Source organism: Sphaerothrix gracilis Ecp01 (assembly GCF_030405905.1).
GTDB lineage: Bacteria > Cyanobacteriota > Cyanobacteriia > Phormidesmidales > Phormidesmidaceae > Sphaerothrix > Sphaerothrix gracilis.
This window is the reverse complement of sequence record NZ_JASATW010000016.1, coordinates 65,765-123,435: the sequence shown is the minus strand read 5'-3', so window position 1 is coordinate 123,435 and position 57,671 is coordinate 65,765. Positions and strand designations below refer to the sequence as shown.

At 52.4% G+C, this 57,671-nt stretch carries 47 protein-coding genes, 2 tRNA genes and 1 riboswitch (1 of these 50 cut by a window edge); of the genes, 24 read left to right on the top strand and 25 right to left on the bottom strand.

The features are described 5' to 3' along the window. Window positions 1-217 precede the first annotated feature (217 nt). Entirely contained in the window at window positions 218-1,492 is a 1,275-nt protein-coding gene (gene serS / locus QJQ48_RS18130; protein ID WP_346292674.1) for a serine--tRNA ligase, read from the bottom strand. Window positions 1,493-1,669: 177 nt separating this feature from the next. Between serS and petJ the strand changes: the two genes are divergently transcribed. Both petJ and QJQ48_RS18120 read left to right on the top strand, forming a co-directional pair. Next, window positions 1,670-1,996, top strand: coding sequence for a cytochrome c6 PetJ (gene petJ / locus QJQ48_RS18125; protein ID WP_346292655.1), 327 nt, complete (start codon window positions 1,670-1,672; stop codon window positions 1,994-1,996). A gap of 227 nt (window positions 1,997-2,223) precedes the next feature. Then, the gene (locus QJQ48_RS18120) at window positions 2,224-3,123 is read left to right on the top strand and encodes a tetratricopeptide repeat protein (RefSeq protein ID WP_346292654.1); all 900 of its coding nucleotides are present in this window, start codon (window positions 2,224-2,226) and stop codon (window positions 3,121-3,123) included. Here QJQ48_RS18120 and QJQ48_RS18115 read toward each other — a convergent pair whose 3' ends face one another. Both QJQ48_RS18115 and QJQ48_RS18110 read right to left on the bottom strand, forming a co-directional pair. Beyond that, window positions 3,124-3,318, bottom strand: coding sequence for a heavy-metal-associated domain-containing protein (locus QJQ48_RS18115; RefSeq protein ID WP_346292653.1), 195 nt, complete (start codon window positions 3,316-3,318; stop codon window positions 3,124-3,126). It abuts the gene before it with no gap. 130 nt (window positions 3,319-3,448) lie between these two features. Beyond that, a complete protein-coding gene (locus QJQ48_RS18110; RefSeq protein WP_346292652.1) occupies window positions 3,449-4,552 on the bottom strand; it encodes a tetratricopeptide repeat protein in 1,104 nt (367 codons plus the stop codon). A gap of 153 nt (window positions 4,553-4,705) precedes the next feature. On the opposite strand from QJQ48_RS18110, the gene QJQ48_RS18105 reads away from it, so the two are divergent. Then, entirely contained in the window at window positions 4,706-5,149 is a 444-nt protein-coding gene (locus tag QJQ48_RS18105; RefSeq protein WP_346292651.1) for a CU044_2847 family protein, read from the top strand. A 20-nt stretch (window positions 5,150-5,169) separates the two neighbouring features. Here the strand turns inward: QJQ48_RS18105 and QJQ48_RS18100 are convergent, their stop codons facing one another. Beyond that, complete coding sequence (locus QJQ48_RS18100) at window positions 5,170-6,096, bottom strand: mechanosensitive ion channel family protein (RefSeq protein WP_346292673.1); 927 nt, start codon at window positions 6,094-6,096, stop codon at window positions 5,170-5,172. A gap of 274 nt (window positions 6,097-6,370) precedes the next feature. On the opposite strand from QJQ48_RS18100, the gene QJQ48_RS18095 reads away from it, so the two are divergent. Beyond that, window positions 6,371-6,922, top strand: a complete 552-nt coding sequence (locus QJQ48_RS18095) for a Uma2 family endonuclease (RefSeq protein ID WP_346292650.1) — start codon at window positions 6,371-6,373, stop codon at window positions 6,920-6,922. A gap of 97 nt (window positions 6,923-7,019) precedes the next feature. Here QJQ48_RS18095 and typA read toward each other — a convergent pair whose 3' ends face one another. The 3 genes from typA to QJQ48_RS18080 form a co-directional block, all read right to left on the bottom strand. Next, on the bottom strand, window positions 7,020-8,810 hold the full coding sequence (typA, locus tag QJQ48_RS18090) for a translational GTPase TypA (RefSeq protein WP_346292649.1): 1,791 nt from the start codon (window positions 8,808-8,810) through the stop codon (window positions 7,020-7,022). Window positions 8,811-9,052: 242 nt separating this feature from the next. Continuing rightward, window positions 9,053-9,292: a regulatory protein SipA gene (sipA, locus tag QJQ48_RS18085; RefSeq protein WP_346292648.1), complete on the bottom strand. Its 240-nt coding sequence runs from the start codon at window positions 9,290-9,292 to the stop codon at window positions 9,053-9,055. Window positions 9,293-9,310: 18 nt separating this feature from the next. Continuing rightward, entirely contained in the window at window positions 9,311-10,351 is a 1,041-nt protein-coding gene (locus QJQ48_RS18080) for a sirohydrochlorin chelatase (protein WP_346292647.1), read from the bottom strand. 33 nt (window positions 10,352-10,384) lie between these two features. Beyond that, a riboswitch (cobalamin riboswitch) is annotated at window positions 10,385-10,601 on the bottom strand. 34 nt (window positions 10,602-10,635) lie between these two features. Between QJQ48_RS18080 and QJQ48_RS18075 the strand changes: the two genes are divergently transcribed. From QJQ48_RS18075 to QJQ48_RS18055, 5 genes are all read left to right on the top strand, one after another. Further along, window positions 10,636-11,451 carry a potassium channel family protein gene (locus QJQ48_RS18075; RefSeq protein WP_346292646.1) on the top strand — a complete coding sequence of 272 codons (816 nt, stop codon included), beginning with the start codon at window positions 10,636-10,638 and terminating at the stop codon, window positions 11,449-11,451. A gap of 959 nt (window positions 11,452-12,410) precedes the next feature. Continuing rightward, window positions 12,411-15,017: a right-handed parallel beta-helix repeat-containing protein gene (locus QJQ48_RS18070; RefSeq protein WP_346292645.1), complete on the top strand. Its 2,607-nt coding sequence runs from the start codon at window positions 12,411-12,413 to the stop codon at window positions 15,015-15,017. A 282-nt stretch (window positions 15,018-15,299) separates the two neighbouring features. Next, window positions 15,300-15,899, top strand: coding sequence for a biotin transporter BioY (locus QJQ48_RS18065; protein ID WP_346292644.1), 600 nt, complete (start codon window positions 15,300-15,302; stop codon window positions 15,897-15,899). Between the two features lie 6 nt (window positions 15,900-15,905). Beyond that, window positions 15,906-16,412: a signal peptidase II gene (lspA, locus tag QJQ48_RS18060; protein ID WP_346292643.1), complete on the top strand. Its 507-nt coding sequence runs from the start codon at window positions 15,906-15,908 to the stop codon at window positions 16,410-16,412. 118 nt (window positions 16,413-16,530) lie between these two features. Further along, on the top strand, window positions 16,531-18,795 hold the full coding sequence (locus QJQ48_RS18055; protein ID WP_346292642.1) for a transglycosylase domain-containing protein: 2,265 nt from the start codon (window positions 16,531-16,533) through the stop codon (window positions 18,793-18,795). A gap of 3 nt (window positions 18,796-18,798) precedes the next feature. Here the strand turns inward: QJQ48_RS18055 and QJQ48_RS18050 are convergent, their stop codons facing one another. The 3 genes from QJQ48_RS18050 to QJQ48_RS18040 all read right to left on the bottom strand — a co-directional run bounded on the left by QJQ48_RS18050 (window position 18,799) and on the right by QJQ48_RS18040 (window position 22,984). Further along, complete coding sequence (locus QJQ48_RS18050; protein ID WP_346292641.1) at window positions 18,799-20,670, bottom strand: CHASE2 domain-containing protein; 1,872 nt, start codon at window positions 20,668-20,670, stop codon at window positions 18,799-18,801. Between the two features lie 61 nt (window positions 20,671-20,731). Next, complete coding sequence (locus QJQ48_RS18045) at window positions 20,732-21,595, bottom strand: FecR family protein (RefSeq protein WP_346292640.1); 864 nt, start codon at window positions 21,593-21,595, stop codon at window positions 20,732-20,734. A gap of 222 nt (window positions 21,596-21,817) precedes the next feature. Next, complete coding sequence (locus tag QJQ48_RS18040) at window positions 21,818-22,984, bottom strand: DNA double-strand break repair nuclease NurA (protein ID WP_346292639.1); 1,167 nt, start codon at window positions 22,982-22,984, stop codon at window positions 21,818-21,820. A 352-nt stretch (window positions 22,985-23,336) separates the two neighbouring features. Between QJQ48_RS18040 and chlP the strand changes: the two genes are divergently transcribed. After that, complete coding sequence (gene chlP, locus QJQ48_RS18035) at window positions 23,337-24,572, top strand: geranylgeranyl reductase (RefSeq protein WP_346292638.1); 1,236 nt, start codon at window positions 23,337-23,339, stop codon at window positions 24,570-24,572. Window positions 24,573-24,655: 83 nt separating this feature from the next. Here chlP and QJQ48_RS18030 read toward each other — a convergent pair whose 3' ends face one another. The 5 genes from QJQ48_RS18030 to QJQ48_RS18010 all read right to left on the bottom strand — a co-directional run bounded on the left by QJQ48_RS18030 (window position 24,656) and on the right by QJQ48_RS18010 (window position 27,902). Continuing rightward, a complete protein-coding gene (locus tag QJQ48_RS18030; protein ID WP_346292637.1) occupies window positions 24,656-25,387 on the bottom strand; it encodes a response regulator transcription factor in 732 nt (243 codons plus the stop codon). A 544-nt stretch (window positions 25,388-25,931) separates the two neighbouring features. Next, window positions 25,932-26,003, bottom strand: a tRNA-Asn gene (locus QJQ48_RS18025). A gap of 68 nt (window positions 26,004-26,071) precedes the next feature. Then, window positions 26,072-26,623, bottom strand: a complete 552-nt coding sequence (locus tag QJQ48_RS18020; RefSeq protein WP_346292636.1) for an NYN domain-containing protein — start codon at window positions 26,621-26,623, stop codon at window positions 26,072-26,074. A gap of 280 nt (window positions 26,624-26,903) precedes the next feature. Continuing rightward, entirely contained in the window at window positions 26,904-27,572 is a 669-nt protein-coding gene (locus QJQ48_RS18015) for an energy-coupling factor ABC transporter ATP-binding protein (protein WP_346292635.1), read from the bottom strand. Between the two features lie 51 nt (window positions 27,573-27,623). Further along, on the bottom strand, window positions 27,624-27,902 hold the full coding sequence (locus QJQ48_RS18010) for a UPF0367 protein family (protein WP_346292634.1): 279 nt from the start codon (window positions 27,900-27,902) through the stop codon (window positions 27,624-27,626). A 308-nt stretch (window positions 27,903-28,210) separates the two neighbouring features. Between QJQ48_RS18010 and psbD the strand changes: the two genes are divergently transcribed. After that, window positions 28,211-29,269 (top strand): photosystem II D2 protein (photosystem q(a) protein), encoded by a 1,059-nt coding sequence (gene psbD / locus QJQ48_RS18005; RefSeq protein WP_346292436.1) that lies wholly within the window; start codon window positions 28,211-28,213, stop codon window positions 29,267-29,269. Window positions 29,270-29,840: 571 nt separating this feature from the next. On the opposite strand, the gene QJQ48_RS18000 is transcribed toward psbD, so the two are convergent. Beyond that, a complete protein-coding gene (locus QJQ48_RS18000; protein WP_346292633.1) occupies window positions 29,841-31,427 on the bottom strand; it encodes a glucose-6-phosphate isomerase in 1,587 nt (528 codons plus the stop codon). Between the two features lie 251 nt (window positions 31,428-31,678). Here QJQ48_RS18000 and glpX point away from each other — a divergent pair, with 251 nt between their 5' ends. The 5 genes from glpX to QJQ48_RS17975 all read left to right on the top strand — a co-directional run bounded on the left by glpX (window position 31,679) and on the right by QJQ48_RS17975 (window position 39,071). Then, a complete protein-coding gene (glpX, locus tag QJQ48_RS17995; RefSeq protein WP_346292632.1) occupies window positions 31,679-32,716 on the top strand; it encodes a class II fructose-bisphosphatase in 1,038 nt (345 codons plus the stop codon). A 342-nt stretch (window positions 32,717-33,058) separates the two neighbouring features. Then, complete coding sequence (locus QJQ48_RS17990; RefSeq protein ID WP_346292672.1) at window positions 33,059-34,351, top strand: glutamyl-tRNA reductase; 1,293 nt, start codon at window positions 33,059-33,061, stop codon at window positions 34,349-34,351. 210 nt (window positions 34,352-34,561) lie between these two features. After that, the gene (locus tag QJQ48_RS17985) at window positions 34,562-37,408 is read left to right on the top strand and encodes a zinc-dependent metalloprotease (RefSeq protein WP_346292631.1); all 2,847 of its coding nucleotides are present in this window, start codon (window positions 34,562-34,564) and stop codon (window positions 37,406-37,408) included. Between the two features lie 164 nt (window positions 37,409-37,572). Beyond that, window positions 37,573-38,376, top strand: a complete 804-nt coding sequence (locus QJQ48_RS17980; protein WP_346292630.1) for a M15 family metallopeptidase — start codon at window positions 37,573-37,575, stop codon at window positions 38,374-38,376. Continuing rightward, on the top strand, window positions 38,376-39,071 hold the full coding sequence (locus QJQ48_RS17975) for an ATP-dependent Zn protease (protein WP_346292629.1): 696 nt from the start codon (window positions 38,376-38,378) through the stop codon (window positions 39,069-39,071). Before QJQ48_RS17980 ends, QJQ48_RS17975 begins: the two co-directional genes overlap by 1 nt. On the opposite strand, the gene QJQ48_RS17970 is transcribed toward QJQ48_RS17975, so the two are convergent. Then, a complete protein-coding gene (locus QJQ48_RS17970) occupies window positions 39,068-40,021 on the bottom strand; it encodes a GGDEF domain-containing response regulator (protein WP_346292628.1) in 954 nt (317 codons plus the stop codon). The genes QJQ48_RS17975 and QJQ48_RS17970 overlap by 4 nt on opposite strands. Before the next feature lie 551 nt (window positions 40,022-40,572). Here QJQ48_RS17970 and alaS point away from each other — a divergent pair. Together alaS and QJQ48_RS17960 are read left to right on the top strand one after the other, a co-directional pair. Beyond that, entirely contained in the window at window positions 40,573-43,233 is a 2,661-nt protein-coding gene (alaS, locus tag QJQ48_RS17965) for an alanine--tRNA ligase (RefSeq protein ID WP_346292627.1), read from the top strand. Between the two features lie 410 nt (window positions 43,234-43,643). After that, window positions 43,644-45,410 (top strand): EamA family transporter, encoded by a 1,767-nt coding sequence (locus QJQ48_RS17960; RefSeq protein ID WP_346292626.1) that lies wholly within the window; start codon window positions 43,644-43,646, stop codon window positions 45,408-45,410. A 43-nt stretch (window positions 45,411-45,453) separates the two neighbouring features. On the opposite strand, the gene QJQ48_RS17955 is transcribed toward QJQ48_RS17960, so the two are convergent. Continuing rightward, window positions 45,454-45,541: transfer RNA gene (locus QJQ48_RS17955), tRNA-Ser, on the bottom strand. A gap of 138 nt (window positions 45,542-45,679) precedes the next feature. Here QJQ48_RS17955 and QJQ48_RS17950 point away from each other — a divergent pair. The 6 genes from QJQ48_RS17950 (at window position 45,680) to QJQ48_RS17925 (ending at window position 50,022) form a co-directional block, all read left to right on the top strand. After that, complete coding sequence (locus tag QJQ48_RS17950) at window positions 45,680-46,048, top strand: 2Fe-2S iron-sulfur cluster-binding protein (protein ID WP_346292625.1); 369 nt, start codon at window positions 45,680-45,682, stop codon at window positions 46,046-46,048. A gap of 18 nt (window positions 46,049-46,066) precedes the next feature. Next, the gene (locus QJQ48_RS17945) at window positions 46,067-46,603 is read left to right on the top strand and encodes a thermonuclease family protein (protein ID WP_346292624.1); all 537 of its coding nucleotides are present in this window, start codon (window positions 46,067-46,069) and stop codon (window positions 46,601-46,603) included. An 11-nt stretch (window positions 46,604-46,614) separates the two neighbouring features. Then, on the top strand, window positions 46,615-47,442 hold the full coding sequence (locus QJQ48_RS17940) for an inositol monophosphatase family protein (protein ID WP_346292623.1): 828 nt from the start codon (window positions 46,615-46,617) through the stop codon (window positions 47,440-47,442). Window positions 47,443-47,545: 103 nt separating this feature from the next. Further along, window positions 47,546-48,496: a J domain-containing protein gene (locus tag QJQ48_RS17935; RefSeq protein WP_346292622.1), complete on the top strand. Its 951-nt coding sequence runs from the start codon at window positions 47,546-47,548 to the stop codon at window positions 48,494-48,496. Beyond that, a complete protein-coding gene (locus QJQ48_RS17930) occupies window positions 48,496-49,737 on the top strand; it encodes an ATP phosphoribosyltransferase regulatory subunit (protein WP_346292621.1) in 1,242 nt (413 codons plus the stop codon). The genes QJQ48_RS17935 and QJQ48_RS17930 overlap by 1 nt, the downstream gene beginning before the upstream one ends. Before the next feature lie 57 nt (window positions 49,738-49,794). Further along, window positions 49,795-50,022 carry a ferredoxin family protein gene (locus tag QJQ48_RS17925; protein WP_346292620.1) on the top strand — a complete coding sequence of 76 codons (228 nt, stop codon included), beginning with the start codon at window positions 49,795-49,797 and terminating at the stop codon, window positions 50,020-50,022. A gap of 155 nt (window positions 50,023-50,177) precedes the next feature. On the opposite strand, the gene QJQ48_RS17920 is transcribed toward QJQ48_RS17925, so the two are convergent. The 7 genes from QJQ48_RS17920 to QJQ48_RS17890 form a co-directional block, all read right to left on the bottom strand. After that, window positions 50,178-51,599, bottom strand: coding sequence for a cytochrome c biogenesis protein (locus QJQ48_RS17920; protein WP_346292619.1), 1,422 nt, complete (start codon window positions 51,597-51,599; stop codon window positions 50,178-50,180). A 49-nt stretch (window positions 51,600-51,648) separates the two neighbouring features. Further along, window positions 51,649-52,392 (bottom strand): cytochrome c biogenesis protein CcdA, encoded by a 744-nt coding sequence (locus tag QJQ48_RS17915; protein ID WP_346292618.1) that lies wholly within the window; start codon window positions 52,390-52,392, stop codon window positions 51,649-51,651. Window positions 52,393-52,476: 84 nt separating this feature from the next. After that, window positions 52,477-53,694 carry an FtsW/RodA/SpoVE family cell cycle protein gene (locus QJQ48_RS17910; protein ID WP_346292617.1) on the bottom strand — a complete coding sequence of 406 codons (1,218 nt, stop codon included), beginning with the start codon at window positions 53,692-53,694 and terminating at the stop codon, window positions 52,477-52,479. 164 nt (window positions 53,695-53,858) lie between these two features. Beyond that, complete coding sequence (locus QJQ48_RS17905) at window positions 53,859-54,062, bottom strand: rod-capping linker protein CpcD domain-containing protein (protein WP_346292616.1); 204 nt, start codon at window positions 54,060-54,062, stop codon at window positions 53,859-53,861. Between the two features lie 287 nt (window positions 54,063-54,349). Then, window positions 54,350-54,835 (bottom strand): allophycocyanin subunit beta, encoded by a 486-nt coding sequence (gene apcB, locus QJQ48_RS17900; RefSeq protein ID WP_346292615.1) that lies wholly within the window; start codon window positions 54,833-54,835, stop codon window positions 54,350-54,352. A gap of 60 nt (window positions 54,836-54,895) precedes the next feature. Further along, complete coding sequence (gene apcA, locus QJQ48_RS17895; RefSeq protein ID WP_346292614.1) at window positions 54,896-55,381, bottom strand: allophycocyanin subunit alpha; 486 nt, start codon at window positions 55,379-55,381, stop codon at window positions 54,896-54,898. Between the two features lie 469 nt (window positions 55,382-55,850). Then, window positions 55,851-57,671, bottom strand: partial view of a phycobilisome rod-core linker polypeptide gene (locus tag QJQ48_RS17890; RefSeq protein ID WP_346292613.1) — the 3' portion only. It continues 1,434 nt past the right edge of the window; the window shows 1,821 of its 3,255 coding nt (coding positions 1,435-3,255); its start codon lies beyond the right edge, outside the window; the stop codon is at window positions 55,851-55,853.

Here is a 57,671-nt window from a genome sequence, read left to right as displayed (position 1 = left end):
AAGACTATCTACTGTTAATTTTCAGACCAATATTGCTCTATTCTATCGTTTGGCCTGCTATCCTGTCTGGACTCGGTTTGGGACGGTTCTTTCTACCTGCCGCAATTTTTAGGCAGTTTCGGCCAGGTGGCACTGCCCGCCTGAGGCAATCGGGACGCGCTGCTCTCCTCGTCTGCGGCAAAGGCTGAGTTGCTGCTCAAGATCCAACCGCCACAGTCTAAAGCACCTCTCGTCCCAAGTAAGGCTGCAGCGCCTCTGGAATGGCTACCGTGCTGTCTGACTGCTGATAGTTTTCTAAAATAGCCGCCATTGTCCGGCCAATTGCCAGCCCCGAACCGTTGAGGGTATGGACAAACTGGGTGCCTTTTTGACCCGCAGTCTTAAAGCGAATATTGGCCCGGCGAGCCTGAAAATCACCGCAGTTGGAGCAGCTAGAGATTTCACGATATTTGTCTGAAGAGGGGAGCCAGACTTCAAGATCGTAGGTTTTGTTAGCCGAGAAGCCTAAGTCGCCAGTGCACAGCTCAATCACGCGGTAAGGCAGCTTCAGTGCCTGCAGAATACCTTCGGCATCTTGCACTAGCGCCTCATGCTCTGCTTCTGAGGCAGTGGGATGCACAAACTTATACATCTCCACCTTGTTAAACTGGTGCAGCCGGATCAGGCCACGGGTGTCGCGCCCGTAGCTGCCCGCTTCCCGCCGAAAGCAGGGGGTATAGGCGCAGTAGTGAAAGGGTAAGTTGTCTGCGGCTAAAATTTCATCCCGGTGCAGATTGGTCAGAGGCACTTCGGCGGTAGGAGACAGCCAAAGATCGTCGCGATCGCACTTGAAGCTTTCATCGGCAAACTTAGGCAACTGGCCGGAAGCTGTCAGCGAGGCCGTATTGACTAAAAAGGGCGGCATCACTTCGGTATAGCCTGCCTGAATATGGCGATCGAGCATGAACTGGATCAAAGCTCGCTCTAAAGCTGCCCCTGCGCCTAATAACGTTACGAAGCGGCTTTGGGCAATCTGGGTCGATCGCTCGAAGTTTAAGATCCCCAGCTTTTCACCCATTTCCCAATGGGGTAGTCGCTGACCTGTGGGCAGGTATTCATCGCCCCAGCGGCGCACTTCAATATTTTCATCTTCGCTTTTGCCGACGGGCGTAGAAGCACTGGGCAAGTTGGGCGTTGATAATAAAATGGTCTCAATTTCGCCCTTGAGCTCCCGTTCCCTTGGCTCTAATTCGCTGAGCTGATGCTTGACTTGGTTGCCTTCTTCCCGCAGGGCCTGTATTTCTTTACTTTTAGGGTCGGCTCCGTTGCGAATCGCCTGCCCGACCTGTTTGCCAATTTCGTTGCTGCGGGCTTGAAGCAGCGATCGCTCAGTTTCTAGCGATCGCTGCTGCTTGTCTAGGTCTAGCAGCGCTGCTACGTCATAGTCTCCACGGTGGCTGAGACGCTCCTGGACGGACTGAGGATTTTCGCGAATTTGCTTCAGGTCGAGCACAGAATCTTTTGGCAAAACACACTCCAACAGTATTTCACAATAGCCAGCAAATGTGAGTCTTTCTAGATAACCGATTGCGCTTCATAAATAGAAATCTTTGACCCATCGTCTTTTGACCCCGCCTAATCCCACCGGCATGATGAGTGAGTCAATTGGGCCTTGAGGAGAACACTTTGTATGAAACGAGTCTTGTGGTTTTGCTTAGCGATCGCCAGCAGTTTATGGCTGTTTGTCGCACCGGCTGCGGCTGATATTGCTGAGGGCGCTAGAGTTTTCTCGGCTAACTGTGCGGCTTGTCATATGGGCGGTGGCAACGTGGTTAACGCCGCCAAAACCCTCAAACAAAGCGATTTAGACCAGTACGAAATGGCTTCACTCGATGCGATTACCTATCAGGTGACTAACGGCAAAAATGCGATGCCTGCTTTCAAGGGACGCCTGACAGCAGATCAAATTGCAAGCGTTGCCGAGTATGTCTTAGATCAGGCCGAAAAAGGCTGGTAGGTTCGTCTACTTAACTACTCTCGACGTTCGAGATACTAGCGGTAGGGCCCGGATCCCCCTGCCTCCCTTAATAAGGTGGCAATCGCCGGGGGATCTCGCAATTAGTTGCAACCTTGTCAAGCGCGTAAGTCCTGACTAATAAAGAGGCTAGTTAGCGTCTGCGATTAAAGAGGCTAGTTAGCGTCTGCGATATTAAAAAGCCAAAGCTCATGCTGCTAAAAGAATTTATGACTTTTTGCTTGAGAAAAATACTGCTTTTTAGCCTGGCGACTATTTGCTGTCTGGCCGTCTCAGTCACGCCTGTCTGGGCAGCCGCAAATCCCGGCTCCAGCAGCTTTCGACAAGGCATTGAGGCTTTGATAGCTCAGAGATATCCGCAGGCGATCGCCGCCTTTACCGAGGCAATAGAGCAAAATACGCATTTAGCTGCGGCCTATGGCAATCGCTGTTTGGCCTATCTCAGTCTCGATCAGTATCCGCAGGCGATCGCAGACTGCACCCAAGCCTTGCAGCATCAGCCCAACTCGGCTGAATTTTATTTGAATCGCGGCTTAGCTCACTATCGCTTAGGGGAGTATGCGCCAGCGATTGCCGACTACACTCAGGCACTGAGTTTCAAACCGGATGATTACCGCGCTTTCTACAATCGCGGCCTAGCTCAGTTTGGCCTCACCAACTATTCGGCAGCGATCGCCGACTACAACCAGTCCCTACAGGTGAGTCCCCCGCTAGCAGCCGATCGCCTGGCCGCGATTTACGACGATCGCGGCGTAGCTTATCTGCAGCAGCAGGAGTCTATTGCCGCCAAGCAAGATTTTATCCAGGCAATCCAGTACAACGCAGCCGACACGCGGGCTTTGTTTAATTTGGCCTGTGCCTGCCACCAGCAAGGACATGAGCTAGCGGCCATAGCCTATTTTGATCAAGTGCTGGAGTTAGCGCCCAAGCACGCCCAAACCTACCTGAATCGCGCCATGATTTATCAGCAAATCGGCAATCACCCGCAGGCGATCGCCGATCTAAATCAGGCGGCTGACTGTTTTTATCAGCAGGGGCGCCAAGCAGCCTATCGACGGGTGATGCAAATCTTAACCCACTTACAAGCGCAACCCGCTGTGTTCGGTTAGTTAGGCAACTGTGTGTCCGGTTGCTTGAATGGCCTGCCGAATTGAAGCTTCGCTGGCCTCAGTTTCAGCCATAACTTCTTTGGATGTTAAATCGATATTGACTTTGGCCTTGCCGTCTACTTTGGTAATTGCCTCGGCCACTGTCTCAGTACAGCCGTCACACACCATTGAAGGCACTGTAAACTTAACGCTCATAAATTTCTCCTAAATGCAGGTTTATTGAGAACTTAGCTTACGAGTGCCGGTCGCTTGTTCGGTCTAACGATGGAATCTAGGTCAGCTCCTGGCAGACGCTGAAACTGGCGATCGCTCACCAAGCTGCAGATTAAATTGCCAATCCAGAGCGGTGATTCTGATGCTGCAGAAAGTGGAGACCGCTATAGAGCTGGAAAGCAGCATCCCAGTTGCTGGGCCGCTTTCGCATCAGGTCGATGTGGGCGGGAAAATTAGATAGCAGGTCAATATATTCCATCGCCCCTTCGGCAAAAGGCGTAAAGCCAGATTGCAGAGGACAGGTGAGCTGCGCCTGAATATGCTGGCTGAGGGCATTCCAACGGGGGCGAGTCGTTGCCTGAGGCAAGTCAGGGCTGGTTTGCGTGCTGAGGGGATCGCCCGATTTGAACTGATAGGTGCGATCGCACAGACGCAAAATCGATCGCCGCTGGTGCAGATGCAGGTCTAAAACCTGGGCATAGTCCTGGGTCTTCTCCTTGCGCTGCAGCTTGCCCCAAGGGCCTAGATCCACCACCTGCTCAAAAATCGGCAGTGCTCCCACCACACACTGGCTCACCTCTGACCAGTCAAAGGCAATGGTGCCAAGCTGATTATTAGCGCTTTGGCAGACCACTTTGACCTGTGGCTCTACCGCCCGCAAGAAGCTGACCCGAAACACCTGACCTTGATTAATATCCGCTAGCTTGGCACAAAAAGCCGGCGTCGCCGCCGTTGTCAGCGCCTGTTCCAAGTAGCGTAGTTCCCCCATATTGCCGACGCGGTAAACTCGCCAGCTTTTGCTGGGCAACTGCATTCGCGCCGTGTACGCATCTATCTGCATCACCTGGGCTAACCCCTGGGCTGCTGTCGCTCGCTGCTGGGGCGCTACGGGTTCTAAAAGCAGTAAGCCTGTATCCTGACTGTCGGGAGCGGCTTTGGCAGAGGCTTTGGCCGCTTCCTGCTGGGCAGCCTGACGGGCATTGAGCCGCTCAATCCCCTGCCTAGCCTGAGCCAGTATTTTAGGGTGGGTTGATTTCTGCAAAATTTGGCGGTAGGTTTTGGCGGCGGCTTCTAGCTGCCCCCGCCCTTCCTGATACTGACCAATACAAAGCTTCAGCCAAGGATCTTGGGGAGACTGCTGCCGCCACTGCTGCAGTAGTTCGGCGGCGCGGCGGTAGTCTTGGCTTTCAAGCGCGGTGGTGACAACTTCTAACATGCCTGCCTCTTCGACCTAGGCTAATGTTCTCATTCTAGGCAGCGAGGGCAAAGATATTCCTGGGCGATCGCCTGCTTTACCTGGGTAGCCGTCAAGATAGGCTATTTTGAGAGAACGGTATGACGCTGATTGTTTTGATTCGGTCTGAAATTTATGCCCCGTTTCCAACTTGATGAAGACGCGCCTATTTTAGTGGAGTTTACGCCAACTGCGCCGATCGACAATCCGGCTGCCTTAGTCAGAACCGATCAGGTTGAACGCTCAGCGGCGGCAATCAACAGCGCCATGAATACGATGCGTAATATGGCGCAGCTAGTGGTGGAGACTTTAGATACCTTAGACGAACAGCCGTCTCAGGTTGAGGTGGAATTTGGCCTCAAGCTCAGTGCTGAGGGACAAGCCGCGATCGCCCGTTCTGATGATTCCTCTATGCTGACAGTGCGGATGACCTGGGATCCCAGTCTGCGTCCGGCCCGCTGGCAAGAGCCGGCGACAGAATCCTATCGCTATGACGAAGAGGGCTACGCCGTCCGTAGTGACTACCCCTACGCTGACTATCGCTATGAAGATGAAGGGGGCGATGACGACTGGTTTTAAGCGGTTAGTCCCTTAGAGAATTAGTGCTGTCCGTTGTCTGATGAGCGGCTCGCCCGCAGCGCTCCGGCTAAATCGCGGCGTTTAGGCGTGTCCCCTGGGCCAGCAGGCCAGCCTTCGCGCTGCCGGGAGCGATCGCCGTCGGTTTCTTCTGTCTGGTCGTGGAAGAGAATCTGCTGAGTGGGGAAGGGCATATCGATGCCGTTTTCAGTCAGCACCGCGCAAATGCGGGCTAAGATCCGATCCTGAGTGCTGAGAGCGTCAGCGCGGCGGGGGGGCTTGATCCACCAGCGAGCACGCAGGTTGATCGTACTCCCGGCCAGATCAACTACGAGCACTTCTGGCCCTGGATCTTGCAGGGCATCTTGATCGTTGCTTAGCACGTCTAAAATCAGCCGTTTGGCCTGATCGATGTCGTCCCCGTAGCCAATGCCAATGTCGTACTGCAGCCGTCGCTTTTCGTAGGCGGTATTCACCGTGACGGCGTTGGTAAACAGTTCGGCGTTGGGAATGACTACGCGGCGACCGTCGTAGGTGCGAATGGTCGTGGCGCGGGTCTGAATCTTCTCGACCGTACCTTCAAAGTCGTTGTAGACAATTTGATCTTCAACTTGAAAAGGCTCCGTCAGCAAAATCAAGATACCAGCTAGAAAGTTCTGCAGAATATCGCGGAAGGCAAAGCCAATGGCGACACCCCCAATCCCCAAGAGCTGAAACAGATCGCCAGCGCCAAAGGAAGGGAAAACAATCGACAAGGCGACTAATGCGCCTAACAAAATGATGCCGCTCTGGATCAGGCGCGCCAGTACTAAAGCCACATTGCGCGATCGCCGTCGATGGGAAAAACGCCGAATCAAACTCCGAACAATACGCGCAATAATCCAAAAAATAGCAAATACAATAATGCCGAGCACAATTCCCGGCAGGAGCCGCAAAGCATACTGCGTCATGGAAGCAACGCGCTCCCAGGCAATGGATAAAGAAACGTCTTCCACAACTAACCCTTCGTGTGTCGCAATTTACAAATGACAGGATTGTACTGAGGCGTGGGCCAGTTTGAATCTATCAGAGGGTGGTTTTGAGCTGCTTTGTGATGAAAGCCATACTTGAGAAAATGGCTATGATCTTCATAGCTTTAGAAGGTATCGCTACTAAAAACGGCGATCGCCTTAATCGCTTTAGGTTGAAAACTCCCTGGCGACAGGATGCTGCGGGCAAGTTGCTATGACCCTAACAACCTATAAATGGACAGTCGAACATTATCATCAGGCGATCGCGGCGGGACTGTTTGATGACACGCGCATTGAACTGCTGCAGGGAGATCTCGTCGTTATGCCACCTGAAGGAGAACCCCATGCTTATGCCAACAGCGAAGTGGGGGACTATCTGCGATCGCTCTTGGGCGCTGCCGCTAAAATTCGGGAAGCCCATCCCATCACGCTGCCTAACGATTCTGAACCCGTTCCAGACCTAGCGGTTGTTAAGCCACAGGGATCGGTTTACCTTAGTCATCACCCCTATCCAGAGGATATTTTTTGGCTGATCGAATTCTCAAATACGACACTCAGCAAAGACCTGACTGAGAAAAAAGACATCTACGCTAAAGCTGGAATTATTGAATACTGGGTTGTGGATTTGAAGCATCAACAGCTTTATCTCTTTCGCGATCTTTCAGATACGCAGTATAGGACAGAACAAGTTTATACAACGGGTACCGTATCGCCACTCGCCTTTACCCACGTTCAAATTCAGGTAGAGCGGATAATTAATTCCTGAGAAAGGCTACCAGTTTATTAAATTAAGGAAAAAATAGCAGCTCCCAGGGTTTCCGCAGAAACCCTGGGAGCTGAGAGGAACTGGAATCTGAGAAACTTTAGCGACGGGCTAGCTTCTTGGAGATCTTGCGCAGGCGGATGGATTCGGGGGTGATTTCTACCATCTCGTCGGCGCTGATATATTCCAAGGCCCGCTCCAGGCTCATGTCTACCGGAGTTTGGAGCTGCACGAGTTCATCCCCCGTAGCCGAGCGGTGGTTGGTGAGCTGCTTGGTTTTACAGAGGTTCAGTTCTAGATCCTGGGGTCGATTGTTTTCGCCCACAATCATGCCCCGGTAAACCTTAGTTCCCGGCTCAATGAAGAAGACGCCGCGATCTTCCGCGTTCTTCAGGGCATAGAACGTCGCCACCCCTTCCTCAAAGGAAATCAGCACCCCGTTGCGGCGAGTTTCTACTTCGCCCGACATGGGCCGATACTCCAGGAAGCTGTGGTTCATGATGCCCTCGCCCCGGGTCAGGCGCATAAACTCGCCCCGAAAGCCAATTAGGCCACGAGCCGGAACCACAAATTCCAAAGTAGCTCGTCCGTCTCCGGTGACGCGCATATCCTGCATTTCGCCCTTACGCTGGCCGATACGCTCGATGCAGCCGCCCATCGCATCTTCCGGGACGTCTAAAGCCAGTAGCTCGTAAGGCTCACAGGGCTGACCGTTAATTTCGCGGTAAATTACCTGGGGCTGAGATACCTGAAACTCATAGCCTTCGCGGCGCATGGTTTCAATCAAGATGCCGAGGTGCAGCTCGCCTCGCCCAGAAACCGCAAAGCGATCGGGGGAGTCGGTTTCCTCGACTCGCAGCGCCACGTTGGTTTCCAGTTCGCGCATTAGGCGATCGCGGATTTGGCGCGAAGTCACATAATCGCCTTCTTGACCGGCAAAAGGAGAGTCGTTGATGGCAAAGGTCATCTGCAGCGTCGGCTCGTCTACCTTGATCAGCGGTAGCGCTGCCGGATTGTCAGGGCAGGCCACCGTCTCGCCGATGTTGGCATCTGCGAAACCGGCGATCGCCACAATGTTGCCCGCCGAAGCTTCTTCAATTTCAATCCGCTTCAGCCCTTCAAAGCCCATCAGCTTGGTGATTTTGGACTTGGTGACAGAGCCATCTTCTTTGATTAAAGCCGCCTGCTGACCCGCCTTAACCGTACCGTTATGGATTTTACCGATCACAATCCGGCCTAAATACTCGGAATAGTCTAGGGTCGTTACCTGGAGCTGCAGGGGCTTTTCCACATTGCCGATCGGCGGCGGCACGTGATCCAAAATAGCCTCAAACAGCGGCTGCATATCTCCGTTGGTGTCGTCTAGATCCTTTCTGGCATAGCCACTCAGGCCAGAAGCAAACAGGTAAGGAAACTCGCACTGATCGTCGTCAGCCCCCAGTTCTAAGAACAGGTCTAAAACTTTATCGATCGCCCCGTAAGGTTCGGCTTGCGGGCGGTCAATCTTGTTGACGACGACAATCGGGCGCAGCCCTTTCTCTAAGGCTTTTTTCAAAACGAAGCGGGTCTGAGGCATTGGCCCTTCGTTAGCATCCACAATCAGAATGCAGCCATCTACCATGCCCAATACTCGCTCGACCTCGCCGCCGAAGTCGGCGTGTCCGGGCGTATCAACAATATTGATCAGCGTTTCGCCGTAGTGAACCGCCGTATTTTTAGACAGGATAGTAATACCGCGCTCCCGCTCTAGGTCGTTGGAATCCATGACGCAGTCAGGAATATCTTCGCCTTCACGGAAAATACCTGACTGTTTGAGCAGGGCATCGACAAGGGTCGTTTTACCGTGATCAACGTGGGCAATGATAGCAACGTTGCGAATAGGCAGAGTCATGGTTCCAAGACCTGGAAGGTAAGATTGTTCAGCAAGATGAATTAACGGGATTTATCGATTTAGCAAAATCCCGTTACAAATGCTTAATAATTGTAACTCACTCCACCAGCATCCTTGGGCGGTTATCTACCCAACTTCATAGGGTATGGCCGGAGAGAAGAGCTTCAGCTGAGGGAATCAGGCTAATGCGGGGAATGGGAGACAGAGAGATGCCGCATCTCCGCCTCCCTTAGAGTTTAGAGTTAGTCTGCGCTATCGTCCTGATGGGTTAGAACCACCTCTATATATTGGCTATCAATTAGAAAGGTGCCGCGTTCAAACTTGATGCCCCAATAGCCGCCAGGGCGGCGATCGACGATGGTTCCTTCTTCGCCAATCTGCACCAGATCGGGGGGACGCAGCATGGGCATGGTATCTGCGGTCTTGATATAGGGGGGGAGAGTGGCGATGCGGACGCGATCGCCGACAGCAAAATCAGTCATAGTTGAAAGTCTGTGGGTTTAAGGTATTTGCCAAGCCCGCTCATGGTATTGCTCAGGTTGGGCATAGGGGTCTGAGACTGGGTGCTCGTGGTCGTGGGTATGAGGGTGACTATGGGCGGCAGTCTGTCCGTGTCCGTGATGGTGATGGCCGTGGGTCGCACCGTTTTGCTCAGCGGCGGCTAGCCGAAACTTACAAAGTTCACAGTTCATCTGCACCTGGCCGAGCTGCGTTTCTATCTCCCGCCGCCGCATCACCTGCATTAGAGCAGGGTGCAGCCCCATTTCCGGCAAACAGGCTAGCTCTATATTTGGGAATTGAGCCTGCTGCGTTTGGGCGATCGCAAAAATTTTCTTGACTAAAACGCCCGTAAATAAAAAGTAAGGCAGCACGATAATGCGCCGGGGCTGATAGAGGCGCGATCGGGCAAAGCCTTCCTCTAGTCGCGGATGGGTGATGCCGACAAAGCAGATTTCAACCGTTTTATAACCGCTACCTTCCCAGAGAATGCGGGCCAGCTTGTAGACATCCCCGTTGGCATCTGGATCGCTGGCCCCCCGTCCGACAAACAGCAGCACCGTCTCTTCCCGGCTGATGGCCATCGGATTGTACTCAGGCTGGTCAAGCAGGGCTAAGCGCGATCGCCAGAGGTCTAGAATTTCTGGCGCAATGCCGAAATGCCGTCCATAGTGAAATGTGACCTGGGGGTGACGCTGCCGGGCGCGATCGAGTTCATTCGTAACGTCAAATTTGTTGTGTCGGGCAGCAAATAGCAGCACCGGCAAAACAGAGATATCGGTAAAGCCCTGTTCCACGCAGCGATCGACCCCGTCCTGGATGGTGGGTTCCGTCAGCTCCAAGAAGCAGGGAATCACGGGTCTAGAGGTATCAAGAGTCTGATACGCTGCCGCCAAATCAAGCACCCGCTGGCGACCATCGGCATCACGGCTGCCATGCCCTACCAGAAGTAAAGGGCGCCGCTGAGGCAAATCTGGCTGCAAGTACGTTTTAGCTGCCTCAGCCCCGGCTGAAGCTTGCAGAATACTGTTCAAAGTTATCATCTCAAAACTCCGCTCCTGTGCAACGCAGGAAGTAGAGTGAAAAAGTGACAGACAGGCATTCTGACTGAGGAAACAGGTGTATTTTCGGCTCTAGGCTAGTCAAATTCAAAACTTAAAACCAAGAATTCAAAACTCCTGCCTTTTCCATCACAGCTGCGGCACAGCGCCGGACTTTCACCGGGCTTTCCCTGCCTCGCCACCGTTCACAAGTGCTTCGCCATCTTAGCCCACCTTTCCTCTCCGCGAAATGCCGCCCACAGGCATCTTGTCAGCCAATCAAAACTATGTCGCTCCGCCAGCAGATTGCCTTTTATCTAGAAGACACCACGACTCGAGTGGGAAAAGTGGTCAATTTTGTCATTGCCGCCCTGATTTTGCTCTCAGCGGCCATCTTTATTATTGAAACCTACCCCATTTCTGAGTCGCTGCAGCGGCTGCTGACTATAGCCGATCGCACAATTCTGGCCTTATTTACGCTGGAATATACGTTGCGGCTTGGAGTGGCTGAGCAGCGGCTGCGCTATGTGTTTAGCTTTTATGCGATCGCCGATCTCGTAGCTATCCTGCCGTTTCTGCTGGGATTTTTCGATTTACGCTTTGTCCGGCTGCTGCGCTGGCTGCGAATTCTGCGGCTGATTCGGTTTGTGGAAGATCGGGCCTTGTTTGGCCGCGTCACGGCCACCGATAGCCTGGCTGTTGCCCGCATCTGCTTCACGCTGTTTGCCATCATCTTTATCTATGCCGGGCTGATGTTCCAGATTGAGCATCCGCAAAATCCGGGCAGCTTTGGCACCTTTTTAGATGCGGTCTATTTTGCGATCGTGACGATGACCACAGTGGGCTTTGGCGATCTCACGCCTATTTCCGAAGCTGGGCGTTGGCTGACCGTAATCATGATCCTGACAGGCATCGCCCTCATCCCGACGCAGATTGGCAACCTAATTCGCCAATTCAGCAAAGTCACGAACGCAATTGAGGTGACCTGTACCGATTGTGGCCTCAGTCTGCACGAACCTGACGCCCAATATTGCCGCCGTTGCGGAACTATTTTGACCGGGAAGCCGACTACAGAGCAAGACGGCACCTTACCAAAGCCATAGATGAACTTTGACTAAATGCAGAGCAGTCAGAATTGCCATCCGTACACTGAATACCAAAAATGGAAAGAATATTAATTTGAGTTAAGAAGCCCGTGTTATTACCGTTGGTTTCTGCCCCGCTAACTTTTATAACTGATCAAAGTGAACAATAATCGGTTTCTATCTACCTTCCACCGATTCAACCTTAGGTCAACAACTGCTTGTCAGAACTCAGGTGCAGCGTCGATCCATCTCATGTAGTTTCAGAAAATAGTCTGCCGGAAATCCAGAGTTGCTTATTTCTTCTATATGCCAGAAGCAATCTGATGAAATTCTCCGAAAACCAATGAAGCTCCATAGCATCCAGAGAAGTGACAAAGAGACCGTTTTCTATGGGTTGTTAGTTTTGCCAGAAGGTTCTAGCGATCGCTTGAGCACTTATCGATCGTACAGAACTCAGCCAGAGAGCCCTACTGTTGACAGTTTTCTCAGCCTCCCGCAACTGTCTACGCAATTTTGCTGAGAAAAAACCTCAAATCGGGCTGCTGCTGGACGTTTTTATACGCCAAATGGCTGAGTTTTGGACTGGCTTGTTGAAAATAATTGCGCTAACAGGATAAGCTCTTCCGAGCGTGAGATTAATTTGCGCTGAGAAAAAATTCCTGAAAATCGTTTTAAGTCTCCAAATAGGTATTTCAAAAATGTCTATTTGTTTAGAGATTTTAGCTTATCTATGGGGCCGAATAATGGCCGCTTAGAGAGATTTTATTGCTCAATAAAAAATCATGTTTTTGCCTAGATAGGCTTTCTTTTTTTGGTGCTAAATTCCGTAATTTCACAGTTCATGATTCGGGTTTAAATTTACTATAAAGTGTTTGAGCAGGGGTTCCAAAAAATGATTTTTAGTTGATTGAAATATCAGGTCTACGTAACTTGAATTTGGGTGCAACGCCGACTGATGTTATTTACGCGAGCTATCAATGAATATTAACAGTCGCTCTTTTTACGTTTCTCCAAACGGTAACAACAACAATCCGGGAACTAAAGATCAACCCTGGAAAGATATTAGCTATGCGGTCAGTCAAAAATCGCCTGTAGAAGCAGGCGACACTGTATTAGTTCAGTCAGGAACGTATCGAGAGATAATTGACTTAGAAAAGTCAGGTAATAGCCAACAGGGTCACATTACGCTAAAAGCTGATGGCAATGTTGTTTTGCAAGATCCCAACCCCAATAAGGGTGGCTTTCGTAAAGGGGTAATTCAGTCTGCCGGAGAAAGCCATTGGATTATCGACGGATTTCGGATTGAGAATACTTCTTGGGCCGGTATTTCCCTACGGGATGCCGATAATATGATTGTTCAAAACAATCACACCTACGAAACAGGTGCTTCAGGCATTATTGTCATGCCTGACAAGTACTTCGGCGGCGGTGACGCTGAAGTAACTAGCTCCAATATCAAAGTCCTCAACAATACCGTCGAGCGAGCCAACTGGAAGTGGAAAACGAAGAACGATTCGGGCTCGCCTCAAGAAGCTTTGTCCATTTGGGGCGTAGACGGCTTTGAAGTCGCCGGTAATCTTGTCAAAGATACCAAGAAAGAAGGCATAGATATTAAGACTGGCTCTCGCAATGGTTCAGTACATGACAATACTGTGACTGGCGCTGCTCAAGTTTCAGGTACCTATGCCGGACAGCGAGGTGGACCAGCTATTTATGTAGATGGCAATCGCGCCGATACTTTCAACATTGACATCTACAACAACACTGTTCATAACAACACAGCAGATGGCATTGTCATTGCCGATGAAGTTGGCAAAATTGGCAATGTGTCAGACGTGCGTGTTTACAACAATTTGGTCTATGACAATGGACTGCAGGGCGTGAACGGTGGCGTAGGCATTATGGTCAAACATAATGTCAAAGACGTCACGGTTGTAAACAACACCTTGTCAGGCAATATTCAGGGATTTTTCGTCGGCGGGGGACTACCCGAAGGGTATACCCAGGTTGACGGTGTCCTGATTCGTAACAACATATTTGCTGATAGCAAATATCGCAATGGCAATGTCAACAACGCCAGCAACCTCACCCTGGACAACAACCTATTTACAGATGGTTTTAATGAGCTTTACGAAACCCGTGGCTCTGTAGTTAACCTCCGTGACAGTCAGAATACTACGGTTAAATCTGTGGGTTTTGTGGATGCCGATAAAAAAGATTTCCGCTTAGCTAAATCATCAGCCGCGATTGACATTGGCTCTGAACAGCTGGGTGGCTATGCGCAAGCTGCGCTAAATGACGTCCAGCGTCCCAACGGCAGCGGCGTTGACGTAGGCGCTTATGAGTTTTTAAGTTCTGATTTGCCAACGACTCCTGCTGATCCTGTAGCTCCTGCTCCATCTATCCCCTCTACACCGCCTTCCACTCCACCTACTCCGGTTCCCCAAAATCCCAATAGCTTCGGTGGGGACAGTTCACCCAATTTACCTACCGTTGGCGGCGACCCCAATACCTCAGATGGAACTGATACTGACCCGGTGATTATCTCTGGCGATGCCAGCAACAATGTGCTGTGGGGCGGTGCCGAGAACGAGCAAATTAAGGGATTTGCTGGTCGCGATAAGATCTTTGGTAGAGCCGGAGATGATGACCTGTTTGGTGATGAAGGCAATGATCTCCTTCGAGGCGATGAAGGTGATGATGAGATAGCCGGGGGCGACGGCAATGACAAGCTCTTTGGGGGCGATGACGATGATGTCCTCTTTGGAGAAGCTGGCCGCGATCGCCTGATAGGTAACGACGGTGACGATACGCTCTATGGTGGGGATGCCAATGACCTACACCGAGGCGGCAATGGTAACGACACCATCTTCGGCGGTGATGGTGACGATAAGCTGTTTGGCAATGACGGCGACGACATGCTCTCTGGCGATGACGGCAATGACTACATCAGAGGCGCTGCTGGCGATGATGTTATGGAGGGTGGCAGCGGTAATGACCTGATATTCGGCAATGCCGGAAATGACCTCCTCAACGGGGGGACAGGCCGCGATCGCCTCATCGCTAATGAAGGTGATGACGTGGTTATTGGTGGAGACGATAGCGACCTGCTGCGAGGCGGCAGCGGCAATGATCAGCTAGCGGGCGGCGATGGTGATGACAGACTCTTTGGCAACAGCAATGATGACGTGCTTGAGGGCGGCAGCGGTAATGATTTAGTTGTCGGCGGTTCCGGCCAGGATCAGCTCATTGGCACCAGCTCTGGCGTGGCCTCAGGGGCTGAGCAAGACGTGCTGCTGGGCGGTCAGGGGGCAGACACCTTCTGGCTGGGAGATACTTCACAAAGCTTCTATGCCAACGCCGGACAGGATGACTATGCCTTAGTGCGTGATTTTCGAGCAAGCCAGGGCGATACGATTCAGCTGCATGGCAGTGCCGATCAGTATTCTCTTGGTTCAACCTCCACAGATCAGCCCAAAGGCACAGCCATCTATCTGAACGCCTCTGGCGGCGAGGAACTGATTGCGGTTGTCAAGGGTAATGCAACACTTGATCTCAACAGCAGTGATTTCAACTTTGTCTAAGCAGCCTGACAGTTGGTCCTAAACTTTAGCGGCCAAAACCGCTGCTGTTTTAGTTCTCGGAAGCAGCTTCAACAGTAGTACTCGTGCCAAAATCAGACATGCCTGGATTCCAGCAGCTTCATGTTGCTATCCAGGCATTTTTTACGTTTGTGGCTATACCGCTCGAAAAGCCGCTTTTGGTCGCAAACCCAAGTAGCAAATCCGGAAAAAGACCTTGCTATTTATGCCTGGACTCCAGCTAGGCGATGTAGAATATCCCATTTACCCTAGAGGATCGATCAGGTGTTTGCACCCACTGAGCTGCTCTGGGCCTTAATCGGCCTCATCTTGACCATTGCAGGGACTTGGCTCGAAGTTTTTATCACCAGCCCGCCCTGGAACTGGGGCGAAGTCGGTGTCCAGGCACTCTCGCTGGGCGTCAGTTTTCAAGTAGGAGCTGTATTGCTGATTGGGTGTCTAGGCGGAAAAAACGCGGCAGCTTTGGCGCAGATTGCCTATTTAGCTTTAGGATTGGTGTTGTTTCGTAGCTTTGAGTTTCAGGTTTTCACTCAGGGGGGCGGTATTGGCTATGTCCGAGAGCCAACGTTTGGTTTTTTGCTGGGTTTTATTCCTGCGGCTTGGATTTGTGGCTTTTTAGCGTTTCGGACAAAGCTTAGACTAGAAATGCTAGCCCTCGGCTGTGTCTGCGGTTTGCTGGTAATTCATGTCTGTGGTTTAGCTTATTTACTTATTGCCTATGGCTCAGGTTGGGCTACAACGGTACCAGTCAGTCTGAGAGAAGCTATTTTGGTCTACTCTATCTACCGCATTCCCGGACAGCTTGCCGTTACCTGCGCCGTTTCAGTGATTGCCTTTGTTGTACGGCAGCTAATGTTCTATTAGGGCACTATGCAGATTAAAAATCGGTTGTTTTGGATTGCTGCCATAGTGGGCCTGATTTTAGATCAGGTGTCAAAACTCTGGGTCGTGCAAAACTTTGAGCTAACCATACCACCCCAAACGGTGCCGCTCTGGCAGGGGGTCTTTCATCTTACTTATGTGACGAATAAGGGGGCCGCCTTTAGCTTGTTCAGCGAGAACGGTGACTGGCTGCGCTGGCTGTCACTGGCTGTCAGTTTGGGTCTGATTGCCTTAGGGCTGGGGGTATCGCTGGCAAATCGCTGGGAAGAGGCTGGCTATGGCTTTATTTTAAGCGGTGCTTTGGGCAACGGTATCGATCGCCTATTGGCAGGAGAAGTAGTTGATTTTTTGGATTTTCGGCTAATCCAGTTTCCGATTTTTAACCTGGCAGACGTATTTATTAATGTCGGCATTGCCTGTCTGCTACTGGCGGCTTTTCGGCCCGGTCACAGTCAGCCTTCTAGTGAAGCGCCGTCTGAACACACTAGGCGCTAACTTTCTGATTCAAAGCGACTCATACCGGGCGTCAGTTGTCAGTAGAATGTAGGTCAATTAAGAAATGCTTTTGTTTGCCCCGATCGCGCTGCCAGCTCTTTAGAGATTTTGCGACTCTATGTCTCCATCGAAGCCGCCAAACCCGCAGAAAACGCTGCTAAATACGGTCACTCAAGCCTTTCAAACGGTAAGAGCCCAGGTGGATTTTTCTAAGTTTTCACTGAGAGCGGGAGCCAGAGTAGCCGAACTGCATGTTGAGGAAGCAGGGGGCAAAACAGAGGTATTTCCGCTGCTGGGAGAGCGCTATGTGATTGGCCGTAGCTCTAAGTCTAGCGACATTGTCATCCGCAATCCTATCGTCAGTCAGGTGCACGCATCTCTCAGCCGCGATCGCACCCAGCCCGGCAACCCTTTTGTGCTGAAAGACCGCGATTCCACTAACGGTATCTATCGGGGCAAAAAGCGGTTGAACAAAGTGGTGCTGCGCCACGGCGATCGCTACACTCTCGGCCCTGCCGAACTGGCTAATGCCGTCACAATTCAGTACGTTGATCCGCCGTCGCCGCCAATACAAGCAGCCCGCTACGGCCTGTACGGACTGACAGGTTTCAGCGCCGCGATCGCCCTGTGGATTGTGGGGTTAGAGTGGCCTAAGTTTCGGGTAGCGCCTCTGCCTGACTCCGTACAAGGCCCGGTAATTATCTACGCGGAAGAAGACGGGGTGAGCGTGCCGCTGCGACCGCAGTCCAACCGAGCACATATTGAAAAAGAGCGCCTGTCGGAGTTTTCGCCCTACCTGCCCAAAGCCGTGATTGCTTCCGAGGATGCTCGCTACTACTGGCATTTGGGTATTGATCCGCTGGGTATTCTGCGGGCGCTGGTTACCAACGTGCGCGGTGGCGAAATTCGCGAAGGGGGCAGTACCGTCACGCAGCAGCTTGCCCGCAGCATTTATCGGGAATATGTGGGCACTGCGGATTCCGCCGGACGCAAGATCCGCGAGGCGATCGTAGCGCTGAAGTTAGAGGCTTTTCATAGCAAGAATTTTTTACTATTGACCTACCTCAACCGGGTGTATCTAGGCAGCAACCTCTACGGCTTTGAAGATGCAGCCCAGTTTTACTTTGGCAAGTCGGCTCAGGCCCTGAATCTCTCTGAAGCGGCTACCCTAGCGGGGATTCTGCCTGCCCCTAATGCTTTCAATCCGGTGCAAAACTATCAGGCGGCAGTTGAATATCGCAACCGGGTGCTAGATCGGATGGCAGTCTTGGGCATGGTCAGCCAGGAGGAGGCGCGACGGGCGCGGCGATCGCGGATTGAAATCAGCCCTCAGGCCAGAGAGCAGCTTGCCAATACCCGCGCTCCCTATTTCTATAGCTACATATTTGACGAGCTAGATCAGGTCTTGGGCGTCCAGCTAGCCCGCGAAGGCAACTTTATCGTTGAAACCAGCCTCAATTTAGACACTCAAGAAACAGCAGAAGACTCACTGCGTAGCTATGTGGAAAGTGCCGGCAGTGCGGCTGGATTTTCCCAGGGCGCTCTGGTGACGCTCGATACTGAGAATGGAGCGATTCAGGCCCTTGTCGGCGGCACCAACTACCAGGAAAGCCAGTTCAACCGAGCCAGTCAGGCCCTACGCCAGCCCGGTTCAACCTTCAAAGTCATTGCCTATGCGGCGGCTTTAGAACAAGACATTCCTCCCAGTGCCACCTTTAGCTGCAGCGGTCTGACCTGGCAGGGGCAGTTCTTTGAAGGCTGTCGTTCTGGCAGCGGTGCCCTAGATATGTACGCTGGACTGGCCCGCTCTGAAAACGTGGTAGCGCTGAGGATTGCCCAGGAGGCGGGGCTAAACAGCATTGTGCAAACGGCGCAGCGGTTGGGAATTGAGTCAGATCTCAATCCGGTGCCGGGCTTGGTTTTAGGCGAAAGCGAAGTCACCCCGCTGGAGATGACGGGAACATTTGCAGCGATCGCCAACAACGGCGTTTGGAACCGGCCCCACGGCATTGTGCGCGTCCTCGACAGCAGCGACTGCGCCGATCTACAAGATCTTCAGACCTGCCGCATTATTTATGAGTTCGGTCAGGCAGGCGACGCCAGCCAGCAGGTACTTGCGCCTCAGGTTGCCGATACCCTATCTGGGCTGATGCAGGGAGTGATCCAAGGCGGTACCGGGCGCAACGCTTTTTTAGGACTGGGTGAAGGGGGTAAAACGGGAACAACCAACGACAACCGGGACTTGTGGTTTATTGGCTTCGTGCCGGGCTATCAGCTCACCACAGGAATCTGGCTCGGTAATGACGATAATACGCCCACCGGAGGCAGCAGTGCCCAGGCCGCTCAGCTCTGGGGTGAATACATGGGGCAAGTTTTGCCCTAGCTATCAATCGGGTTGCGGCTCGACTGTATAGACCAGGGTTTCACTACGCCGACCCCGTAAAATAACAGAGCGAAAAGGACGGGTCTTAAAGTGCTGCTTGATGTGTCTCTGGGTCATGGCGCCAATTAAAATTCGATGGGGCATAGAGGCAGAGATTTCTTTTGTGAGACTCTCTAGGCGGGCCGCCACGTTGACCGTGTCCCCAAAGAGTGAATAGCTCAGTCGCTGATGATTTCCTACCGTTCCGGCAATTAGCGCTCCCGTGTGAATGCCGATGCCGAACTGAATCGTTGGCTGGCCGCTAGCCTCAAATTCCTGGTTGAGTACTTGCAAGCGCTGGTGCATTTCTACACTGGCTGTAACCGCGGCGATCGCATCTTGTTGAATCTGTGCTACCGATGTTCTGGGAAAAGGAGCACCAAATACCGCCATGATGGCATCGCCAATGTACTTGTCAATCATGCCACCGTGGGCAATGATACAGTCCGTCATTGCTTCAAAGTAGCGATTGAGCCAGACTAGCAAGTCTTGGGAAGAGAGCTTTTCGGCAATTTGAGTAAAGCCGCGAATGTCCATGAACAGCACTGTCGCAATTAATTCTTGAGCGACTATGTCTCTGCCCTGCAAAATAGCTGATTTTTGCTGCCAAATTAGCTGAGCCGTTTCAGGAGAAACGTTCATGGCAAAGAGAGCCATAAGCTGCTGGCGCTGACGCTGCTCCTGTAGCTGTAATCCGGCTGCGGTGATCCAAATGCAGGCGGTAGGGACAGCGAGCGGTAACCACCAGTAGTTGAGAAAAGCAGCGATCGCAACTGCCAGCCACAAAACAGGTAGACCCAAAATCACGAGCAGTCTGCCGCGTAGATTAAGTGGCTGCAGCAGGGCATTCGTTGCCAGCCCACTGGCTAAGACTAAAAGCCCTATCCAAGGCCAAGACGGTTGATGTAGAAACCGCTGGTTGAGCAAGTTGTCCACAACAGCGGCGTGGAAAAACACGCCGCCTATAGGTGGATTGAGATGATAGGGCGATCGCACCGGATCTATACCTGCCGCTGTCACCCCCACCAAGACCAGCTTATTTTGAAAGACACCTGGATCTACTTGTCCAGACAGAACTGCTTGAAAAGAGTAAACTGCCAGTTCAGCGGCACCTGATGGTCGCTTTGTCGTTACTGGCCCTGGCCAGTTAACCCGGCCCCAGGGCTGACTTGCCGTAGGTAGCTCAGGTATTTCATCAAAACTATCGCTAGACCTGAGGGTATTGAATAGGGTTTCACCATAAATCTGCAGGGCAGCTATGGCCAGACTCGGCGTATTGCCTTCGTACAGTAAAACTTGACGACTGACGCCGTCGGCATCAGGCAGACTTTTAACATGACCGCTCAGGTAAGCTCCCTCAGCAGTTTCAGCAATCAGCGGGGAGATTGCTAAGGCTTTTCCCTGTCGGTCACTGCCAAGAGCCAGTACCGTATTGCCGCTAAACAGTATGGCCTCAGCGAGAACCTCATCTTCTGGCGTAGCCTCTGTCATCAAAATGTCGAAGACGACCGCAGCCGGCTGAGAAACAGCCAGCGTATCTAGCAGCTCCCCATAGCGCTGCCGCGACCAGGGAAATCGACCATAGCGTTGCAGACTAGATTCGTTGATGGCAATGACGGCAACGCGATCATCCCAGCCGAGAGCCACCTCGGCTCCCAGTTGTTCTCGCAGTTGAAATAATAGGTTATAGCCCTGTTGCTCTAGCGATCGCCAGGCTCCTACCTGCCAAAGTCCTAGGGTTAATGCTGCTGCTACACATCCAGATAGCCACTGCTGCTGGTGGTGCCTAAGATAAGGTATGAGGCGGGCGGACTTTTTCCACAAGACGAAGGGCATGAAAAATTTCCTCTAGAAGCGCTGATCATCGTCGGTATAGCCAGAAAATATCAGTCTGAAACTAGCTGCGATCGCCTGATAGAGGGCGGAAACGAATGGTTTGGGTGCGCTCCTCCCCCAGAGGATTGCGAATGACGATCTGCACGTCTGTTTGCTGACGCGACCGCGAAACGCTTGTTCTAAGGTAGCCTTGACGATTCACCTTGATTTCTTGTCCCTCGATCAGAGCTGTATTTGCTGGATCAATGTAACCAGCAATGTAAATCAAGTTGCCTTGGCGATAGCCCTCAGTCATCTGGAAACGTAGTTCGCGATCGAGAGGCTGGGGTGGGGAAGGCGCTTCACCTGGGTGAATAACTGCAACTAGATTGGCCTCGACTCTGACAGCAGCGTCTTGAGCTATCGCTTCTACCGCTCCTTCTAAAGTTGCCACAGCCGTTTGACCGTCTGCAGACACGCTGACGCCAAACTCTGTCCCACGCACGGCAGCAATACCGCTAGGGGTGTGTAGCTCTAGGCGGCTGTTGGGATTGTTAAAAGGTCTTACGCGCAGCCGTGCCTGTCCCTGTGTAACGTCCAATACTGTCACCCGCGCTCCATCTGAACTGGTCGAGAGCTGACGCACAACTAAATTGGTATTTTCCGCCACGTTGACAGTCCCAATATTGTTATCTAGTCCTAAAGCTGCTACCGACCGCTGAGCTGTGCGAATACCGGTCCCGACGGCGCTGAGGCGATCGCCAATCCGCGCTGAGCGCGATCGCTGTCCCTGATAGGTAACATTGCCCCGCAGACGCTGTACCTGTAGCCAACCGTTTGAAACAACAGGGCTGCTTTGAGCTTGGAGCGAGGAATGCGAACCAACAGCAACGCTGCTCAGCAAAAGAGAAAGACTTAAAACCCTAAAAACAACACTGAAACGCATGACGATATCAGATTCTAAAAACCTGAAGCAGTTGACCCTGAGCATTCTAGAAAACGGTATAAATCTTGCGGTGTGGGTATCTGAGCTAATCCCTAGCACCGTGATTGGGCCGATTTCTTTGAGCTTAAAGTTCCCTATCTTCCCTATCAAAGCTCAGGCCTGTCCTTAGGCGATCAGGCTAAATTTATCTAAAATTTAGTCACCTGCAGCCAATTTTCAGGACTATCGCCGCCGTGCCTTGCTCACCATTTTGCGAGAGAGTCTGAGGTTGAGTCCGGCAGATTCGCTCCAGTCCTGGAGGATACGGTAAAACACTTGGCGATCGCGGGTCTGCAAAACAGCCGTCTGATCGGCGGTTTCAATCACGTAGGGGTAGCCGCCACCAATAATAATCTCAGCGCGCACCCAGTTCAGTACCTGCTCTGCTCGGCCTGAATCGTAGACCCAGCGAGGCAACTCTAGTCGGGCCGGGAAGCTGTCTAGGGTGGACTTTAGGTAGGTGAAGGTCACCTGATCATGCTGCTCGCAGTAGTATTTCAGAATGTCAGAGCGACAGAGGTATAGCGACGAGCGATCGCCCCAGTGATTGTGCAAAAAGCGATTCATGATCTGGGTATCGCGCAGAGATCCCGACTCTGGCAAATCAGCCAACTGCCGCAGCATCGCCGTTAGATCTCGCGTGTAGGCCGTATCGATATAGCCCACCAGCGGCACCTGACAGCGCTGGCTGGTACGCAGCAGGTGAGTGAGATGGTCAACGTAAAACTGACGGCTTTCGTCGTCTAGCAGTTCGGCAAAGCTAGCGGCCAGTGCTCCATCAAAAAAGACCAGGCAGCGATCGCAGTCCTGACGCTCTTCCATGTAGCGGATTAGGCGTTCCACTTCCATGCCGAAGCGCTTCATATTGACCTTGCGATCGATTAAATCCCGGCGATCGCCCAGATCCGCAGGCGTCATAATCTCTGTTTGAATGTCTTTAGAATAAATGCCTGCCTCCACATGCAGGTTCTCGTACCAGCCAATCTGCACCAACGCTACTAGCAGCGAGATGTCTTTGCTAGGGAAAATCTGCGAGCCGTCTACTGCAAAGGTCGCGACTCCAGCGATCTGTTCTTTAGCCCAAGCAAGACTCTCCTCCCGGTTGCGCCACCTCAAATTTGCTCGCATAGCGCCGCGATCGCTCTTCGTCAGCGGTTCTAGCGGCTCTGCCCCACAGTTTCCCGGCAAATCGTCAACTTTTTGCTGCAGGGCAACCGGATCGCTCTGCGCCAGTTCTATCAGCGCCGACTGATACTTTTGCAGCAGCTTCAGCGTTCTTTGATCAAAATCCTGAAACTGCTCGCGCTTGGCGTTGAGCTGATGCAGGATGTCAGCAGGTTTTAGAGGCATAGTCTGCGTTGGCGAATATATAGCTAAGACATAGACCAGTTTGATCTCAATGCAAGCGTACTACTGAATAGCCTGTCAGCGCGAGCCTTCTGCGTGAAGCCCATGTTCTCGCTAGCAGAATTTTGCAGCAACTGACTGACTGAACAAATGAGTCGGTACAACGTTCAACTCATGAAGCTGCAAAAAAGTCAACCGGAATTCGGCAGCAAAACAGTGGATTCAGCGATCGCTTCTTTGCAGATTATTAAGGTCTATTTCAGATTGGTTATATCTCGGCAACACAGCCCAGAGCAGGCCAGATCAGCGTGATAGTATTCACTTCGTAGCTTTGTAACGATGTGGAGAGACTGCCTTGTCACTTCGGGTTGCGGTTGTAGGTTCAGGTCCGGCAGGCTCCTCGGCTGCTGAGACACTCGCTAAAGCAGGTATCGAAACCTATTTATTCGAGCGTAAGTTAGACAACGCCAAACCATGTGGCGGGGCGATTCCCCTGTGCATGGTCGATGAGTTTGATCTGCCCCCTGAGATCATCGATCGCCGCGTGCGTAAGATGAAGATGATCTCACCCTCTAATATTGAGGTCAATATTGGCAGCACCCTCAAAGACGAAGAATATATTGGCATGTGCCGCCGTGAGGTGCTAGACGGCTTTCTGCGCGATCGCGCCGCCAAGCTGGGCGCTAAGCTGATCAACGGTACGGTGCATAAACTAGAGATTCCAGACAGCGATAAGGATCCTTATACGCTGCACTACGCCGATCACTCTAACGGTAGCCTGCAGGGAGAGGCCAAGACGCTGCAGGTTGATCTGGTAATTGGAGCAGACGGCGCCAACTCCCGCGTAGCCCGGGCCATTGACGCAGGCGACTATAACTACGCGATCGCTTTCCAAGAGCGGATCCGCCTGCCGGAAGACAAAATGGCTTACTACGAAGATCTCGCAGAGATGTACGTTGGTAACGACGTCTCTCCTGACTTCTACGCCTGGGTTTTCCCCAAGTACGACCACGTAGCGGTGGGCACTGGCACCATGCGGGTCAACCAGGCCAAAATTAAGCGGCTGCAGGCCGGTATCCGGGCCCGGGCGGCTAAGCGGTTAGAAGGGGGCGAAATCATTAAGGTTGAGGCCCATCCCATTCCTGAGCATCCGCGTCCGCGCCGGGTTGTGGGCCGGGTCGCCCTGGTAGGGGATGCAGCCGGTACCGTTACCAAGTCTTCTGGTGAAGGTATTTATTTTGCGGCCAAGTCCGCTCGCATGTGCGCCGAAACCATCGTTGAGTTCTCCCACAGCGGCCAGCGGGTACCCACCGAGGCCGACCTGAAGGTTTACCTGAAGCGATGGGACAAACAGTACGGCATTACCTACAAGGTACTGGATCTGCTGCAAACGGTGTTCTATCGCTCTGATGCTACCCGCGAAGCTTTTGTAGAAATGTGCGCTGACATGGACGTGCAAAAGCTGACCTTTGATAGCTATCTCTACAAAACCGTGGTTCCGGCTAATCCCCTAACTCAGCTCAAAATTACGGCTAAGACTGTGGGCAGTCTCATCCGGGGTAATGCTTTATCGCCTACCCGTAGCTGGTAAGACGATGGGGCAATAAGCCAATACACTAGAAAGGGATGTCGCATACGGCATCCCTTTTTGGCTTTTACTATTTTTCTTAGAGATTAGCTAACTGCCACCGTCTCGGCCTGCTCAAGGCTAGGCAGTTCTAGGCAATACCCAGCACCATAGACAGTTTTGATGTACTTGGGATGTCTTGGATCAGGCTCTAGCTTAGTGCGAAGATGGCGCACATGTACCCGGATAGTTTCAATGTCGTCGCTGGGATCATAACCCCAAACTTCTTTCAAAATTTCCGGGGGGGATACAGTTTGTCCGTGGCGCTGTAGTAAGCAGTGCAGCAGCTCAAATTCAAGGTGAGTTAGCTTTACCGTACTGTCAAACCAAATCGCCTCAAACCGCTCTGGAATCAGCGTCAGTGGCCCGTAGTTGAGGATTTCGCTATGCTTGGCAGCTTGGGGAATTCGATCGGTACGTCTGAGCAAAGCCCGGACCCTAGCCAGCATTTCTTCTAGTTCAAAGGGCTTGGTTAAATAGTCGTCTGCTCCGGCGTTAAAGCCATCAACTTTATCCTGAGTTTGTCCCAGCGCTGTCAGCATCAAGACAGGAATATCAGCAGTTCGGTTGTCGCGGCGCAGCCGCTGACAGACAGTTAAGCCATCGACCCGAGGCAGCATCAGGTCAAGCATAATCAAATCAGGAATGAGCTGAACCGCGAGTGCCTGCCCTTTGATGCCGTCAGAAGCCTGGCTGACATCGTAGCCTGCCATCTCCAAGTTAACTGCGACTAGTTCTGAAATTGCCGGATCATCATCAATAACAAGTACACGAGGCATTTTTTTAAAACAGGTATTGATATACAGAAAGTGAGTAGCTAGCTTTTATAAGCAGGATACGCCATCTTGAGAAATAGTGAAGATTCTCAAAGTATATTATAGTGACGCGGCTTTCTGTAGTTGTCCCGTTCCTAGCCTCAAGCTGCTTAGAGACGACAGCATTTAGAAGTTTGCTGCCACCTGATACTGAAATGGGCTGCGATTTCTGCAGTCAATTGCTACAGGCGCTTGTCAGCATCACTTCACCACCTAAACTGAATCATAGGCTGCATGGCAGGCAGAATCTGGCGTTGCTGAATCAAGGGATGAACCTGGTGTTTTCCGGTCGTGAGCGAGACGCTCACACTCCCTCGCCTATCATTCAGATAGGTTAGTGCGAGCATCTTGCTCGCGTTTTAATTCATACCCAAAATCAGCAATACCAACCTGACGTGTTCACGAAACAGGTGGCCACTGCAAGCCACGTTTCGACCTTGAGTATTTGGCCTTAAGTGAATGAACGCCTATTGCCGATGAGCTAATCCAGTAGCGGTAGCTATAAAAACTCCCCAGGCAGGATTCGAACCTGCGACCAATCGGTTAACAGCCGACCGCTCTACCACTGAGCTACTGAGGAACGCGAATCTAATAGTATCTAGAATCTGGGCGTTTTGGCAAGCCCTTGAAAAAAAATATTGAATTATTTTAGGGATCTAGGCCAAATCTCAGCTTGGTGAGCTGCTCCTGAGCCTGGGGATCTAGGGAGCTGATCAAAGACCGCTTAGGCGATCGCTTTTGGGGTCGCAGCTTTTGTTTGACTCGCTGCTGGGCGACGTTGACATCTAAGGCCAGTCGCTCAGCCGACATCCACTCAGCCCCATAGCCTACTACCGTGAGCTGTTGAGCCCGATCTGAGGTGGCTACGATGAGGCGGTGATTAAACTTACGCACGTCATTGCGAAATTTGGCGCAGGCTTTTTCGATATAAGTATCAGCCGTTTGGCCAAAGTCCGTGTAGTGGACGGCTAGGTTTTGGGTAATACGTTCCCTGACGCAGGGGGTTTGCTGATAGTAGGCATCAAAAACTAAGCGGGTATTGAATCCCTTGAAGGCGCTGTAGTTGATTAAAACCTCAGTGAGCTGCGATCGCGCCTGCTCTAGACCTACGCTGTCGCGCGCGTGCTGAAGCTCCGGCCAAGCTCCAATAATGTTATAGCCATCAATCAGCAGAATTGCGCGAGTAGGAGAGCGGGCCATGATCAATAGAAGCTAGCAGCAAGGTAGGGGAATTGCCTCCAAGTTCAGAACTCCGATGCTAAATCAGGGCAAACCAGAACCGAGAGCTGACATTTCTGAGAATCAGATCTCAGCGGCATGGCTGTTTAGCAATAAGAATTCTAAAAATGAGGAAAATTTACAGAATTTAATTTTATTCTACCCCTTCGCCTGCGTCTGCTCGCTCTGAACGCAAGTTGGCTCAGTCGATGAGTACGCTCAAATCGCTTCTAGGCAGTCAAGTAGGCAGGCGCTGCCGTCTCTAACTAAGCGTTGTCGATAAAATTTGCTGCTTGAGCTGCTGCGGATTGCCCTGATTAACAACGCGGCCTTGATCTAACAAAAAAGCGCGATCGCAATAATCCAGCTCAATCAGCCGGTGAGTGACCCATAGAGCCGTGAGTCTACGAGTCTTGACGAGCTGTCGTACCTGCTCGACTAAATCTAGCTGGCTTTCCAAATCAAGCAGCGCCGTCGGTTCATCAAATAGCAGAATATTGCACTGGCGAGCGATCGCCCCGGCAATTGCAACCCGCTGCTTCTGACCGCCGCTGAGGGCGTAGATAGGGCGTCGCTGCAGATGGGCTAAGTTGACTGCGGCCAAAGATTCCGAGACTCGCTGCCGCACCTGTAAAAACGGCAGCTTTTCTTCGACAAGGCCAAATGCCACATCAGCCCCTACAGTCGGCATTACTAGCTGATGATCAGGATTTTGAAAGACAAAGCCTACGCTACCTTGAATCTTAATTTGGCCGGACTGCGACTGTAGCAGTCCGGCCAAAAGTCTCAGCAGGGTGGACTTGCCGCTGCCGTTAGCGCCCAAGAGCATGGCAAATTCGCCTTGCCCTACCGCTAAGGAGCACTGATTCAGCACCTGACTGCCCGACGGCCAGCTAAACGATAGATCATTAACGGCGATCGCAGCACTCATAAACTTAGTCTCTCAATTCAGCTACCGTCTGACTCAGTTAAATTCAGACCGCTAGCTTTTGGCATCGTCTCCCAGAAGAGCAAAGAAGCCCGGCTGCTTACCTGCCGTTGCGCCTGATTTCTCATAAATCTGTACTGCCATAATCTGACGTGAGACAACCGCTACTTGCTTGTCAGGCTGCTGATCACAGGTGAGTTCCACAATGCTAGGCTCGCCCGATTTCATGGCAGACAAAACGGTCTGGTAAAGCTTCTGCGCCGCTTCCACCTCTTTCTTCTGAACAGAGAGGGGCAGAGGAGTACTTTGGAGGGTCACTTCAACTGTATACATTTAGAAATTCAAGCTCAGTAGGTTCAATCAATTCTAAAGATCTTCTTAAGACATAGATCTCTCTCTTTCTATCTTAGAGCCTGCTCAATGCCTCTGAAGCCGTGATATCCGACCGGGATCAATTTTTGCCAATTTAGTTTATCTTTCGGAAAACACCCCCTATAATGAGAGCTAAGGTAAAGAATAGTAAACACTAATCAGGAATTTGTTGCGGTCGTTTGCTTTTAATGCATACCAAGCTAGCGCTGCAACGCTGATTAGCGCCTTTATCCTAAATATCATTTAATTGTTTTTCGGAGAATTGCGCTATGACCATAGCAATGGGACGCGCACAAGCCGGGCGGGGATGGTTCGACGTCCTCGACGACTGGCTGAAGCGCGATAGATTTGTATTCATCGGCTGGTCAGGCCTGCTTTTGTTTCCCTGCGCCTACATGGCGATAGGGGGCTGGCTGACTGGTACGACCTTTGTCACCTCCTGGTACACCCACGGACTGGCTTCTTCCTATCTGGAAGGCTGCAACTTTTTGACCGTTGCGGTTTCGACACCGGCAGACAGCATGGGGCACTCTTTGCTGCTGCTGTGGGGACCTGAAGCCCAAGGCGACTTTGTGCGCTGGTGCCAGATTGGCGGTTTGTGGACATTCACGGCGCTGCACGGTGCTTTTGGTTTGATTGGCTTCATGCTGCGCCAGTTTGAGATTGCGCGGCTGGTGGGGATTCGTCCTTACAACGCCATCGCCTTCAGCGCGCCGATAGCGGTGTTTGTATCAGTGTTTTTGATGTACCCGCTGGGCCAGTCGAGCTGGTTTTTCGCACCGAGCTTCGGGGTAGCGGCTATCTTCCGCTTCCTGTTGTTCTTCCAAGGCTTCCACAACTGGACGTTGAACCCGTTTCACATGATGGGTGTGGCGGGCGTCTTGGGAGGCGCTTTGCTGTGTGCGATCCATGGTGCGACGGTAGAGAACACTTTGTTCCAGGACAGCGAGAATGCCAACACCTTCCGGGCCTTCGAGCCGACGCAGGCAGAAGAGACCTATTCGATGGTGACGGCGAACCGATTCTGGTCACAGATATTCGGTATTGCGTTTTCGAACAAGCGCTGGCTGCACTTTTTCATGTTGTTTGTGCCTGTCACAGGCTTGTGGATGAGCGCAGTGGGCGTGGTTGGCTTAGGTTTGAACCTGCGAGCGTATGACTTTGTATCGCAGGAGATTCGAGCGGCGGAGGATCCAGAGTTTGAGACGTTCTACACCAAGAACATCTTGCTGAACGAAGGACTGCGCGCTTGGATGGCGCCGACTGACCAACCGCACGAGAAGTTTGTATTCCCCGAAGAGGTACTGCCTCGCGGTAACGCACTCTAATCGTCGAATGATTTAACTGGGGGCACGGTCTTATTGGCCGTGCCTTTTTTTGATGTCTCTTTCAGGATGCAAAAAATTTTCCTTCAGAGCAGTCAAATCGAGATTGACTGTGTTACCTTAGCTTTAGTGGCTTAGCTGATAGTTACTGAGCCGCTGCAAAGGTTAGAGAATAACCGTTTAGGGAACAAGGAGGTGATGCCCATGCAAGATAGTAGTAAACGCACGGGTCTCCAGGTTGAGGTAAGCCGGCTGAGCGCCGGGGCTGTTCGCTAACAGCCAGTTCCTCTCGGATCTCTACGGAGATCTTTTTGTGAAACTGGTTGTTGGAGATCCTTCCGGCAGTCTGGTTTCAGCCTGAGACCCGCTACACCGCTCCCATTTCATGAAGGTGAGGACTTGTCCAAACTTTCCCCGAATGGGAGCGGATAGTTTTTTAAAGCGCACTCAATGCGTCAGGCTTATAGCTGTCGCGGTTTCATCAAAGACGTTGTTCTACAGCAGAGTCTAGAATCTTCAGCCCAGGCAGAATGCTGCCTAGGCAATAATGTGTTCCAAACTCAGCTGAAATATCTCAAAGTGCCGATAGTGTAACCTCTGTAGGCATTCCTGGATCGCCGTTAATCGCTACCTGACGCTGGTTAGCATGAAGATGGCGCATCAGCTTATAAACCGTCTCAATTTCGTCAACGGCTCCCATCTTTTCCGCCAGAGCCTGCAGCGATAGCGGTTCTGCCGCCTCTTTTAGAATTTGTACTGCCTGAAGCTGCAGCTTCAAAACGCTGGCGGCTGCCTTCTTACCCGCTTCCACGCCGGGCTGATGGTAGGCGTTGATATTGACAAGAGAAGCATAAAGCCCTACAGCTCTTTCATACAGGGCGATTAGCGCGCCGACATTGTGAGCATTAACCTGGGGAATGGTCATGGTGATAGACTCGCGGCCATTGTCAAACAGGGCCTGCCGCGTTCCCTGCAGAAAGCCAAAAAGATAGTCACCAGAGGTGACACCCGGTTCGACCTGAACGGACTCCCCGTGACGGTCTTCTAGAACCTCGATGAAGGTGACAAAAAAGCTGGGTACGCCTTCCCGGAGCTGCTGAACGTAAGCGTGCTGGTCAGTAGATCCTTTATTGCCGTAGACGGCAATACCTTGGTAAACCACGTTGCCGTCAAGATCTTTTTCTTTACCCAGGGATTCCATTACGAGCTGCTGCAGATAGCGGCTAAACAACAGCAGACTGTCCTTATAGGGCAGAATTACCATGTCTTTTTCGCCCTTGCCATTGCCAGCGTGATACCAGGCCAGCGCCATCATAGCCGCCGGATTGTTCTGCAGTTCTGGAACGCGAGTGACGGCATCCATCTGCTTGGCTCCCCCCAGAATAGAGCGAATATCAATGCCCTGCAGCGCTGCGGGTAGCAGGCCAACTGCTGAGAGTTCCGAGGTGCGCCCCCCTACCCAATCATGCATGGGAAAGGTCGCCAGCCAGCCTTCGCTGTGGGCCATTTTGTCGAGATTGCTGCCGACGCCTGTGACGGCGATCGCGTACTGCGAGAAGTCTAGCCCCTGCTGCTCGTAGCGGTACTTGGTTTCAATCATGCCGTTGCGGGTTTCCTGCGTACCGCCCGATTTAGAGGTGACAATGACGAGGGTGGTGGCTAGGCGCTCGGCCAGTCGTGCTAGCGTCCGGTCGATGCCTTCTGGATCGGTATTGTCGATGAAGTGGACTTCTAGGGGCGGAAAATCTGGCCCCAACGCTTGGGCAACAAATTGAGGCCCCAGTGCTGATCCACCAATGCCGATAGAAAGAATGTCTGTAAACTGCTCGCGCTCAGGAGGATGAATGACCCCGGTGCGCACTTTGCTGGCAAACTCTTCAATGCGAACCAGCGTATCGATGATGTCCTGGCGGATTTCGTCATTGGGGGCAAGGTCAGGATCTCGCAGCCAGTAGTGCCCCACCATGCGGTTTTCATCAGGATTGGCGATCGCGCCTGCCTCTAACGCAGCCATGTCCTCAAAGGCTCTGTCGAAGCGAGGTTTCATCTGCTCAACAAAGGCGTCGTCGAAGCGCATACGGCTGATGTCGAGGTAAAAACTCAGTCCCGCATCGTAGAATAGCCAGTCTTGATACCGTTGCCAGAGTGCGGCAGCATCCATAGTAATCTAAGCCTACTTGTTACCTATTGTTCTAAAAACACTCAACAGTAGTGTAATGGCTGCAGCTTAGGAAACAATGTAGCGATCGATGGAAAATCGCCATAGGATCTTCAGGATCGTCGAGGGTAAGCCAGGAGACGGGTGGATAAGTGGACAACACCTTTCTGCCGATCCCCCCTTCTGATAGACTCTTAGGTTGAGATCGGTCTATGAAAACCAACGCAGAATCGGCAGTTTAGAGGAGATATCCCGTGGAAAGTACCCTCGGTCTGGAAATTATTGAGGTTGTCGAACAGGCGGCGATCGCATCAGCACGCTGGATGGGCAAAGGCGAAAAAGATACCGCTGACCAAGTGGCAGTAGAGGCCATGCGGGAGCGGATGAACAAGATTTATATGCGCGGCAAGATTGTCATTGGTGAGGGCGAACGGGACGATGCGCCTATGCTCTACATCGGTGAAGAGGTGGGTATCTGTACGCGGCCTGATGCTAAAGAGTATTGCAACCCCGACGAGCTGATTGAAATCGACATCGCCGTTGACCCCTGTGAGGGCACCAATCTGGTAGCCTACGGTCAGAATGGCTCGATGGCCGTACTGGCTATTTCTGAAAAAGGCGGTCTGTTTGCCGCTCCTGACTTCTACATGAAGAAGCTAGCAGCCCCTCCCCAGGCCAAGGGCAAAGTTGATATCAACAAGTCAGCCACTGAAAACCTCAAGATTCTAGCCGAGTGTCTCAATCGCGGTATTGACGAACTGGTGGTCGTCGTTATGAAGCGCGATCGCCACACTGAGCTAATCAAAGAAATCCGCGACGCGGGTGCGCGGGTGCGCCTAATTTCTGACGGCGATGTCTCAGCCGCAATTTCCTGCGCTTTCTCAGGCACCAACATCCATGCTCTGATGGGTATTGGCGCCGCGCCAGAAGGCGTCATTTCTGCAGCCGCAATGCGCTGCTTGGGCGGACATTTCCAGGGCCAGCTCATCTACGACCCGGCCATTGTTAAAACCGGGCTGATTGGCGAAAGCAAAGAGGCCAACCTGAAGCGTTTGTCAGATATGGGAATCAACGACCCCGATAAGGTCTACAACGCTGATGAACTCGCCTCTGGCGAGACCGTGCTGTTTGCTGCCTGCGGCATCACTCCTGGCGTTCTGATGGAAGGGGTGCGCTTCTTTCATGGAGGCGCTAGAACCCAGTCCTTAGTCATTTCCAACCAGTCGATGACGGCTCGGTTTGTAGACACCATTCACATGGTTGAATCGCCTCAAACGCTGCAGCTACACTAAAAGCTGAGGAGGCTTTAACAGCCCTGACGGTTTTTTGCCAAGAGCTTACAGCGGCAGAGCGCTTAAGATGGGAATAGAGCGACATGCTATTGGCTTCATTTTATGAGGCGCAGGTCGAGCTATTCCCATTTGCCTTTGTAAGAGAAAATTCCGTTTGATGGATTTTTGTTGAGTTTTCTTGAGTCGAGGTCGGTTTATTCATAAGTTCAGAAATGCCGATCTAGTTTGATTCTTTGGAGTTTGTCTTCAGTTCAAGCTGATTTGATTATTAAAAGCGAAGTTTTAACCTTGGCTGCGATCGCCCATCGGGCAGAGTGGATAAAAGATCTTTTGGGAGGAAGAATGAATATTGCCGTTGTCGGCCTTAGCCACAAAACAGCGCCTGTTGAAGTCCGTGAAAAGCTCAGTATTCCAACACCTCAGACTGCTGATGCGATCGCCCAGCTTTGCAGCTATCCCCACATCGAAGAAGTTTGCATCCTAAGTACCTGTAACCGCTTGGAGCTGCATCTAGTCATCAGCGACACGGAGCAGGGCATTCGGGAAGTCAGCCAGTTTTTAGCCGACTACGGCCAGGTACCCCTGCCGGAGCTGCGCCGCCATCTGTTCATCCTGCTGCATCAAGATGCCGTCATGCACCTGATGCGGGTTTCTGCCGGGCTTGACAGCCTGGTGCTGGGCGAGGGACAAATTCTGTCTCAGGTGAAGCACGCCCATCAGCTAGGTCAGCAGCATAAAGGCATTGGCCGCGTCCTCAGCCGTTTGTTCAAGCAGGCCATCAGCGCCGGTAAACGGGTGCGGACTGAAACCAGCATTGGTACAGGGGCTGTCTCAATTAGCTCTGCCGCCGCTGAGCTGGCTTGCCTCAAGGCCGGAGATCTGACCTCGCGCCGCATTGTTATTCTAGGGGCGGGCAAAATGGCGCGGCTGCTGGTGCAGCATCTGCTTTCTAAGCGAGCCATGCACATCATGATTCTCAACCGCTCAATCGAGCGAGCTGATGCCCTCGCCCGGCAGTTTGAGCCAGGTGCAATCCAAACCGGCACGCTCGACAATATGCTGGATGCGGTTCTAGATTCAGAACTAGTATTTACCTGCACGGCGGCCACTGAACCGCTAATTGTCCGTGAACATTTAGAGAAAACTTTGACTGCGCCGCGATCGCTGATGCTGTTCGATATCGCCGTGCCGCGCAATGTTCACAGCAATGTGAACGAACTGAGCAACGTCCAGGCGTTCAATGTGGATGATCTAAAAGCGGTGGTGGCTCAAAACCAAGAAAGCCGCCGTCAAATGGCTTTGGAGGCGGAAGCGCTGTTAGAAGAGGAAATTGAGGCTTTTATCGACTGGTGGCGATCGCTTGATACGGTTTCAACGATTAGCAGCCTGCGCAGCAAGGTTGAAGGAATTCGCGAGCAGGAGCTAGAAAAAGCCCTTTCTCGCCTTGGCTCAGAGTTTACCGACAAGCATCAGGCCGTGATCGAGGCGCTAACTCGCGGCATCGTCAACAAAATTCTGCACGATCCGATGGTGCAGTTGAGGGCGCAGCGTGACATTGACGCTCGCAAACAGGCGATGCAAACCCTGCACGTGTTGTTCAACTTAGAAGCGGCCTCCAGTCAAAAATATAGCTAGCTCTGTAATTCAGTATTTCAGGTCGTCATCGCAGTTAGAAAAGCTACTGGCAGCGATCCGCAAGTAACGGCTAGGCGGATCGCTTTGTCTTAGCTACCAACCTGTCTGCAAATCTTTCATTTTGATTCAGTCAGCCTGTTTTTTGGAAACCGACAGGCTAGATTAGGACTGACCTATCTAAAAAGTCAGTCTATAGACGGAGTGAATTGAGTGATTAGAGCAGCTTGGCGGCGGACAGGTTTGGGGTGTCTGCGGGTCTCAATTCCCATCATTTTATGGTTGGCTGCTGTGGGTGCGGTTGGGGCCGTTAAAGCTGAGGCAGGACTGCTGGCTGAGCCCGCTGCTAAAGAGGACACGAACGAGTCATCTAACAATCAGCCTGACGGACTGCGACCTTTTGACGAAGCGATCGCAGATATGGAAAAAGTAGAGGGGCTGTTTACCCTCTATCGCAACGCCGACAAGAACAAGCTATATTTGGCGCTATCGCCCCAGCAGCTCAATCAGAACTATCTGCTCATCGCTACTCTAGACTCCGGCATCGGTGAGTCGGGACTTTTCAGCGGCTGGCCCATCAATGACACGCTGATTCAGTTTAGACAGGCTCCTAACAACAAGCTCCATCTTGTTGTGCCCAATCTCTATTTTCGGAGTCAGCCCGATCAGCCCGAAAGACAGGCTTTACTGGAGCGCTCTTACAGCGACTCGATTCTCTCAGCCCTAAACATCGTTAGCATTCACCCCGAAACTGAGGTCATGCTGATCGATCTGGCTAATTTGCTACTCAACCACGATCCGGCTGACGTGATGTCAGCGCTGAGCTGGAGCTTAGGCAGCTACAGTGCCGACAGCAGCACTTCCTACATTGGTCAGGTGCAAAACTTGCCCGCCAATCTTGAGATTGAGTCAGTCTTGGGTTTTACCGGAGGCGGTGGCGACAGCCTGTTTTTCTTCGGCTTTGACAGCCTGCCGGACGCTAGGGGGTTCAACCTCCGAGTCCGCTACAGCCTGTCAGCCCTGCCCGCTCAGAGCCGCTATCAGCCCCGCCTAGCAGATGAGCGGGTAGGCTATTTTGTCACTGCTTATCAAACGCCTCTTGATTATCGCCGCCAAGATCCCTTTACCCGCTATATCCAGCGCTGGCACCTAGAAAAGCAAAACCCGGAGGCAGACCTTTCTCCGCCTCAAGAGCCTATTGTCTTTTGGATTGAGAATACGGTGCCAGTAGAGTACCGAACGGCTATTCGTGAAGGGGTGTTGATGTGGAATGAAGCCTTTGAAAAAATAGGCTTTCAAGGCGCGATCGAAGTACGGCAGATGCCTGATGATGCTGACTGGAATCCAGCAGACATTCGCTACAACACCATTCGCTGGTCAGACTCTTTTCGGCCCTGGGCTGAAGCGCTCGGCCCTTCCCGCGTCAATCCGCTGACCGGAGAAATTCTAGATGCGGATATTGTCATTGATGCCAATGTCATCCGTCAGCTAAATGGCAGCTATCGGACCCTAGCCAGTAATCTTGGCCCTAGTGAACAGCTCTACGGTCAGCTCTGCGGACATCGCTATCAGGGATATCTAGCCCAGTGGATGCTGTCTCAGGCCAATAACTCGCTAGATCAGCTCTTGGCCAATCCACGGCAACTCGCCGCTGCGCCCGCCACCCTGCAGCAGCAGCTCCGCCAGCGGTGCGTGGGATTGTCAGCGGCTCAGCAGAGCGCCTTTGGCGCATTGGCCTTAAACACGGTTCAGCTAGGGGCTAGCGATCGCCTAGATTTAGACACCTATATTTATCAATATCTGCGAGCACTTACAGCCCACGAAGTCGGTCATACTCTAGGGCTGCGCCATAATTTTCGCGGCAGCTTGATGCTCTCTCCAGCAGAACTCCACAATCAGGAAATTACCCGATCGCAGGGATTAGTCAGCTCCCTGATGGACTATTTTCCTGTCAACTTGGCCCCACCAGATATGGCTCAGGGTGACTATTTTCCCGCCCAGCTAGGCCCCTATGATGAGTGGGCAATTGAGTATGGCTACAAGCCGATCGAGGCTATCCATCCCCAGCTAGAGCAGCCAGAACTGCGGGCGATCGCCAGCCAAATTGAGCGACCAGAACTCACCTATGGCACGGACGAAGATGCTTTTAGCTTCTTAGATCCAGAAACCAATGCTTTTGATCTCAGCAGCGACCCGCTGCAGTATGCCCAATGGCAAATGCAGAACGCTCAGGCAGTTTGGCAGCGGCTAGAAAACGGCTATTTGCTGCCAGATGAGAGCTATGGTGTCCTCCGCGATCGCTTTGAAACGGTCTTTAACTACTACTTCAGTCAGGCGCTAACCGTCTCTAACTACGTCGGCGGTCGGCGGTTTAACCGTCAATATCCCGGTGATGCCAATGGCCGCTTACCGTTTGAGCCAATTGCCTTAGAAAAGCAGCAGCAGGCTTTAGCAACGCTGCAGACCTATGTTTTTGACGCAGATGTCTTTGACTTTTCGCCTCAGCTCCTGAATCAGCTCGCCCCTGACCGCTGGTTTCACTGGGGCAGCTACGCTCTAGTTTCGTCCCTAGACTATCCCATCTACGATCGGGTTTCTTTTCTGCAGGGCATTGTGCTGATCGATTTGCTCTCAGCCACGCGCCTGTCTCGGATTCAGGAGCTAGAGCTAAAGGCCGGTTCAGAGGTCGTGCTGACTCTGCCCGACCTGTTTGAGAATCTACAGCAGGGCATCTGGAGCGAGCTTGAAGCCGAGTCTACTGAAGTTGGACTCCTGCGCCGAGGTTTGCAGCGGCACTACCTAAATATTTTGAGCGGCATGGTGCTGCGTAGCCCCAGTCAGCCCACAAACTTTCTAGAGCTGATTACAGTCTTTGAAACGATGGCCACTCCGGAAGATGCCAGGGTAATCGCCCGCTATCAGCTACGGCAGCTAGAGCGCGATATTGCCAGCGTGCTGCGAAAACAGGGAAGGGATTTGGATATTACGACCCTGGCTCATTTAGAAGATAGCCGAGAACGGATTCAGCAGGTTCTCAGCGCTCAGCGAGTAGCGCAGTAGTTAAACACTAAATGGCAGATTGCATGGCATTTGCGGCTCAATAAACATCCGAAACTAGGCTAATCTCGTGCCCAATTGATCTAGATTCAGTCTAAAATCGAGTCGTCTGTGAGCCTTGCCGCCGAGCAGGCTACGAACACCCGGGTTAACGCATATTGACTGCTATGGATGATATTCCAGAGGCTTTAAGGGAGGGGGCACTTGGCGATCGCAGCGATCGTCCGACTAGCTCTCGCTGGCTGTGGCTAGGAATTGGCATTTTTGCCGCAGTGGGGCTGGGTGCCTTCACTGCTTGGCAAACAGCCGCTCTTAGCCAGCGCAGCAGCAATGGCGCAGTAACGCAGATGGACGCCGCTGCTGAGGATGCCGCGCGCGTTGTTATGGCTGAGCCGACTTCTTCAACCGCGGTGACTGCTGCGCAGGTGCCAACTATACTGGGGCACAGAGCTTATGAAGAGGTACCCCGCGATCGCTTGGTCAAGATCGTGGCGGATGGCAGCATCAAGCTAGAGCGGGCTGCTGCTGAGAAGTTTTTAGATATGCAGGCCCAAGCTAGAGTGGAAGGCATTTACCTCCGTCCCGTCTCAGGCTTTCGCTCTAATGAGGATCAAGACTATTTGTTTTTTCAGATCAAAGCCGATCGCACCCAGCGGACTGACGTACGGGCCGAAGTCAGCGCTCCACCAGGCTACAGCGAACACCATACGGGCTATGCCATCGATATCTTAGACGGTTCGCGGCCCGATATTGATTTGGAAGTCGCCTTTGAAAATACGCCCGCTTTTCGCTGGCTGGAGCAGAATGCGGCTCGCTATAGCTTTGAACTCTCATTCCCGAAAGACAATGTTCAGGGAATTAGTTATGAACCCTGGCATTGGCGATTTGTCGGCGATCGCGATAGCTTAGAAACGTTCTATAAAGAAGACAGCCGCCCTGAGCCTGCAGAGTCGGCGCCAGCCCCTCAATAATGCGACAAACTACGCTCAATCTCGTTGCCATCAGTATTTTTGCCCTAACGATGGCCAGTCTGCTAGGGCCACTGCTGCAGGTTTCCCCTGTCATTCCGGCGGCGGCGACGGTAGGCTTGCTAGGCATTGTCACGCTAGACCAGCTGAGCCTTGGGGGAAGACTGGGCGCTATTGTGATAGATGGCCTAGATCGGACCTCATCAACTTATCGAGAACGCATCTTACATCACGAAGCAGGCCACTTTTTGATAGCGCATCTCTTAGAGATTCCGGTGGTTGATTACACCCTCAGCCCTTGGGAAACCTGGCGCAAAGGGCTGCCGGGGCTAGGGGGCGTTGTTTTTGATACAAGTGCTCTAGAAGAGGCGTTTGCCCAAGGCCAGATTTCGGCCCAGTCGCTCAACCACTTCTGCATGGTGTGGATGGCGGGTATCGCGGCTGAGCAAATTGTCTATGGAGCTGCTGCTGGTGGCGACGACGATCGCCAAAAGCTACGCTTGGTCTGCGTCAATCTGCAAATAGCAGTCAGTCAAGCCGCTATGCGAGAGCGCTGGTCACTGCTACAGGCTAAAACGCTAATTCAGCAGCACCAGGCGGCTTACTCTGCCTTGGTGCAGGCTATGGCCGAGCGAGAGCCAATTGCTGTCTGTCGTCAACTGTTGCGCGAGCAATGCCAGCCGGAAACCGCTACTTAGCCGCTCACCGCCCGGTTGCGCCCTGTCGATTTCGCCTTCAACAAGTTTTGATCGGCTCGCTGCAGCAGTGCCATGCCTGAGTCGGTTCCATCCTGGCGCAGACTGGCAACACCAACGCTGACTGTGATAGGCAGTACTAGCTCTTGCTCTGGGCTGGCTGGTATCACGCTGAAAGGATGCTGGTGAATTAGCTGGCAGAGTCGCTGGGCAATCTGAGCCGCTTCGGCAGCACCAGTATCTGTCAGAGTAATAGCAAACTCCTCACCCCCATAGCGATAGGGCGTATCATCAAAGCGCATGTTGTGCTTGAGGCGCTCGGCTAGCAAGCGCAGCACTTGATCGCCGACCAAATGACCGTAGGTATCGTTAACAGACTTAAAGTAGTCGATGTCAATCAGCAGCAGGCTAAAATCAAGCCCTTTATCTTGAGCATTTTTGATCTGGCGAGATAGCTCCCAGTCAAAAGCGCGGCGGTTCCCGATTTGAGTGAGCGCATCTGACAGAGCGATCGCGGAAAGGAAATTATTTTCCTGCGACAACGTGCGATACAGGCTGGCCTGACGCAGTCCTGCTGCCACATAGGCTCTTAAGAGTTCTTCATAGCTGGGATCAGCGGTCGGTAGGGCTAAATAGGCATTAGCGCCGGCTGCTAAGGCTAAAATCGTCTTGCTGATATCGTCAGCGCCCAGAGATAGGGCTGATGACTGGTGAACTAATAAAATGCAGTAGATCCAGCTTAGCTGTGGCCCTTGTTTAATCTGCTGACAAAGTTCCCAATTTAGCGGTTGGCTGGCCTGTAGCAGGAGCAGGTGAGGCGGCGAATTATAAATGAGCGTTTCGGCCTCACCATAGCTTTGGGCCGTTAGAATTTCTGCCTCCAGTGAGAGAATCTGCTCTGAGGTTTTGCGGCAAAACGGGCGATCGCCCACTAAAAGCAAGGCTCCAGTCATGTGTGGGTAAAAAGGAAGTTTGATATGGGCACACGACAGGCCAGTTCAGGCAGTTTTAGAGATAGTCTAGTGTATGAGTACAGTAGGGTTAGCCCTAAAAATGAGTCTGAAAGCGGAAAAGTTGATGTTCTGACGCGTCCCCGACGTTGGTTTTTTAGGAGAGCTTAGAGCCTCCCCCAAAGCCCCTTTACCTGATTTTGCTATGGCAGCGGCATAATCGAGGTCTCAGCATCTACACTTTAAGAGTGAGCCTCAGCAAATAGACCAGTGCAATTAGCGAACAGCAGGAATGTTGTCACAGCCTGCATGGCGGTAGTCTGTTTGACTTCAAGGTCAGATACACTGGCTCCGGAATCTTAAGGTAATCGCTAGGTTAAAGGCAAGATAACTGAGTGTATGCCAGTATTCTGCCCAATCTGACTAAAATTACAGCCTCAGTCGCTCTTACCTATATCGGTGAGCTGGAAATCTTAAGCTTGAGCTTTTTGACAAATATCGTTCAGAATAGAAATCTAAAAATCCACATTCCAAAATCCATACCCAAGCCGTTCATGCCTGTTTCTCGGTCTCAGTCTCAACCCAGTATGCTAAGTGGTGCAGAAATTCGCCAGCAGTTTCTGTCTTTTTACGCAGAGCGTGGGCATGAAGTGCTGCCTAGCGCTTCGCTGATTCCTGAAGACCCCACGGTTCTGCTAACGATTGCAGGAATGCTGCCCTTCAAGCCAATTTTTCTAGGACAGCGACAGGCAAACTTTGATCGAGCTACCAGTTCACAAAAGTGCATTCGCACCAACGACATTGAAAATGTGGGCCGTACGGCACGGCACCATACTTTCTTTGAGATGCTGGGCAATTTCAGCTTTGGCGATTATTTCAAAGAACAGGCGATCGCTTGGGCTTGGGAACTTTCCACACAGGTTTTTGGTTTGCCGCCGGAACAAGTCGTGGTTAGCGTTTTTGTAGATGATGATGAGGCGTTTGCCATTTGGCGCGATCAGGTCGGTATTCCGGCCCATCGCATCATTCGTATGGGCGCTGAAGACAACTTTTGGGCGGCAGGGCCTACGGGGCCTTGTGGTCCCTGCTCTGAGCTGTACTACGACTTCCAGCCTGAGAAAGGCGATCAGGACATTGACCTAGAAGATGATAGCCGCTTCATCGAGTTTTACAACCTGGTCTTCATGCAGTACAACCGGGACAGCGAAGGTACGCTGACACCGCTGCAAAACCAGAATATTGACACGGGTTTAGGGCTAGAGCGCATGGCTCAAATTCTGCAGCAAAAGCCCAATAACTACGAAACCGATCTAATTTTTCCGATTATTCAAACGGCAGCCGCGATCGCGCAGATCGACTATGCCCAAGCCAGTGAAGCGACAAAAACTTCGCTCAAAGTCATCGGCGATCATGTCCGAGCTGTCACCCACCTAATTGCCGATGGCGTCAAAGCCTCAAATGAGGAACGCGGCTACGTGCTGCGCCGTTTAATTCGCCGCGTGGTGCGGCATGGGCGGCTGCTAGGGATCGATCGCCCCTTTACGGTCGAAGTAGCAGAGTCAGCGATTGGCCTGATGGCGGCTGCCTACCCCAACCTGAAGGAACGAGCCACTGCGATTAAAGCCGAGCTAGAGCGAGAAGAAAAGCGCTTTTTAGAAACTCTCGATCGCGGCGAAAAGCTGCTGGCTGAAATTATCCAACAGGCGATCGCCGCCAAACAGTCGCAAATTTCCGGGGAAGATGCTTTCGTCCTCTACGATACCTACGGCTTTCCGGTGGAGCTAACTGAAGAAATAGCCGCCGAACAAGGGCTGAGCGTTGACTTAGCGGGTTATCAGGCCGAGATGGCGCAGCAGAAAGCGCGATCGCGGGCGGCCCACGAAACCATTGACCTAACAGTGCAGGGCAGCTTAGATAAGCTAGCCGAGCATATTCACTCGACTGAATTTTTGGGCTATACTGCCGCGACTGTTGATAGTCCGGTGGAAGCCATTTTGATTGCAGGCCAATCAGTTGAACAGGCTGAGGCCGGAGCCGAAGTGCAAGTTGTTCTATCGCAAACGCCGTTCTACGCTGAATCTGGCGGCCAGATTGGCGATCGCGGCTATCTCTCTGGCGACAATCTGCTGATTCGGATTGAGGACGTTAAGAAAGAAGGCGAGATTTTTGTCCATTTTGGTCGGATTGAGCGGGGGCAAGTCCGCGTTGGTGACGGGGTTTCGGCGCAGATTGACCGAGCCTGTCGTCGCCGCGCTCAGGCCAATCACACGGCAACCCATTTGCTCCAGGCAGCCCTGAAGACAATTGTGGACAACTCTATTTCCCAGGCGGGTTCACTGGTTGACTTTGATCGCCTACGGTTTGACTTCAACTGTCCCCGTGCCCTTACCCCGGCAGACCTGCAGCAGATTGAGGCGCAGGTCAACACCTGGATAGCTGAGGGCCATCAAGCCGACGTGATGCTGATGCCGATCGCTGAAGCTAAGGCCAAAGGGGCCGTCGCCATGTTTGGCGAAAAGTATGGCGATGAGGTGCGCGTGATTGACTTTCCGGGCGTCTCAATGGAGCTGTGCGGCGGTACCCACGTCAGCAATACGGCTGAAATTGGTGCTTTTAAGATTATTTCGGAGTCGGGTATCTCCGCTGGCGTGCGTCGGATTGAGGCGGTAGCAGGACCAGCCGTACTGGACTATCTCAACCTGCGAGATCAGGTGGTACGAGAGCTGAGCGATCGCTTTAAGGTCAAGCCGGAAGAGCTGCCAGAACGGGTGGCTAACCTCCAATCAGAGCTAAAAAATGCCCAGAAAACACTAGACGCTCTTAAGTCCGAGCTGGCCCAGGCTAAATCGGCTCAGCTTGCAGATAGCGCTAAGCCCGTTGGCGACTTTAAGGTGCTGGTGTCCGAGCTAGAAGGCGTTGATGCCGAAGCGCTGAAAGGGGCCGCTGAGCGCCTGTTGCAAAAGCTGGGCGAAGGGGCAGTGGTGCTTGGCTCAGTGCCCGATGCAGGTAAGGTTAGCCTGGTGGCGGCGTTTAGTCCGATGGTGGTCAAGCAAGGCCTTCAGGCAGGCAAGTTCATTGGCGGCATTGCGAAGCGCTGCGGCGGTGGCGGCGGCGGTCGGCCCAACTTGGCTCAGGCCGGGGGGCGACAGCCGGAGAAGCTGCAGGAAGCCCTGACCGCCGCTGAGCAGCAGCTTGTTAATGTGTTAATGCCTTAGGGCAAAAACTCAGAGTCAGCCTAACATTTCACTGTGACTCCCAGATCTGATTTATCTCTGATGAAATGATCGTCTAAGCTAGCAGTTCGCTGACGCCTGACCCATTCTGTTTTTGTCGGCGGATTTTTTAGCTATCTATAAGGTGATTGATATTGCCGTTGACTTGCCGGTGGCAACCATAGCATTCATTAGAGCAGTTGTTCCTTTAGTATAGGCATCAGACAATCTGTATCCGCGCAATAAAATTATCGATCCGTTACAAACCTTTGCTCAAAATCAATCCAGTAAGATTGAGTGAGATCTTTAGCCAGTTTTTGCGCAAAATAACAACAACAGTTTGTGGAACTTTCTAAATCAGCCGATCTAGAAAGCTTGGTTTAGTGGACGAACTTTTTCAAAATTCTCAACTCATGGGGCAGCAAGACGATCTACCAAATCAGCCAAAAGCGTCTGCCCAGGATCCGGCAGCCATTCTAAAGGAGCTACGGCAAGATTTAGATCAGTTTCAGCAGCAGTTTTCCGGGCAGTTAGTCTCAGAGATTGAGCAGCTTCAGGCCCGTAAGTCTCGCCTAATGCAGGATCTAGAACTGCTGGAGGCAGACTATGAAGCTCTACAGGCTGATTATCATTCTCTACAGACCGACAAAGAAATTGCGCTGTCTAAACAACAGCAGGCGCAGCAGCAGGTTTGGGCTAAGCGCCTCGCTCAGGCTTTGGCAGGACACCTGCAGGCTCAGCTGACTCAGTCTCTTCAAGCCGCTGCGTTAGAGGCGCGTGATTTGCCTGCCAATGTGCCCACTGATGCTTATCGCTCAACCCACAATATCAATCAGCTACTAACGTCCTTGGACTCTAGCTTGAGCAGCACCTTGCAGTCATTACAGCAAGACCTCAACAGCTATCAGAGCGGTCTGAATCGGCAAATTAGCCGGATGCATTCTCTGGAAAAACAGGGGGAAGTCATCTTAGATGCTCTAGTAGGACGGCTCAATCAGCAGCTACAGCAGCAAATGGGCCAGATACCGCCGTCTGCCGACTCTTATCTCCAATCTCCCAGAGCGCAGATAGCCGGTGAGACGGCGGATTTACCACCAGAGCAGCTCCCGGCTCCGGCTCGATCCCTCGGCCCTGCCTCTGTACGTCAGCTTTCGCGGCTGCAAAAGGGCTTAGCGCTGATCTTTATGTCTACCCTGGCCCTGTCTTTTCACAATGTTTTGGTGCAAATTATCGGTCGGGGAGCGCGGTTGTTCAATTTACTGCCCGTGGGGCAAGTTTTGCCGCTGAATGTGCCCAATGCCCTATTGCTGCTGTTTCTGCGGATGCTGGTGGTGCTGCCGATTATGGCGCTGATTGCACCGCAGCTTTATCCTGCCGTTTGGCGCGATTTGAGTCAGTTTTTAGAAGGACGCGATCGCCGTTCGGTTCTGCAGGTAATTGGCAGCGGTTTCTTTTTGTTTACGTCCCAGATTCTAATTTATAAAGCTATTCCTGAAATTGGTTCCGGCGTGGCGGTGACGCTGCTGTTTATGTATCCGTTGATTACGGTGCCGCTGGCCTGGTTCTTGTTTGGCGATCGCCCGACGGCTCTGCGCGGCATGGTGATGGTAGCGATCGCTATGGGTATCTTCATGGTTTCCTGGCCGACCATCAATAGCTATCTACTTGCTGGAGGCAATATTTCGCCTTGGGGGCTAGGAGCTGCCTTGCTCTCTAGCGTTGCTTTTGCCTTGTATCTGATTGCCATGCAGATTAGCTTTCGCAAACTGCATCCGGTGCCAGTTACCTTGCTGCAGTTCACCACGATTCTGGTGCTAACAGGCGGGGTCGTCGCGGCTTTATCTGTTTCCCAAGCTTTGGGCTATCCGCTGCTGGGAGCGCGGTTGGAGCCGCCGCTTAATGCGTCGGCTTTGGTGATTAGCTTTTTGCTGTTAGGCGTCTTGACCCTGATAGGCTACTTGTTCAATAACTATGGCGTTCGTCTAATGGGGGCTGCTAAAGCCTCCATCGTCGCCTCTAGCGGCCCGGTAGTAACGGCAGTACTCGCTGCTATCATTACGCCGGGGGCTCAGACTAACCTACAGCTCATTGAGTGGATTGGCATTTTGCTGGTCACTTTAGGCGTTGCCGCCCTGAGCTTTGAGCGCATGACGGGCAAGAAGAAACGTGCCGCTAGTTAGCTGTCAGTTAAAGATAAAGACTTGCAGCCGGTAAAAATTAAAACGGAGAGGGAGGGATTCGAACCCTCGTTACCCGGTTAGGATAAACAGCATTTCCAGTGCTGCGCCTTCAACCACTCGGCCACCTCTCCAGAGGTGCATGTTTAGTTTTCTGCACTGAATCGATATCGTATCAGAAATTCAGCCCCAAAGCACAGAAAATCTCAGATTTGCCAGCACAGGCCGCTATGATCGAGGCTGTGGACACTTGGTTTGCTGGCTTTTAATTCATGACTGATTCTTACACTGTTCGGGTTCATCATCGGCAGCAAGGGACTGACTATACGGTAGAAGTGCCTGCCGATCGCTATATTTTGCAGACTGCCGAGAATCAGGGGGCCAACTTACCCTTTGCCTGCCGCAACGGAGCCTGCACCACCTGTGCCGTGCGGGTGCTTTCTGGTGAGGTCAACCAGCCAGAAGCAATGGGGCTTTCACCTGATCTGAGGCGTCAGGGGTACGCGCTGCTGTGCGTTAGCTATCCCTGCTCAGATCTAGAGGTAGAAACTCAAGACGAAGACGAAGTTTACGAACTGCAGTTTGGCCGCTACTTTGGTAAGGGGAAAGTCCGCTTTGGACTGCCTTTAGATGAAGATTAAGCGGGTGGGAAAAGAGCGATGCTGCGATCGCGTTTTTGGGCTTTTCTCTGGAGTCTGTGGCTGGGGGGTTGTCTTTGGGGTTGTCAGCCTGCGCTGCCGGTTGGGCAGACCTATCTAGTTAGCGTCGAGCGGGCGCTGAGCGGTCAAACCCTAGCGCTGACAGCGCCAATCGGCCCTAACGCTGCTGTTGATCAAATCCGGCTGGCCGGCATCCAGGCCCCCGATCTGAAGCAGGTGCCTTGGGGAGAAGCCGCGCAGCAGCGCCTGCAGGAACTCATTGGCAAAACGGTTCGTATAGAGCCTGTTAGCTTAGAGCCAGATGATTACAATCGTCTCTGGGCCTACGTCTGGCGCGATCGCCAGCTAATTAATCAGCAGCTCGTGCAAGAAGGCTACGTGCTGGTCGATCCGCTCAGCTTGGAGACTTCGCCCTATCAAACAGCCCTGCTTCGCGCTCAGGAACAAGCTCGTCTGGTCGGCCTCGGTATCTGGCAGCCAAAGCAGCCGCTGCGACTCACCCCTGCAGAATTTCGCCAGCAGCAGTCCCCCTCCTAAATTATCGAACTATGACGCCATTAGACTTACAACGCTTTCTAGATATTGCTACTGAGGCGGCGCTGGCTGGTGGGGGGATCCTGCAGCAGTACTGGGGACAGCTCAAGCAGATAGAGGAAAAGGGACAGGCCGATAATATTGTCACCGTGGCGGATAAAGCAGCTGAAGCTGAGGTGCTAGCTGTACTACAGCGCCACGTACCAGAACACGCCATCTTAGCCGAGGAATCTGGAGCGGCAGGCGCGGCTGAGAGTGACTATCTTTGGGCGATTGATCCGCTCGATGGTACGACCAATTATGCTCACCAGTATCCGTTCTCAGCGGTGTCAGTAGGGTTATTGTTCCAAGGAAAACCTATCGTAGGCGCTATCTTTGATCCTTTTCATAAGGAGCTGTTTCGAGCCGCTCAGGGTATGGGGGCTACGCGCGATCGCCAACCTATTCAGGTTTCTGAGACGGCAGTTTTAGCCAAAAGTTTGCTCGTGACCGGCTTTGCCTACGATCGCCGCGAAACAGCAGACAACAACTACGCCGAATTTTGCCACTTTACCCATTTAACCCAGGGGGTTCGGCGCGGCGGTGCGGCCTCTTTGGATTTAGCCTATGTGGCCTGTGGGCGCTTGGATGGTTACTGGGAGCGGGGACTCTCTCCTTGGGATATGGCCGCTGGCGTTGTTTTAGTAGCAGAAGCGGGCGGCAAGGTAAGCGCTTACGATCAAAGTCCTTTTGATGCCTTTTCTGGTCGCATCTTGGCAACCAACGGTCACCTACACGCGGCAATGAGCCAAGAATTGAACCAGGTGCGACCCCTACCGCAGTTCGCACCTCCTTCAAGCTGAGCAGGGTACTGCTAAGAGTCTGGTGCATTTTCAGAGACCGAGGATACACTGAGATCAATTAAGCTGGATTCACCCAGTAGAGGGACTATCGCTAGAGCCACCTATGAATATCACCGCAGGGCTTTTTCAACTGGATTTCACCGATCACTATGCCGTTCTGGGGCTACCTGTCGAGGCGGATGCCAAACAGGTGCGTAAACGCTATCTCAGAATTGCCCGTAAACTGCACCCGGATAGCTTTTCCAGCGCTAGCGAGAGCGACAAGAAGCAGGCGAGTGAGTTTCTTTCTAAGCTGGTGAATCCTGCTTACGAAAAGCTCAGTCAGGAGAAAGAGTTCACTGAGTACAATCTCCTGCTACAGCTTAAAGGCCAGCAGCTAAAACGGCAGCCCGATACCTGGCAGGTCGATAGCGAAACGGCCCGCCAGATGCTCACCAGCAGCAACATTGAGCAGCTCTACATCAGCAATCTCAAATCTTTGGCTGAAAAACAGTATGAGTCTCTCGATACGGTCCTAGAAACCATAGGGCAAATTAGCGAGCTGAACCTGGTTTACCTGATGCGCAAATCAGCAGAAGGACAGCCAGCCGGGCGATCGCCAGCGGCAGCGACGACGGCTGAGGCAGCAGCTGCTCCGACCACTAGCCAGTCAGCTACCACCGCGCCACCTACTCCCCGTCGGCGGCAAAACGTCATTGAAAGCTATCTCAACCGGGCTAAAGAATTTGAAGATAAGCAAGACTTCAACCGAGCCATTTTGGAACTGCGCGAGGCCCTTCAGTCTCATCCTAAAAATGCTCGCTGTCACCATCAGCTAGCTGGGGTCTATATGCGTAAAGGACAGCCCAAGATGGCTAAAATTCATCTGGCTAAAGTCTTTGAGCTGAGTCCTGAAAGCGAGTTAGGCAAGAGCGCTCAGCGCCGCTTGGAAAATCTGGAACCTAAAACCAGTGGCGGCAAAGGAGGTCGTCAAGCCAGTGGCAAGGCCCAGGCGCAAACGGCTGGCAAATCACGCGGCGGACTCTTTGGATTGTTTGGTGGAAAGAAAGGCTAATGGTTTATCAAACCCCCTCTGGCGCTAGGGACCTGCTCCCGCTAGATGTGATACAGAAGCTCAGTATCGAGCATCAGCTTGACCAGGTTTTTCAGCGCTGGGGCTACCATCGCATCATCACTTCAACGGTTGAGCATCTAAGTACGCTGATAGCGGGTGGCGCTATTGAGCAGTCAACCGTGATTGAGCTGCAAAGTCCTCAGTCTGAACCGCTAGGTCTACGCCCAGAACTAACGGCCTCGATCGCCAGAGCTGCGGTAACGCGCATGGCTGACATGACCCATCCGCAGCGACTCTATTACAACGCCAATGTGTTTCGCCATGCCGACAAGGGGAGTCATGGCGGTCAGCAAGAATACTATCAGGCGGGTGTAGAGCTGCTTGGCTCTGGCGGTAGCCTAGCTGATGCAGAGATTTTGCTGCTGCTGGCAGACTGTCTTAGCAGCCTTAACTTACATTCCTGGCATGTCGTGTTGGGCGATGCAGGATTGACCCAGTCAATGCTGCTGCCTTTCCCGAACCAGGTGCGGCAGCAGGTGCGGCAGGCGATCGCCCAGCTTGATCGGGTAGCGCTTGAAGCTCTGCCCCTATCTACAGAACTGCGGCAGCGAGCCTTGCTGCTGCTAGATCTACGGGGTAGGCCAGAAGACGTGTTGCAGTCGGTGTCGCAGCTAGAGCTAACAGCCGAGCAGCATCAAATCGTGATGGCCTTAAAATCGCTGATTGCCATCCTGCAGGAAACAGCTCAGACACCGGAAGGAAAATCAGTAACTATTCCTTCCCTAATACTAGATCTCAGCCTATTAAAGCCGTTTGACTATTACACCGGCGTGGTATTTGAAGTTGTAGGCGATACGGAACTGGGCCGTCAGGTGATTGGTCAGGGAGGTCGCTATGACAACCTGCTGGGTGTTTTTCATCCAGATCAGCAGTCTTATCCCGGCATTGGCTTTTCGCTTAATATCGAAGCCCTGCAGCAGGTACTGGCAGCCCGTCATCAGCTACCCCAAGAACTGCCTGCAGCCGATTGGCTAGTGGTTCCCGCAGCCCCCCAGGCGGCGGCAGCGGCGTTTGCCCATGCCCAGAAAATTCGGGCGGCTACTAACTTAGTGCGCGTAGAAGTTCACCTAGCTGAACCGACGGCTCCTGCAGCGATTCGGCAGCTAGCGCGATCGCGCCAAATTAGCCGAATTGCCTGGATTCCAGTCTCGGGTTTGCCGGAAATTGAAGCCCTGAATTAGGCTGGTAGGGGTGCGCGCCAAGGCCGCACCGATGTTAGTTAAAAAGCGAGAGAAACTGTGCCGCATACCATTGTGACCAACGTTTGCGAAGGCGTGGCCGACTGCGTTGATGCTTGTCCGGTTGCCTGCATTCACCCCGGCCCTGGTAAAAACACCAAGGGAACTGACTGGTACTGGATCGATTTTGCCACCTGTATCGACTGTGGCATTTGTATTCAGGTCTGTCCGGTTGAAGGCGCTATCTTGCCAGAGGAAAAGCCCAATTTGCAAAATACGCCCACCTAATACTTAGCGCGATCGCCTGATTTCAAAGCGATCGCGCGATCGCTCACCTACCGCTATCAGGTCGTTGTTACAGATGGAAAAAATGCGTTATCGCATTGCTAGCCAGCTCAATACCTGTCTAACAATCCGTTGCTTCACGCTCAGTCTCTTATCTGTTAACTCCGCCCACCTGAGACAGAGGTAGAGAGATCCCTTGCCGCTGCTGGCTGTTCTACTTCAGGCTGAGCGAGCTGATCTAAAATACCGATCAACTCACGCTCAAACGTAACCTGTGCCCGGTTAGTACGACCGCCAACAAAAAGCTGACCCGCTTCTGTTTCCAGTGCCCAAACCTGCGAGTGAGAAACATAGCTCATCAACACGCCGATCATCAGTAGACCGAAGCCCGTATAAACCAGTGGAATACCGGGATCTGCTTTAATTTGCAGACCTGTGCTGCCGATTAGATCGACCACTGAGAGCGTGACGCCGTTGACCTCGACTGACATTCCCTGCCGCACCGTTGAAACGAGTTCACCTCGATTGCTGTAGATCAGCAGCGTCCCCTGCAAGTCTTTCGCAATCAGTGAAATTCCGTCGCTGAGATCGGGTTTTGTCGGCACCCAGGTACCCCAAAGCCGACCTGCATCGCCGGTATTGAGCTTACCCATAGGAAATTCCAGTACCGGACTATTGTTGATCTTCACTTTGACGGCAGCAATGCCCCAGTCTGCCTGATATAGGGTCACGTTTTTGTAGCGCAGCGGCGAGTTGACAAAAATAGTTTTTTGCTTGACCTCTTCTCCCGCCTGATCCAACACAGACAGATCAGAATAAAACTGGTTAATGCTGCCCTCTGGTGTATAGTCAATCCAAAAGCGGTTGACTCGCACTGACCAGTTTTTAGGAATTTGGGCCTCGGCCCAAGGCCCGGCGTCAAAAATATTGCGAATTTGAAAAGTCTCGCCGCTGGGCACGATTTCTTGCGCAAAAAAGCCCGTCATTGCGCCGCCGATCGCGCCTAGTAAAATCAGCAGCATACTGGCATGAACCACAATTGGCCCAATGCGCCCTACGAGGCCCTTGTGGGCATAGAGCGAATTGTCTCGGTGAAAGATACGATAGCGCCGCTGCTCCAGCAGCGGACTTAGATTAGCCAGAGAGCCAGCGGAAAACTCACTGCTAAGGGCTAGCTTCGTAAACTGGCGCGGTTGGGTATAAAAATTCCAGGTACGAGAAAACCAGCGTAGGGCTGTAATTTGCCGCGTGAAGGTGCAGGCGGTGAGGCTAGCGCCAAACAAAATCAGCAGCGACAAAAACCACCAGGTACGATACACATGATCTAACCCGACTATTAGCAGCACTTTCCAGGTCAGGAAGCCAAAAAGGGCGGGATCTTCTGGATAGTTAGCCTGGTAAAACGCTAAAGTTTGTCCTTGCTCAATCACGGTACCCGCCACGCTGAAGAGCGCGATCGCCAGTAAAAGCGCGATCGCCAAACGCAGGTCTGCCAGCAGCGGCAATAGTTCGCGCCGAAAATAATGCTTAATGCCTGCCCATAGCCGAGTCGTTGTAGCAGATGTCTGATCTGAAGACATGGTAAAAGTTAGGTCTTAAGGTTATGCAAACGAGGAAGGTAAAGCAGTTTTATAAAATACCAGCGGCTAAAACTCGGTTCAGCAGGGAAAAAACGCCAAAGCCAACTAGTAAAACGCCGCTGGCAGGGGTAATCCAGCCCGACCACTGGCGCAGTTCTAAAAGCCTTTTGATGGTGGCGGTAAACGTGCCGGCCAGTACTAAGGGAGCCACGTAGCCCACCGTATAGGCCAGCAGCAAAGCTGCCCCCAAAACCGGATCGCCTGTAGCCGAAATCCAGGCTAGTAGCGTCGCCAAAACCGGGGTGCTGCAGGGGGAGGCGACTAAGCCAAAGGTCAGACCCAGCAGATAAGATTTGACACTCTGAGGCAGATTTTTCTGGACTAAATCAGTTGCACCTAGAGACGGCAGCCGCAGGGGAAGCGCTTCTAAAAGATTCAGCCCCATCAAGATAGCTACCAGACTGACCACAATCGGTAGGCCGATTCCCACTTGGCCATACACCTTGCCAAAAACGGCTGCTACGATGCCTAGGCCCGCCAGCGTAGTCGCTAACCCCAGGGCAAACCAAACCGACTGCACTGCCGCTTGCAGCCGATCTTCAGTGTCATAAGACCCCATATAGCCGACCGTAATCGGCAGCATTGAGAGCATACAGGGGGTGAGGCTTGTCAGGAGCCCAGCGGTAAAAATAATGGCGACACTGAGAAAAGATAAGTGCCCTAGCTGCTGGTTCACTAAATGGTCAGCTAGCTGGCTGAGCTGATATAGATAAGCCTGTAGCGTCTCAATCATGCGTCGTTAGGATAAGCCTCAACAAAACAGCGGCGTCTTTCCTATTCTATCGAGTCGGTCTGGGGGTTTTCCCTAAGTCTATGGCTATGAGGAAAGATTGCGCTTGGGACGACGCTCAGGCAGCGATCGCTTTTGTCGCTTTGACTGCCAGGTAGGTAAATCAATCACTTTCTGGGCTTCGCCAGCTTCTCGCGCCACTCGAATCAGCAAAGCTGCCGTCAGCAGGCTAGAGATCATAGAGCTGCCGCCGTAGCTAAAGAAAGGAAACGGCAGGCCCGTTGTTGGCAGTGCCCCCGCAGCCACACCAATGTTTAAAAGAGACTGCCCTACTAGCAAAACCATTGCCCCGACGGCAATGAGGCGATAAACCGCATGATTGCACTGCAGAATGACCTTAAGGGCGAAACTGGCATAGACCGCTAGCAAGCCCAGCAGAGCTACACAGCCAGCAAAGCCAAACTCTTCGGCATACACCGAGAAAATAAAGTCGGTATATTGAATCGGCAGATAAAAAAGCTTTTGCTGAGACAGCCCAAAACCGCTGCCCCAAGCCTGCCCTGAACCAATAGCCAGTAGGCTCTGCACTAGCTGATAGCCGCTCTGGGTTGGATCAGCCCAAGGATTCAAAAATGAAATAATTCGCTGTCGCTGATAGGCTTTGAGACTCACGCTAATCACAGCCAGTCCTATACCACTGCAGGCTACCAAAGCCAGCGATAGATAAGGCAGGCCCGCTGCCAGTGCAATCAGCCACAGGGTCATGCCGCAGATAGCAGCCGTGCTGAGATTAGGCTGTAGCAAAATTGCGCCTACCACCAAGGCAAAAATGGCTAACCAAAGACAGCGGTTGGTCCAGGGAACCCGGGGCCAGAGACCAAACAGCCGAGCTGCCTGCAGGACTAAGAACGGTTTTAGTAACTCTGAGGGCTGAACCAGAAATGGCCCTAAAGCCAGCCAGCGTGTAGCGCCGTTCACCGTAACGCCTAAACGAGGCATCAGCGTCACGATAATTAAGCCGAGCAGCAGCAGCAAGACAATGCCCGAAACTTTGACTAGCTTCTGCAGGGAAGTCTGAATAACTGTCTGAAAACCAATTAGGCCAATCGCTATCCACAGCAGCTGAATTTTGAAATAGCGCAGACCATCTCCATAATCTGCATCGGCAACCGGATAGGAGGCAGAGTAAAGCACAGCCAGCCCTATAACTAGCCACACAATCGTCAGCCAGCGCAGCATCCTGGCCTCTTTAGACCAGGTCTGGGCCGATGCGTTAAACAGAGAAATAAGCTGACTCAACTTCAATGGCTGGCGCGACAGAAGATTAGAAAACAGTATATCGAAGAGCTTCGCAGAAGATGAGTTAGTTTGCTGAATTTTTTAGCAGAGGTTTGCGGTAAAGTTTCCCTTTAAAAAGCAAAGAGGCCCCGGTATTCCGTAGCCTCGATCGCCATATTTGCTATAGCTGCTTAGAGCAGACCCGTATTTAGGCCAGGACGTCCTGTTGCTAACTCAACCTTGACGATGGTGCCGCCCATCTTTTGAATTCGCTGCTGCTCACGAAACCAGTTGGTGTAGGGGACTAGCTTAGTGAAGTAGGTATTCTGCAGCTCCCGCTGGGTGCGAATTCGGGTTTGACTGGGAACACAGGCAGTTACTTTGAACATGCGCATGGTGGAAGATCTCTCCTAATCAACAACGTAGATAAAAATGAAAAATTTTAAGCGGGTTAGCTTTAGCTTTAAGCTTGATGTCAATAATTAACTTTGTCAGGCCAACAGCAAATAAAAAGCGATCGCTGTTAGTGCTAACAGGCTCCTAAAAAGAGCCGGAAGTCGAGAGCCAATGCTAAGTAATCAGAACTTGCAGTGATATCAACAAGCTTTTGACAACTCAACACTCACCCCAGACTTCCGTCGCTCTAACTCAGTCTGCGGTTATAACAGACAGCTAGAAAGTCCTAGCTTAAACCGGAGCAGATGTAGTCGAAGTACACGCCCATTTCCTTGCCTGCGTCAGCGCCAACGAGAGAAGCAGTGACTTCTTTCATCGCTTGAATCGCTTGAACAGTAGCACCGATGGGTACCCCTAGTGAGTTGTAGGTTTCCTTCAGGCCGTTGAGCACTCGCTCATCGAGGATGGAAGGATCGCCTGCCAGCATCGCGTAGGTGGCATAACGTAGGTAGTAGTCCAGGTCACGAATGCAAGCAGCATAGCGACGGGTGGTGTACATGTTGCCACCGGGGCGGGTGATATCAGAGTACAGCAGGGACTTAGCTACCGCATCACGAACGATGTCGGCCGCATTAGCGCTGATGGTGGTGGCAGCCCGTACGCGCAGTTCTCCAGTCTGGAAGTAAGCCTTTAGCTTATCCATAGCGGAGGTGTCCAGGTACTTACCCTGAACGTCAGAAGAGTTGATTACAGAAGTAATTGCGTCTTGCATGTTTTTGCTTCCTTAATAGCCAATTCTCAAAGTAACAATCTTTCTCTGCAAGCTGAGAGATTACTGCATTGCGCCGACAACGAAGTCGAAGTAAGCAGCTGCTTCAGCCGCATCTTCGCTGGAGAGCATGGAAGAAGCAACGCTCTTCATGCAGCGAATAGATTCAGCCACTGCCGGAACCGGCGTGCCCAAAGAGTTGTACATTTCACGTACGCCTACGAGGCCGATTTCCTCAATTGGAGTGGTGTCGCCTGCAACCACACCGTAGGTAACGAGGCGTAGATAGTAGTCCATGTCCCGCAGGCAGGTAGCGGTCATTTCCTCACCGTAAGCATTACCACCAGGAGAAACCACGTCAGGGCGCTTCTGGAAGAGCTGATCGCCAGCTTGCTTAACGATGCGCTCGCGGGACTCGGTGAGTACCTGAGCGATGCGCAGGCGGCGCTCGCCGGAGGTGACAAAGGACTTAATCCGATCTAGCTCACCTGGGCTGAGGTAACGAGCCTCAGCATCTGCATTCACGATTGACTTCGTGACAATACTCATTGATGGATTCCTCCAGAAGAATGTAACCAGGCTAAATTGCGCTGGTGTTCAACAGGTGAAAAGGGCTGATCCTTCGATACGCCTGTGAGGCTTAGCTAATAGACTGCTGACCAGCTCTTCATCAGCTTTGCTTCAAAATGCGTACCGCAGTTAGCGCCAGATCCTCCGTGGAGGCCACAGAGATACCGGAGCAATCCAGCTCATAAGGCTCAGCTACCTTCCGCAAATATTTTCCGGCATTAAGCCATGCTTCTTAGAGTTATCTCAATATTTTGTAACATTATTCCTCAGAATCATTGATTTCCTCCAGATGTCAATTCAGTGTTGCTTTTCGTAATATTCCGTTAAGCCTGAAATAGACAAAAGCGATCGCGGCTCAAGCTGGCTCGAACCGCGATCGCTGATGGGTTTCTTGCGGCTAGAGATAGCGGCTTTGAGCTACCTCTAGCAAATCAAGGTCAGTTTGGCGCTAAACCGCCCGCTTATAGGGAACGCCACGCTCACCAAAGTAGCGATTGTACTCGGTGTCTTGCACCAGCGTCGCTACCGCTGCGGCTAAGCCCTGTTCTGAGAGCATTTGGCTCAGCTTAGCTGCTTCACCTGGCTGCTGGGGCGATCGCCCTAGCAGGTGGCGGCAGAGGAATTCTGCTTGCTTGGCGACGGGGTAGGACTGGCAAAAACGCTGGCGATAGGCCTCAGAGGTGGCTAGCTGCTGCACGAACTGACGAACGGTAATTTGCCGCGATCGCAGCTGATCCTCTAGCTGAGGCTGCTGTAGCTCAGCCGGAATATCACCCACCGCTACGTCCATCACCTGACGATAGCTGGCCTCGATGACCGCTTCTAGGTTGTGGCCAGAGTCTGAGAGGCGATACACCCGTGTGCTCGTGGCTGGCTGAGTCACAGCCGTTGCTGGCTGCACGGAACGACCAACACCCGCTACCATCGACTCCTGGCGCTTGGCCTGAGCGGCTCCGTCAGCGAGGGCCTTGGCCATAATCGGCATGTTGGCCGTCTCCATATCCGGCTTGACTGGGCTAAAGCTGGGCACAACTAAGTCCTTGCTTTGCTTTGTCAGGCGGTTGTATAGCCGCTCCGTATTGGGGAAGTTGGCTGCAGGCAGGGTGGGGAAGCGACGGTAAGGCACCGTGTCTTCGCCAAAGTATTCGGCATACTCAGGGGTGCTGAGCATGGCAAAGATGAAGCCCCTAATGCCTTCACTGGCCAAAATCTGGTTGTACTTACGGATTTCAGCCTGATCTTGAGGCGCTCGGCCCAAGAAATGCTTGGTTCCTAGCTCAATCACCTTGGTATTGGGGTAGGGCGTATAGAACTCTCTGAGGTAGAGTTCGGAGCATCCCAGACCCTCAATAAACTCCTTGAGGTTGATTTCGCCATTACCTAGCTTGCTTTCAAGCTCCGTAAACTCATTCTTGATCACGTAGGGAGCAATATCGCGCTCAAAGATCTGACGGTAAGCCGCTTGAACTAACTGTTTCAGGGCGGGTTTGTCAGCTAAGGTTGTCAGCTTAAAGATCTTGGTTTGCTGACGCTGACGATTGACGCCCTGCTGCACGCGAGAGCGAACATCGGGGGTGGTTCTGCTTTCAGAAACCGCTCCCAGCTCAATAAAGCGAGGGGTTGTTTCAGGCTCGACTTTGGCGCCGCGCTCCTGAATAGCACCCACCCGCAGCGATCGCATTGCCACACCCGCTGGCGTTAAGTAGCGCTCGTAGGGGACGGTGTCTTCGCCGAAGGCTTCTTCGTACTCTTTGCTGTCAATCAGGGCATCGACCAGGGCATAGAAGCCCTGCTTTGCGCAGGTATCAAAGTAGCTATTGATTTCCTGACGACCGTAGGTAGGACGGCCCAACAGACGGCGATGAATATATTCAACCGCCTTGGTCACATACATGGAAGACCAGTAGAGGTTGCGGAAAGTGTCCGATTTCGCCAGCCGACGGATAAACTCACGCACGGTGATTTCACCGTTCTCCAGCTTGATCTCAGCCACGCGATCGCCCTGACCGGAATAGACATCGCGGCCAAAGACTTGTCGGTAAGCTGCTTTGATGACTCTCTGAGTGCCGCTTTCGGAGAACTTGACCCCCTGGTTGTTATTGCCTTGAGAGCCAATGCCTGAGAACGGGCGCTGATCTAGACGGAAGACTTTTGGCCCTAAGCTGCCTGGGAACTCACCCCGCGCTTTGGGATTACTGAGCTGGTTATTGATTCCTGGTCCCTGATGAATCAGGATGCGACGAGTATCTTTGTTAAACGGCGCTGGGCT

Excerpts from the sequence above, each read along its gene's own strand:
- QJQ48_RS18100 (WP_346292673.1), bottom strand. The coding sequence starts at position 6,096 with ATGACGCAGTATGCTTTGCGGCTCCTGCCGGGAATTGTGCTCGGCATT.
- QJQ48_RS18020 (WP_346292636.1), bottom strand. The coding sequence starts at position 26,623 with ATGGCCCGCTCTCCTACTCGCGCAATTCTGCTGATTGATGGCTATAAC.
- QJQ48_RS17960 (WP_346292626.1), top strand. The coding sequence starts at position 43,644 with ATGGGGCAGCAAGACGATCTACCAAATCAGCCAAAAGCGTCTGCCCAG.
- petJ (WP_346292655.1), top strand. The coding sequence starts at position 1,670 with ATGAAACGAGTCTTGTGGTTTTGCTTAGCGATCGCCAGCAGTTTATGG.
- QJQ48_RS17975 (WP_346292629.1), top strand. The coding sequence starts at position 38,376 with ATGCGACAAACTACGCTCAATCTCGTTGCCATCAGTATTTTTGCCCTA.
- QJQ48_RS18105 (WP_346292651.1), top strand. The coding sequence starts at position 4,706 with ATGCCCCGTTTCCAACTTGATGAAGACGCGCCTATTTTAGTGGAGTTT.
- QJQ48_RS18040 (WP_346292639.1), bottom strand. The coding sequence starts at position 22,984 with ATGCCTCTAAAACCTGCTGACATCCTGCATCAGCTCAACGCCAAGCGC.
- QJQ48_RS18015 (WP_346292635.1), bottom strand. The coding sequence starts at position 27,572 with ATGAGTGCTGCGATCGCCGTTAATGATCTATCGTTTAGCTGGCCGTCG.
- QJQ48_RS18095 (WP_346292650.1), top strand. The coding sequence starts at position 6,371 with ATGACCCTAACAACCTATAAATGGACAGTCGAACATTATCATCAGGCG.
- QJQ48_RS18075 (WP_346292646.1), top strand. The coding sequence starts at position 10,636 with ATGTCGCTCCGCCAGCAGATTGCCTTTTATCTAGAAGACACCACGACT.
- QJQ48_RS18080 (WP_346292647.1), bottom strand. The coding sequence starts at position 10,351 with ATGATAACTTTGAACAGTATTCTGCAAGCTTCAGCCGGGGCTGAGGCA.
- QJQ48_RS17935 (WP_346292622.1), top strand. The coding sequence starts at position 47,546 with ATGAATATCACCGCAGGGCTTTTTCAACTGGATTTCACCGATCACTAT.
- sipA (WP_346292648.1), bottom strand. The coding sequence starts at position 9,292 with ATGACTGATTTTGCTGTCGGCGATCGCGTCCGCATCGCCACTCTCCCC.
- lspA (WP_346292643.1), top strand. The coding sequence starts at position 15,906 with ATGCAGATTAAAAATCGGTTGTTTTGGATTGCTGCCATAGTGGGCCTG.
- QJQ48_RS18120 (WP_346292654.1), top strand. The coding sequence starts at position 2,224 with ATGACTTTTTGCTTGAGAAAAATACTGCTTTTTAGCCTGGCGACTATT.
- QJQ48_RS17990 (WP_346292672.1), top strand. The coding sequence starts at position 33,059 with ATGAATATTGCCGTTGTCGGCCTTAGCCACAAAACAGCGCCTGTTGAA.
- QJQ48_RS18030 (WP_346292637.1), bottom strand. The coding sequence starts at position 25,387 with ATGCCTCGTGTACTTGTTATTGATGATGATCCGGCAATTTCAGAACTA.
- QJQ48_RS17920 (WP_346292619.1), bottom strand. The coding sequence starts at position 51,599 with ATGTCTTCAGATCAGACATCTGCTACAACGACTCGGCTATGGGCAGGC.
- QJQ48_RS17905 (WP_346292616.1), bottom strand. The coding sequence starts at position 54,062 with ATGCGCATGTTCAAAGTAACTGCCTGTGTTCCCAGTCAAACCCGAATT.
- QJQ48_RS17945 (WP_346292624.1), top strand. The coding sequence starts at position 46,067 with ATGCTGCGATCGCGTTTTTGGGCTTTTCTCTGGAGTCTGTGGCTGGGG.
- QJQ48_RS18110 (WP_346292652.1), bottom strand. The coding sequence starts at position 4,552 with ATGTTAGAAGTTGTCACCACCGCGCTTGAAAGCCAAGACTACCGCCGC.
- QJQ48_RS18045 (WP_346292640.1), bottom strand. The coding sequence starts at position 21,595 with ATGCGTTTCAGTGTTGTTTTTAGGGTTTTAAGTCTTTCTCTTTTGCTG.
- QJQ48_RS17950 (WP_346292625.1), top strand. The coding sequence starts at position 45,680 with ATGACTGATTCTTACACTGTTCGGGTTCATCATCGGCAGCAAGGGACT.
- QJQ48_RS18010 (WP_346292634.1), bottom strand. The coding sequence starts at position 27,902 with ATGTATACAGTTGAAGTGACCCTCCAAAGTACTCCTCTGCCCCTCTCT.
- QJQ48_RS18000 (WP_346292633.1), bottom strand. The coding sequence starts at position 31,427 with ATGGATGCTGCCGCACTCTGGCAACGGTATCAAGACTGGCTATTCTAC.
- QJQ48_RS18115 (WP_346292653.1), bottom strand. The coding sequence starts at position 3,318 with ATGAGCGTTAAGTTTACAGTGCCTTCAATGGTGTGTGACGGCTGTACT.
- QJQ48_RS17980 (WP_346292630.1), top strand. The coding sequence starts at position 37,573 with ATGGATGATATTCCAGAGGCTTTAAGGGAGGGGGCACTTGGCGATCGC.
- QJQ48_RS17915 (WP_346292618.1), bottom strand. The coding sequence starts at position 52,392 with ATGATTGAGACGCTACAGGCTTATCTATATCAGCTCAGCCAGCTAGCT.
- QJQ48_RS18055 (WP_346292642.1), top strand. The coding sequence starts at position 16,531 with ATGTCTCCATCGAAGCCGCCAAACCCGCAGAAAACGCTGCTAAATACG.
- apcB (WP_346292615.1), bottom strand. The coding sequence starts at position 54,835 with ATGCAAGACGCAATTACTTCTGTAATCAACTCTTCTGACGTTCAGGGT.
- QJQ48_RS17940 (WP_346292623.1), top strand. The coding sequence starts at position 46,615 with ATGACGCCATTAGACTTACAACGCTTTCTAGATATTGCTACTGAGGCG.
- psbD (WP_346292436.1), top strand. The coding sequence starts at position 28,211 with ATGACCATAGCAATGGGACGCGCACAAGCCGGGCGGGGATGGTTCGAC.
- QJQ48_RS17970 (WP_346292628.1), bottom strand. The coding sequence starts at position 40,021 with ATGACTGGAGCCTTGCTTTTAGTGGGCGATCGCCCGTTTTGCCGCAAA.
- QJQ48_RS18050 (WP_346292641.1), bottom strand. The coding sequence starts at position 20,670 with ATGCCCTTCGTCTTGTGGAAAAAGTCCGCCCGCCTCATACCTTATCTT.
- QJQ48_RS18070 (WP_346292645.1), top strand. The coding sequence starts at position 12,411 with ATGAATATTAACAGTCGCTCTTTTTACGTTTCTCCAAACGGTAACAAC.
- typA (WP_346292649.1), bottom strand. The coding sequence starts at position 8,810 with ATGACTCTGCCTATTCGCAACGTTGCTATCATTGCCCACGTTGATCAC.
- apcA (WP_346292614.1), bottom strand. The coding sequence starts at position 55,381 with ATGAGTATTGTCACGAAGTCAATCGTGAATGCAGATGCTGAGGCTCGT.
- alaS (WP_346292627.1), top strand. The coding sequence starts at position 40,573 with ATGCCTGTTTCTCGGTCTCAGTCTCAACCCAGTATGCTAAGTGGTGCA.
- QJQ48_RS17930 (WP_346292621.1), top strand. The coding sequence starts at position 48,496 with ATGGTTTATCAAACCCCCTCTGGCGCTAGGGACCTGCTCCCGCTAGAT.